Genomic DNA, 57,671 nt, shown 5'->3' with positions numbered 1-57,671 from the left:
GTTGGGATGCTCTATGGTAAGGAAGAGTGGCTTACAAAATTACCCCCCTATCAAGGCGGGGGCGAAATGATTGCCGAGGTGACTTTTGAAAAGACTACCTATGCCGATTTACCGCATAAATTTGAAGCCGGTACGCCGAATATTTGTGGCGGGATTGCATTTGGTGCAGCATTGGACTATCTGAACGGCATTGGGATGGAAACCATTGTCCAATATGAGGAAGAATTGCTCAACTATGCCACGGAACAGTTGCTGGCCATTGACGTACTAAAGATTTATGGTACTGCGGAACATAAAACCTCCGTGATTTCATTCAATATTGAAGGCATCCACCCTTATGATATAGGGACTATCTTGGATAAATTGGGCATCGCAGTCCGAACCGGACACCATTGTGCGCAGCCCATCATGGACTTTTATGGTATTCCAGGAACCGTAAGGGCCAGCTTTAGCTTTTACAATACCAAGGAAGAAGTGGATGTGCTTGTAGCGGGTGTTAAACGGGCCAGAAATATGCTGCTCTAGCCTAAAGTTATCTTTATCTTAAAGGTTTGATAAGCAAGTGCCCGAATTGTACTTTTGAATAAAACGAATAAATGACCATAGCAGAAATACAGGAAGAAATTGTTGACGAGTTTTCCATGTTTGATGATTGGATGCAGCGGTACGAGTACATGATTGAACTGGGCAAATCCCTTCCATTGATCGAGGAGCAATACAAAACCGAGGACAATATCATCAAAGGCTGCCAAAGCAAGGTATGGGTACATGCCGAACTGGACGATGAGAAATTGGTGTTTACCGCGGACAGCGATGCCATAATCACTAAAGGAATCATTGCCATTTTGATTCGGGCATTTAGCAACCAAAGGCCACAGGATATTATTGATGCCAATACGGAATTTATTGATGAGATTGGTCTTAAGGAACATTTATCGCCCACACGGGCCAATGGTTTGGTAAGCATGATCAAGCAGTTGAAGTTATATGCGGTGGCCTATCAGACACAATTGAATTGAGTTTAGAAGGTTAAGGGTTTAGGAGTTTATAGGCCTTCTAAACCAGTAAACATCTAAACACCTAAACTAAAAAAATGAGCGCAGAAACCACTATAGATACCCAAGAACTCGGAGAGAAAATCGTTGGGGTATTGAAGACCATTTATGATCCAGAAATTCCAGTGGACATTTACGAACTGGGATTGATCTATGATGTGTTCGTCAACGAGGATTACGATGTGAAAATCCTTATGACCTTAACCACGCCCAATTGCCCAGTGGCAGAAACATTGCCGGTTGAGGTAGAAGAAAAAGTAAAATCCTTGGATATCCTGAAAGATGTTGAGGTGGAGATTACTTTTGACCCCCCTTGGACCCAAGACTTGATGAGTGAGGAGGCGAAGTTGGAGTTGGGGTTATTGTAAATTATTAGACATCAGACATCAGGTATCAGACATCAGGTATCTGAGTTCTGAGTTCTGAGTTCCAAAAAAGAGTAACAAATTAGAATCAAATATTGATATCATAACCTCGGATATCCTAAATGGTAAAAACTATTATGGATAAGGGGTTTGAACAGTTGGTTTCTTGGCAAAGAGCCAGAAAACTAAATAAGGAAATTTACAGATTGACTAGTGGAAGTTCCTTTTCATGGGATTTTGCTTTGCGAGACTAAATAAGAAGGGCATCCATTTCGGTTTCTTCGAATATAGCGGAAGGTTTTGGGAGAAAATCGAAAAAGGAGTTCATTTACTTTTTAAATGTTGCCAAAGCTTCATGTTACGAAGTAAAATCACAATTGTATTTGGCTATCGATGCTAATTATGTGTCTGCAAGGGATTTTGAAAAGACGTATGCCATTTGTGAAGAAGTATCCAAAACGATTTATGGGCTGATCAAGCATTTGGAAAACAAGAATTAACTTTATGTCTCAGATGACAGAGGTCAGAAATCAGACTTTATAACTCTGAACACGGAAATCTGAATACTGACAACTGAAATCCGAGCACTGAATTCTGACAACCGTTAAGAGATGGAAGAAATAAAAAACAGAGTAGCGGAAAGCAAACTGATCACCTTTGACCTTGAGAATCTCTACCAAGAAGGTCGCAGGGAAGTTGTGGATATCAAAGACTGGCTATACGAAGGATTTATTCTCCGGGAAAAAGAGTTTAGGACTCACTTGGATGAACAAGATTGGTCCCAATATCTGGATAGTTATGTGGCTTTGACCTGCTCCACAGATGCCATTGTACCTAGTTGGGCGTTTATGTTGGTAACCTCCAAACTTGCCCCCTTAGCTAAAAAAGTGGTGGTGGGCGATTTGGAAACTTTGGAAACTGCACTTTACCAAGAGCAACTCCTCCAATTGGACTTGGAACCTTTTAAGGAAAAACCTGTGATCATTAAAGGATGCTCCAACAAACCCGTACCCGAAAATGCCTATATAATGGCCATGACCCAAATACAGCAGGTGGCCAAAAGCGTAATGTATGGAGAGGCTTGTTCGGCGGTACCCTTATATAAAAGAAAATAAAAAAGCCGCCTTTTAGTTGGCGGCCTTTACTCTTAAATTACTGAACATCTATTGCATAAGCAATCCCACTTTCTTCCTCGCTTGTTAAATACTTGGGCACATTATCTACCCAAATAGTTGCTTTATCGCCGAGGTAATAGCCTGCCACATAAACAATACCGTTTTTTTCACAAATATCATAGGCAAAGGAACTTGTGACTGGGTCATTTCCTAAATTTATGAGCTCCTCATTGTTTCCTGTTTTCCATAACGTAGCGTCCCAGTGAGACTGTTGATGTAACTGTCCCGCTATAAGGATATCTCCGTTTGCAGCAGTTATGACATCATTGGCAATTCCATTAGTCTCTGCAAGTGGGAATGCCATACCATTTCCTTCCCATGCAACAGGAATTGACGGAGATTCTCCTCCTTCACTGCCTATACCTGCGACTAAAGTGGTTGCATTTTTTACCGTAACGCCAAAAGCCATGTTTAATGGGTAGTTCGATTCAAGTTGCTGGGTTGAAGTATTTTCTTGCGTAGGATTAACCCATAGTACCGCATTACTTGAATCTTCCAACTGATTGGGGAATATAGCTCCGGTTACGTATGTATTGGAGTCTTGATCTTTGAAGATGGAGCTGGCAATCGAAAACTCGTCGCTTAATTGTTTAGGCAATTGATCAGATGCCCATAACATGGCATAATCTCCATTTTGACCAACTACCATATATCCATTGTTATTAACAATTAATGAGCTAACGTGGGCGGAGAACTCACCATTGGAGAGTTTTTTTTCAGTTATTTTCTCCCCCGCTACCTCCCACAAAACGGCAACAAAATTTTCTCCTTCAAGCATGATTCCCCCAACGTATATTTTTTCTTTATAATATTTAACATCAAGAGCTTGACCATAGAAAATTTGATTTAGCAGGGTTAAATTCCCGTTGACCCATAAAGCTGCCCTAGGTGATCCATTTATACGATACTCACCTACAACAAATTCACTTGGGTCTACGGTTACATCCACCTCGGCGATAAACTCTTTATCGTTGGATATAATTGTTGCCACAACTGTTGTTTCTCCAGACTGTAGAGCGGTTAGGTTACTACCATTTTCAACTTTAACTATGTTAGGGTTGTTTGAAGTATAGGAGATGGAAGAACCCTCCGGAAAGTCTTCCCAATTGGTGATTTCAGGGAATTCAGCGGTGTCCAAAGTGTACATTTCCAAATAGTTCTCAGCAAGTTCAATGGAAAGCTCATCGGTCACGGTGAAGTCACTACTACTTTTGACCTCCTCACTATCAATGGTCACGGAAATTTTTCCGGTTTCGGCACCATCTGGCACTGTAATATATAGTTCTGTGCCAGCAGTATTGGCTCCTGTGATGGAGGCCGCAGTTCCTCGAATGGCCGCGGAAGCATTTTGGTTTGTGAGCTTGGTCCCTTTAACGGTAACCTCGGTCCCGACTGGGCCGCTTGTTGGGGTAAAACTGGCAATGGTATGGGACTCCTCAACAGGTGGGGTAGAATCATCGTCTTTTTTGCAGGCGATCACAACAATTCCTATCAAAAGTAGCATTGAAACGAAGTAGACAATCTTTTTCATTTTTTTTGGATTTTAGGTTAAAGGGGGCAAGAAAGTTGAAAACGGGCAAAAAGGGCGGGGCCAATTGACGGATGCCTTGTTTGGATTGATGGATGGGGGTTTTGGGTTAACGGGTAAAGGGCTAAAGGTGAAAGGTTGAGGGAGCGAATTGAAAATGGAATGTTGTTCTTTGGTTATCAGTTATCAGTTATCAGTTATCAGTTATCAGTTGGCAGTTGACAGCTATCAGCTTTATCCAGCATCCAGCATCGAGCGACAAACACCAAACATCGGTCATCGAGCTTTATTACATGAACTTGTTTTTCCGAGAGCCAAGGGTGAATTTGAATGAGAAAATGCGGCTTGATGGAATTTGGTATTTGAATTTTGATCACCAGACACCAGACACCAGACATCAGACAACAATCATTGAACTTGAGCTTGAACTTTAATCTTAATTCCAAGATTCTATGTGACCTTTTATATTTTTGCGGTTCTAAGCATTAAACTCCATACTATGAAAAAAATAATCTTTACCGTAATCTGCTTAACAGGGCTTTTTGCAACTGCCCAAACCGCTAAGGAAATCAAAGCCGAAATGACCCCGAAGAAAGATTCCATTGCTGCTATCCAAGGGCGGGTGGATGCGCTACAAGCCCAATTGGATGCCCTGCCGGGATGGAAAGTTGGTGCCTTTGGAACTATTGGCGGAAGTTTGTCCAACTTTAACAACTGGTTCGCACAAGGTCTCCCCAATAACAGTTCTGGGACCATTGGGTTTACCGTAAATGCCTTTGCCAACCAACAGGAAGAAAAGTTCTTTTGGCGCAACGCGGCCAACATCAATCTAAGTTGGGTAAAACTGGACGATAAAGATGACCCCACCGATGACGATGGATTCCGTGAAGCTACGGATGTGTTCAACATCTCATCGCTTTATGGTAGGAAACTTAATGACAAATTTGCGGTTTCGGGATTAGGGGAATACCGAACCACTATCCTTAGCAATTTTAATGACCCAGGTTATTTGGATTTGGGTGTTGGGGGAACCTGGACACCTATCACTGATCTTGTAGTGGTCATCCATCCGCTTAACTACAACTTTGTGTTTAGCAATGAGGACACAATTTTCAACTCATCACTTGGAGCGAAGATTGTGGCGGACTATACCAAGAAATTGGGTGCCGTTAGCTTTAAGACCAATTTGTCCATGTTCCAAAGTTATGAGAGTGGGAATTTAAGCAACTGGACCTGGACCAACTCATTTGCCTATACCTTATGGAAGGTCATCGGGGTTGGGTTTGATTTTGGGTTACGAAACAACAAACAGGAGACGCTCAACTATATAGTGAATAATGCTCCAACACCAAACCCCACAGCGACTTTTGACACGATCGACAATGAATTGCAAACCTATTGGACATTCGGGTTGAGCTATTCCTTTTAAGCTAAATCAATGTCAGTTCGAGTGTCCCGAATGAAATTCGGGATATATCGAGAACTGGGTGCAACGATATACTCCTTAGGAGGTTTAAATTAATAGTTTGCCGGACCGGTGTTTTGGTTGACACAAATTTCTAAAATGGTCGCGAATAATTTTTAGGTTATTGGAGACTAAGTTTTGAAAGGTTGATTTGACACGAACCTGCCTGCCGGCAGGCAGGTTTCACGAATTGGCTCGAAGGATTATCACAATCAAAAAAGCCCTCAAATTTGAGGGCTTTTTTGTGGGGTTAATCTACAATTTGGGGTGTTTTGTGTACCAAGGTCTAAGTAGGTTAAGCTTATGGAAGACCGGTTGTAACACTAACACTTAAAAACATTATGAAAGTAGCTTATCTGTTGTTTGTGCCTAAACTTTTGTTGTGAACAATCCAAAAGTTGTGGTGGAAAAAGTTAAGGTTTACACTTCATCGGTAAACTATGCAACTCGTCCTAATTCATTACAAGGAACAACATTTCCTAAAGGGTAAAATTTTGTCGATGTATTCACTGTTTGTTATGATTTGAAACTACTGTATTAGCATACTCTTTAATTTTCAGACATCTTGGGTTGTGAATAACTACCTTAAAAAAGGTACCTTTAAAAGCATAATATTTTGGAGATGAAACAATTAGCTCTCCCCCTTCTATTAATTTTCAATACCCTCTTGTTTTCGCAATCAAAAATTGATAGCCTGCAACAAGCCTTAGATCATGCCGCTCATGATACCCTGAAAGTGAAACTGCTTCACCAACTTTACTTTGAGTATGAAAACAGAGAGCCCGAAAAGGCAAGAAAGGCCGCAACCAATGCACTAGAACTAAGTTCTCGCTTGCCAAAGGGAAAATGGCAGTCCAAAAGTTCCGTGATTTACGGCGATTACCTCTATTCGCAATCCAGTTTTGACTCAGCGATAACCATGTACAAAAGAGCTAGGAAGTTGGCTCAGGCAATTAGTTGGGCCCAAGGTGAATCTGATGCACTTTTCGGTTTAGGAAACACATATTATCGCAAGGGCAATTTTGAAAAGGCCAAAGAAAGTCATGAACAAAAACTAAAAATGGCCAAGGCCAGTGGCGATAAGGAGAGCCTTGCGGGTTCCTATAACAGCCTTGGTTTGATTTGTTCCGAACAGGGAGAAATGACCCAGGCCATGGAATATTTTGTCAACTCTTCCAAGATGTACCAAGAGATGGGACATTTAAAAAATTATTCCATTACATTAATGAGTATTGGAATGGCCCACCGCCAATTGGGCAACTATGAAAAATCAAAAGAGTATTACTTAAAAAGCGATAGCATAAGCACCATTTTAAAAAATGATCTTGGAAGAGCTTATGTGTACCATAATCTTGCCATCATAAACAAAAATACAGGTCACCTGGAAGAAGCCACGCTTTATAATAACAAGGGACTTGAGCTTTTTGCAAAGCTGGGTGACCGGAAAAAAGTAGGGGAACTCCATTACAACCAGGGCAGTATTTTTTTGGAAATGAAAACCTATAAAAATGCAGCAGAAGCGTATAAAAGATCCCTTGAAATTTCCAAGGCCACCAATGATTCCATGATGATTGCTTTTTCCAACTGCGCTATGGGTCAGGCTTTTCTGTTTTTGAACGACTTTAAAAATGCGGAGAACCATTTGCAGCAGTCTGCGGAAATTTCAGAGCAGATTGGTCTATTTCCCATAGAAATGGACTCCCATGAATTTCTCTCGGAGGTGTATCAGAAAAAGGGAGATTTTACCAAAGCGTACCATAGCAGAACAAAGTATGCTATCTTAAAGGATAGTCTTTTTACTAGGGAAAAACGGGAATTGGCCAATGAAATTGAGGCCAAATATCAGAATGAGGAAAAGACCAAAGAAATTGCATTGTTGGAATCGGAACAAAAACTGCAGACCCTTCAACTCACCCAACGGGTCAATGAGCGTAATGCCATCATCGCATTTGCAATTATTCTCCTGCTATTGGCGGCCTTGCTCTACAACCAGTATCGGATCAAACAAAAGACCAACAGGGAACTTAGGGCACTGGACGAGTTAAAGTCGAATTTCTTTGCAAACATCTCCCATGAATTTAGAACTCCTCTAACCCTGATTAAAGGTCCTATAGAGCAATTGGAACAGAATCCCAGCAAGGGACTTGGGATGGAAAGTATCAAGATGATCCGCCGAAACACCAATAGGGTGTTGCAGTTGGTAAACCAGTTGCTGGACCTATCCAAGATTGACAAAGGAAGTTTGCAATTGGAACGCGCTGAAGGTGAAGTATATAAATGTTTGAGAGGGGCGGCCTCCTCTTTTAGCTCCCATGCCGCCCAGCGAAGAATTGACTATAAAGTACACATTCCACATGAAGTTTATTGGGCCTCCTTTGATCGGGACAAATTGGAGAAAATTGTATATAACCTTTTAGGCAATGCCTTTAAATTTAGTGATGACGGCGGTACCATTTCGTTTGCTGCGAGTTATGGGAACAATGAATTACGAATTGTTGTTTCCGATACTGGAAAGGGAATACCTGAAGATAAGCTGCCCTTTATTTTTGACCGTTTTTACCAAGTGCAACAGGAGGCAACCAGGGAACATGAAGGTTCAGGAATAGGACTTTCGCTATCAAAAGAGCTGGTAGCCCTAATGGATGGTACCATCACTGCCTCCAGTGAAATTAACAAAGGCACCACTTTCACGGTTGCACTTCCCATTCAAAAAATAAAGACTGGAACCCTCACTAGCGTACCTGATTCCAAAACCAAGCAAAATGACATCCTAGCTAAAAAACCGTTCATCTTGGAACGGACGAAAGCTGTGGGTTTACCCAATTTGCTCTTGGTTGAGGATAACCCAGATATGTCCTACTTTATCAAGGAACATCTTCAGGAACTTTATCACGTGGTAGAGGCCAAAAATGGAAAACTGGGGTTGAAGGCTGCCAAACAGAATCCACCAGATCTAATTATTACTGATGTGATGATGCCGGAAATGGATGGGGTGGAATTTTGTCAGGCTGTAAAATCTAATTTTGACACAAGTCATGTGCCTGTGATAATGTTAACCGCAAAGGCGGGGATAGAGAATAAGATTGAAGGCCTGGAAATGGGAGCGGACGACTACCTAACCAAACCTTTTGAGTCTAAAGAGTTACTGGCCCGGATAAAAAATCTAATAGAACAGCGTAGAAAACTTAGAGAGCGTTTTACACAAAGAGAGACGGCTATTGACCCCAAAGAAATAGCGGTTACTCCTATTGATCGAAAATTCTTGGAAGGACTGCTTGAGCTTTTGGAACGAGAATTTTCCGATTCCAATTTTGGTGTTCGTGAAATGCAATCCGAGCTTGCCTTAAGCAAAACGCAGCTCCACAGAAAGTTGAAAGCACTTACCGGAGAATCTCCTGGGGAAGTGATACGAAACTTCAGATTAAAAAGAGCGGCCCAACTCCTTTCAAGAAACGCGGATACAGTTACCCAAATAGCCTACGCTGTCGGCTTTAACAACCTTTCTTATTTTGCCAAGTGCTTCAAGGAGCTTTATGGAGTTACACCCTCGGCTTATTAGTATATTTTGACGGTAATGGGACCTAGGTGTTATCATTTGGAACCTCACATATAGCAAACCCCAAGGTTGGAATCTAGTTTTGGATTGTAAAATGTTCCTCAAATTTTATAATCCAAAATATGAGCTATGTATGTACAAGATTACCATACTTTTTGGGGAACCATAAAGTACAATTTGCAAGGGATATTGATTTCCCTTTTGATTATGATACTGCTTTCCTGTAGTAGTGGAAATGATTCCCAAGACCCAAACCCAATCCCAGAGAATCCAGGTTCGGTTTCGGGCATTGTAGAAGATGAAGATGGCCAGGTTTATCCAGGGGCCGAGTTAAATTTGACCAAAGGAGATGAGACTACAACTGCCTTTACCAACTCGGAAGGGAGATTTTTGATAAAAGCCAAATCCAATGGCCCCCATAACCTTTCATTAAAATTGCCATTGTCCACAGAAGCGGTAAATGCTGATATGGTTTCAGTCAATATTACCGAAGACACTGAATCGAATGCAGATTTTGTAATTCAACCTCAAGCAGTAACTGCCCATTTAAATTTTGGCAGTGTGCAGTTACTGGAAGAGATAGTGGACGAAAACGGAAATACCCCAACCGCCTCCAATGAACCTTTGTATGCCGCAAATATTTTTGATGCCCCGCTGGGGATGCTTACGGCGATTACAGCTCCTGATGACCATCACGTAACTCTATCGGAATTTAAAAAAGCCAATGGTGAAATATTGGTGTATTGTGATGGGGACAGTGCTACGCTCCAAATCATGTTGGAGGGAATGATTCCGGATGGCACCTATACATTTTGGTTGGCCTATTTGAACAAGCCCAGAAAGGTTGGCGAGAACATTGATTTTATGAATGATTTTGTCAACCTCACCAACCCACCTGTGGGTGCTTCCAATGGAACAGAGAATATAGCTGTTGCGGACGCTTCTGGAGTGATTGATGTGGTCCTAGAACATGATTCTTGTATTCTTACCGATGAGCCTGCCCTTGTGATTCCGATTTTATACCACATTAATGGAAAAACATTTGGTGGGGGCCATGTTCCCGACCCGGAAGAGATGGTACATATGCTAGCTTACTTCCAATAATTCAAATGTATACGAACACTTAAATTTTAAAACGATGAAAACAGCAAAAAATATTTTGATTTACACAGGTATGCTACTCTTCTTATTGGGTTGTAGCAAAGACGATGAAGGATCAGGGTCCACCATTACCGCAAACGCACAGACTTTTGAAGTAAATGGAGTCAATAATTGCAGCACATCCAGCGGAAGCGGCAGCACATTTGTGATGACCATCCCGTATACTTCTTCGGATGGAGTCAGCATTGAACGGCTTCAAATTACAACCAAGGTATCCGGAGGTGACACCGAAAGCAAAACCAACACTCAATTCACAGATAACGGGAACAGCATTGTTTGGGCTTCTTGTTTCAGGTTTGGTTCTCAGGATTGGGTCGAATACGAAGTGCGACTGGAAGGGAGTGGAGGTTCGTCAAGCAACCCCACGTCTGTAAGGATAAATAAACCAAACGGAGCAGACTAATACTGATCTAAATGTTCTGGGTATAAAAAGTTGTTATAAGGAAAACGGGTTACGTGGATGTCTCTAACTTCATCGTACACCCGTTTTCTAAACTCGTCTAAATTTTCCTTGTTCAACGCGGAAATAAAAAGGGCGCGATCACCAATCTTACTGAACCACGTTTTTTTCCATTCCTCTATAGTAAAGTGCGCCTTGGTCTTTTCTGTGACCAAATCGTCATCTTCGATGACTTCGGCTTCGTATTGATCAATTTTGTTGAAGACCATAATGGTCTTTTTATCTGCACTTTTAATCTCATCCAAGATTTTATTGACAGAGGCAATATGTTCTTCAAAATTGGGATGGGAGATGTCCACAACATGTAAGAGCAAATCGGCTTCTCGAACTTCGTCCAAAGTACTCTTAAAGCTTTCTACTAATTGGGTGGGGAGTTTTCGGATAAAACCAACGGTATCGCTCAACAAAAAAGGAAGATTGCCAATGACCACTTTCCTAACAGTGGTATCCAATGTTGCAAACAGCTTGTTCTCCGCAAAAACATCACTCTTGCTGATGACGTTCATTAGGGTAGACTTGCCCACATTGGTATAGCCCACCAAAGCCACTCTTACCAAAGCCCCGCGGTTGCCTCTTTGGGTTTCCATTTGGCGGTCTATTTTGGTGAGCTTTTTCTTTAACAACGCAATTCGATCGCGAACAATACGTCTATCTGTTTCAATTTCCGTTTCCCCAGGACCACGCATACCAATACCCCCACGTTGACGTTCCAAGTGGGTCCAAAGACCGGTCAAACGCGGAAGGAGATATTCATACTGTGCCAGCTCCACCTGAGTTCGCGCATAGCTTGTTTTGGCACGTTGGGCAAAAATGTCCAGAATCAAACTGGTTCGATCTAGGATTTTGCACTTGAGGATTTTTTCAATATTATTCTGCTGTGCTGGAGAAAGCTCATCATCAAAAATGACAGAACCTATTTCATTTTCCTTGACATAGCGCTGAACCTCTTCCATTTTACCACTACCAATGTATGTCTTTGGATTGGGCACTTCAATGCGCTGAGTAAACCTTTGGGTCACCTCACCCCCGGCCGTGTAGGTCAAGAATTCCAATTCATCCAAATACTCTTTAACCTTGGTATCATTCTGATCCTTATTGATTACTCCAATAAGTACCGCCTTTTCATAATCTATGGCTTTCTTTTCTAGCATGAATTCGATTAAAGTGCAAATCTAATCAATGTTTTGGAAGCTGATTTTTGTACTTTGTGTTTTTGAAAGAATATCGAAATTAATTCCATAGACATTGACACATAGGGAAGACCAGTTTACCATCGCTTTTTACAATCTCGAAAATTTCTTCGATACCCATGACGACCCCCACACCTTGGATGACGATTTTACTCCTGATGGAAGAAAGGAATGGAGTGAATCGAGGTTTCGGAAAAAGTCCAAGAAGCTTGGTAGGACCATTGCATTGATGGGAAAAGATTACAGTTCCGTACCGCCGGTATTGGTTGGGGTGGCCGAAGTGGAGAACAAAATCGCGCTGGATGCTATTCTTGGAACAAAATCGCTCAAGGAAGTGGATTATGATTATGTCCACTTTGATTCTCCGGATGAGCGAGGAATTGACACGGGATTGGTCTATCATAAAGACCATTTCAAAGTCCTGGATGCTGAGATTATTCCGTTACTGATTTCCAATGGTAATGGGGATAGGGATTACACCCGTGATATTTTATATGTGCATGGAAGGTTAAATGAGGAGGAGATCCATGTCTTTGTAAACCATTGGCCCTCAAGAAGGGATGGAGCAGATAAAACGGAGTACAAGCGAATCAAAGCTGCGGAAACCGTTTTGAACAAAATCAATAGTTTGGAAAGCGAGAATCCCAATATAATTGTCATGGGGGATTTTAACGATGACCCCAATTCCAAGAGTATTCAAACCCTTATGGACTCCGGATTGTTTGTCAATCCCATGCAGCACTTATTGTCGCCTGCTACGGGAAGTGCCAATTATAAAGGGGAATGGAGTTTGTTTGATCAAATTTTGGTTTCCCATAGTTTTTTGAACTACCAAAAAGGAACCCATAGTTTTAAAAAGGCCAAAATATTTGCACCAAAATTTTTAAAGGAATGGAAAGGAAAATACAAAGGCAATCCGTTCCGGACTTATGTGGGCAAAAAATACCTTGGGGGGTATAGTGACCACTTTCCCGTTTATGTGGTGCTAAAGGAAAATCGATAAAAATAAAAAGAAAGAAAATTACTACACAACAGTTTTTAGTTGTTTCACAACACTCATTTCTAAAAAGCCGTGTAGTTCATCGAAATAAAAGGGGTTTTCACCGATGAATCCATAGTCAAAATTAATTTTGTAGTCCTAATCTTACTTAAATCATATTATGGACGGCAAAAAATCTACTTGGGCAAAAGGGCTTTTTACCTCCGCTTTTATTCTTCTATTTTCTTTTTATATAGGATATGGCCAGACAACCGATCAGCAGCAATTTATCCGTTCCACCTACAATCAAAGTGAGATGACTTCCTTTATTTCAGAATTGAAAAAGGAATACAATACCAAAGAAGTTAAACTAAACCAATTGAAAACGGCCAAAGGATGGAAATTGGTAGAAAAGCAAAAGGATGGGTCCGTAGTATCCCTCCAGGACATCGGAACAGATGGCACACCCATATTTTATACCACTCTGAACGATCCAACGCGTCAAACCTCACGTGCGCACACCTTATATAGCAACGGACTTTTGGATTTGGGTTTGGATGGTACCGGAATGACCGTTGGGGTCTGGGATGCAGGGGTTAGTCTGACCACACACCAAGAGTTTAAAGGGAGGGCGATGAATGGAGATGCAACTGAAGAAGTGGACGCACATGCCACAATGGTGACAGGAAATTTGATCTCATCTGGGATCAAACCCAATGCCAAGGGAGTGGCCTATCAGGCGGAAGCTATCTCACATAACTGGACAAGAGATAAAATTGAAGTGGCAGAAGCTGCCATGAACGGGCTTTTGATGAGCAATCACTCCTATGGAATTAAGTCCGATAGGGTACCTGATTGGTACTTTGGAGCCTATATCAGGGTTTCCCAGGATTGGGATAAAATCATGTATAATGCACCCTACTACTTGATGGTTACTGCCGCAGGAAACGCCCAAAAATCCTATGATAACGAAAGTCCCATTTATGGAAAGACCGCAGATGGGTACGATTTGTTGCTGGGTTTTGCTACCTCCAAAAATGGGCTTGTGGTGGCCGGCGCCAATACTGAGATTGGAAGCAAAGGAGAACTTAAAAATGTGAAAGTGGCAGCCTACAGCAGTTTGGGGCCTATTGATGATGGACGGGTGAAGCCAGATTTAGCCGGGGATGGATCATCCATACTTTCTGCCTCTTCGGAGAGTAATACAAGCTATAATACTTCCTTTGGAACTTCCATGGCTGCACCTGGGGTAAGCGGTTCGTTGCTTTTGCTTCAACAATATCATGGAGAATTGTTCGGTAGTTATATGAAGGCTGCAACATTGAAAGGCCTGGCCTTGCACACAGCAGATGATGTGGAGACCAAAGGACCCGACTATAAAATGGGCTGGGGGGTTATGAATGCCAAAACCGCGGCGGAATTACTTCAAAACAGGGAATATAGTAGCTTGGTTGAGGAAGAAAGTCTTTCTGATGGCGAAACTTTTTCCATGACCATTGATGCCAAGAAAGGAGAAACCTTAATGGCTTCCATAAGCTGGACCGATCCAGAAGGGGAATACATCAATAGGGGAGAGATGAACAATGGGACTGCTGCTTTGACCAATGACTTGGACATCCGAATTTCCAAAGATGGAAAAACATTTTTGCCTTGGAAACTGAATCCAACTAGAGCTGCTGAAGCTGCGACCCAAGGCGATAATCTTGTGGACCCGTACGAGCGAATTGAAATTCCAAACGCCCAAGGGACCTATACCATCACTGTTTCCCATAAAGGAAGTTTAGTAAACGATTTTCAAGATTTTTCCTTGATTTTGTCAGGGGTGAAAGCTTCGCTTTGCGAGACCTCTGTTCCTGCGGGATTGGATTTATTCTTGTCCCATACAGATGGAGTTACCGTGGGATGGGAAGATGCTGAGGAAACCTTGTTCGAACTTCAATACAAGACCTATAGCGAAAATGAGTGGCAGTCCCAATTATTATGGGAAAACAGCACTGATCTTTCCAATTTGATCACAGGACAGGTTTATCAGGTAAGGCTACGTTCCATTTGTACCGAAAGCGCTGTTTCTGATTTTTCGGATGAAATACAATTTGAGTTTAAGGGCGAAGAAACGGAATTGTTCACCTACGAACGATTATCGTATGGGGAAGAACTTTCCATAACCGTATTTCCGAATCCGGCCATAAACCAAATTGCCGTGGATGCCAAACTTTCGGAAGATGCCATGTATTCCATAATTACCACATCGGGAAATACTATTAAATCGGGGAAAGCCAGAGGCCCTATTGACGTTTCGTGTTTAGCCTCCGGATTGTATGTTTTGATGGTGGAAGACCATGCAGGGATGCGAACTACAAAATTCTATAAAAGCTGACCCATGACAACTTTCAAAAACCTTAGAACAGGAGGTGTGGTCATTCGCGAAGAAGAAACCACCAAATTCCACTTGAAGTTTTTCTTTCTTAGACTCTTTTGATTTCTTGTTCTTCCAATAATGCCTCATTTCTGAGGCGAAGGAAAACCTGTGCGGTGGTCACCACATCCAATTCGCAGTAAGAGATAATTCTATCCAAGTCGTTGTCTTGATAATAAACTTCCCGGACCATACTTCCGTCCATATCTTCCTTAGGTGAAGGAACTCCTAACACATGGGCCATCAATTTTAATGAGGTGTAATGTTTATAGTCCCCAAATTTCCATAGTTCCATGGTGTCCAAGTGTGGCACTTCCCATGGCTTTTTTCCAAAAAGATCTAGTTTGTAAGGAAGGTTTATCCCTTGAATTACCATTCGGCGGGCAATGTAAGGAAAGTCGAATTCCTTGCCATTGTGGGCACAGAGCAGGTGTTTGGCTTGATTGAAATGGTCTTTCAAAAGCTGTTTGAATTGTTTGAGCAATTCCGTTTCCTCTCCATGAAATGAGGTGACCCTAAAATTTCTGGAATCTCCTTTGAGCGTAAAATAGCCTACGGAAATACAAATGATTTTTCCAAATTCTGCCCAAATTCCGGCCCGTTCATAAAATTCTTCGGGAGTGAATTCCTCTTTTCGCTGGTATTGGGTCTTTTGGGCCCATAATTCTTGGGTGTTTTCATCCAATTGCCCAAAATCGGGTTTTTGGGGTACGGTTTCAATATCCAAAAAGAGGATGTGTTCCAGGTTAAGTTTGTATAGCATGGTATAGTATTAAAAAAGAGCCATCTGTTTGGCAGGACTCTCAAGTTCCAAAAGCCATTTTTTGCGGTGCAAACCGCCAGCATATCCGGTGAGGTCGCCATTGCTTCCAATGACCCTATGACAGGGAACAATGATCCAGAGTGGGTTTTTGCCATTGGCAGCGGCTACTGCCCTAATGGCTTTGGGGTCGCCTAAGCGTTTGGAAAGCTCAAGATACGAAATAGTTTTCCCGTAGGGGATCTCTTGTAGCAAACCCCATACTTTTTTTTGAAACGGGGTGCCTTCCGGGTTGAGCGTCAAGTCAAATTTTTGCCGTTTTCCCTCGAAATATTCCCGAAATTGGTATACAGCATCTTCCAGCACTTCTGGAATTATTCCGATAGGTACATTTTCATCCAAAACTCGTGCAGAAACAAGCCCATTTTCATCTCCCTTGAATTCTGATATTCCTATAGGAGTTTGTAAATAACCTACTTCCACTATTCTACTTCATTTATATCTTCAATAAGTCCTAAACGTCTTGCGCGGGATTCCCAGTTCTTTCTGGCCAGTAATTGAAGGTCTTCCACGTTATCACTTTCGTCCATGATTTCCAATCCCAGAAGGGTTTCAATCACATCTTCCTGGGTTACCAGGCCACTTACGGAACCGTATTCATCTACAACCAAGGAAACATGCTCGTTTTGTTCCACAAACTTTTCAAAAAGCTCAGGAATGGGCTTGTTTCTGTTGGTCACCAAAATTTCCCGTTTAATGGTTCCCAGATTTTCTTTCCCTTTTTTATTGATAATGGCCTCGAGCAGTTCGTCCTTTAGGAAAAAGCCCGTGATATTGTCCATACTGTTTTTATAAAGTGGAATCCTGGAAAAGCGCAAAGGTCTATTGGCTTCAAAAAACTCTTGGATTGTGGTGTCCTCTGAGGCTATTTTCATGACAGTTCTTGGCGTCATCACATCTTTGGCCAGGATTTCATCAAATTTCAATAGGTTCTTTATCACCTTGGATTCCGACTCTTGGAAAACCCCTTCCTCATGGGCAATCTCGGTCATGGCTGTAAAATCCTCCCTGCTGAGGACACTTCCATGATGCCCTTTTTTACCAATAAGTCTTGTGAACAGTTGCAAAAGCCACAGGAATCCGGTCCATTTGAGGAGAAATACCATAATCTGCAAGGCTTTGGCCGTAAAATTGGCCAACTGCTTCCAGTATGTGGCACCAATGGTTTTGGGAATAATTTCGGAAGCGACCAAAATAAGGATGGTCATTATGGTGGAAACCACCCCGACCATTAGGTCTTCGGTAAATTCGATACCAAAAATTGTTCTGGTGGTGTTGCCGTATAGTTCAGCGTAGGTAACCTTGGCTTGCACCCCTACCAAAATAGCACCGACAGTGTGGGCTATGGTATTTAAGGTCAAAATGGCAATCAAAGGTTTGTCCACATCCTTTTTAAGGGTTTCCAACTGCGCAGCGTATTCCTTTCCCTCCTGTTTTTTAAGATTGATAAATGTGGGGGAGATGCTAAGCAATACTGCTTCCAAAATGGAGCATAGAAATGAGAAAAAAATGGAAATAAAGGCGTAAAAGAGGAGAAGACCCATGGGATTTATCTAGTTGTACTAAGGTAATAATTCGGATTGAATTCCAACTACATCAATTGGCTAGAGCGGTATAAAAAACATCCTGGAGCGCTGTTCGTATATTAAGACTATAGAGTTTACGATGTGTGCGTGAAGGGTATACCCTGTTGGATAAGAAAATAAATACCAATTGGGTTTCAGGGTCTGCCCAAACAAATGTCCCAGTAAATCCAGCATGTCCAAAGCTTTTTGCGCTAGCCTTTGGGGAAGGGTATGCATCTGCAATTGCCAAGGTATCATTGCCCAATAGTGGTTTGTCAAAGCCCAATCCCCTGCGGTTTTCATTCTCAGGATACTGCACTTTGATAAACTCCTCTGCTGTAGTTTTGGATATAATTTCTTCCCCGTTCAGGGTGACACCAAGATTTTGGTAAAACAACATGATCCTGGCTAAATCCTCTGCCGTTCCAAAAAGCCCGGCATTGCCCGATACTCCACCTAGAAGAGAAGCATTTTCATCATGGACCCAGCCATGTGTCAAATCTTTTCTAAATAGCGTGTCCATTTCTGTGGGAACAATTTTATTGGGATATCCCTTGGTCATGGGATTAAAGCCCAAGGTCTTGCTGCCGATGGGCGCATAAAACGTCTTTCTCAAATAGGATTCGTAAGGTGTACCGGTAAGATTGGAGATCAATTCAGGGTAAATCAAAAAGGTGAGTCCTGAATAGCGGTACTTTTTGTCCGCAGATACTTCAGACCTATTGATCATCCTGTAGATTTTTCTGAGGAACCTGTTTTTAACATAGAGTCCTTCATACACCTGTTTTTGAAACTTTTCGGATGGCTTTGTACGGATAAAACGTCTCTTGATTTTTTCTTTTTTCATCACCTTTTCTAGGAAGATGATGTACGGAACCAAACCTGCTTGATGGCTCAGAATCTGGCGAAGGGTCAAATCTTTTTTGTCTTTGCGTTTTGCCCAAGGTTTCCAATAGGTGCTAAAAGGAGCGTCTAAATCCAACTTTTTCTCATCCACCAACTTCATAAGGGCGGGTAGGGGTCCGGTAATTTTGGTTACTGAAGCAAGATCATATAAATCGTCCAGTCCTACTTTTTGTACACTATCGTAGGTGTGAAAACCGTAGGCTTTGTGAAAAATAACCTTGTTGCCTTTGGCAACTAAAATTTGGGCACCTGGAAATGCCTGTTCTTGGATTCCAAGCTGCATGATGGAATCCACTTGCTGATTAATATATGTTTTATCCATGCCAGCCTCAGTAAGAGGTATGGACTCTAATGAAGTTTGTGCAATACACAAGGGAGCGAATCCCAAAAGGCAGATTAATAATTGGATTGGGTTTTTCATTTTTCTGTTGGATTGGATTGTAAAATTAGGCTAAAACACTAAAGGTTACACCATTGTTATGTGAACTCGCCAATGTTTTACTTTTTTCTTAATTTACTTGTGCTGTTCATCCAATCAAAAATGAAACGAATACGCCTTTTAGTTGTATTGAGTGCCTGCATTGTATTATCCCAAAAAAATGTTTGTGGACAGGATAGTCTTGAAGTATCGAAGTTGGCGAATGCGGAAAAGATTTATCTACAACTGAACAACCTAATCCACTCCGTAGGACAAACATTATGGTTCAAGGGCATTGTAACCCGTAGTGCAGATAATTGCTTAAGCGCAATGAGTCAAGTGCTTTACGTGGAGCTAATTGATTTTGACAAACGTGTTGTTGACAAAAAAAAGCTTAAGCTGATTGATGGTATTGGTCAAGGATCTTTTGAATTAAATCCAAATTATGCTCCTGGGCGGTATTTGGTAAGGGCCTATACCGAATGGAATAAAAATTTCGGCAAGGACTTTGTTTTTTCAGAGTACATCCAAATCACAACAAATGAAATCATCGAGGAATCCAATAAGGCTATAAAGAACATTGTACTCACTGAATTGCAAGGAGACAGTATTCAATTGAGCGCTACCATCCAACCGCGTTTAATTGACCCAAATTTTAGAGGAAAACTAAAATTGTTCATTGAATCAGATGACATAAAAGACTCGGTCATACTGGAAAGAAATAGAAAAAAGATTTATCAACTCAATTATGTCATTCCCAAGAATACTTATCAAGTTAAACTAAAGCTGGCTTTGGAAGGAATTAAATTGAGGAACAACAATATTGCTTTTGTAAATTCCTTTAGCCGAACAATAATAGTGGATGAGGATAAAATTGATTTGCAGTTCTTTCCTGAAGGAGGACAAATCGTTCATGATATTGAAGGGTTGGTGGCATTCAAGGCCATTGATTTTAATGGCAAAGGCGTCCCGGTTTCAGGTATTGTCGTCAACAAAGATGGGGAAGTCATTACCGAATTTAAAAGTAACGATTTGGGAATGGGGACCATCTACCTTAGAGGAAATGTGGATGATCTGTACCATGCCAAGGTAACGATTGCGGACAAGGCATATACCTACCCCTTACCTAAAACGGAGCCACAAGGATATGCACTAAAAGTAGTCTTTACAGGCAAGTATGCAAGAGTGCAGGTAAAATCCAACCTAACAAAGAATGGATCTATCTATCTTAACGTGGAAAGCCGGGGGATTAGATACAGACAATTGAAGCTGGAACATAAAAATCAAGTGTCTAAAATAAGAATACCGAGAGAGATACTTCCTGACGGGATTGTTAAGATAACAGTTTTGGATGCCCAACATATCCCGGTTTGTGAACGTTTAATTTTTAATTCCCTGGACCGTAACCGCTTGACCTTGGATATACAATCCATTCAAAAATCCTATAAACAGCGGGATAAAGTTGTGTTTGATATTGCAAGCTTGGGGAAAGGGAATAAGCCCGAATGGGCAAATACTTCCGTTTTGGTTTTGAACAAGGGAATTGCTGAACAGGAAGCGATCCGCCCAAATATTTTATCTTATTTTTTATTGAACTCAGAACTCAATGGCGTCATCGAGAATCCAAATCACTATTTTGATTCCAAGAATACCACTAGAATGAGAGACCTGAACGTTTTGATGCTTACCCAGGGTTGGCGTTCATACAAATTTCAAAGCTTTGATGAAGCCATTGACTATAAACATAAACCAGAAAAGGGTTTACAGGTTTCCGGCACCATAGCGGAACTTTTAAACGATAGGCGAAAACACAAAAAAGTAGTTGATCTGACCATGATGGCTTTCGGCAACCCCAAACAGGTTTTTACCCATAAGGTGGATAGTCTGGGGACGTTTCAGTTTGCTATTGATGACGCCTACAAAGAAGAACTTCAACTACTATTTCAAACAAAAAAAGAGAACGGAAGAAAAAAGGAATATACCATCTCCCTAAATCAACAGCTGCCTCCCCAGATCAGATATGATGAAAAAAAGGCAGTCCTGACCGCCGACACTCTTGTTGCCAAGCAATATGTTGATAGAACGATTGACCAGCAGGGACAAGAAGCAGAATTTGAGGTTGGGGAAAACACAATAAGGCTCGAAGGGGTGGAACTCACGGACTATAGATTAACTCCTGAACGCCAAAAAATGATGGACTTACATGGCGAGCCGGATCTGGTTATTGAGGACAAAGAACTGCATCAGGAAATAAAAAAATGGTCGCATGGACTTTTTAGTGTACTGCAGTTTAGCTACCCAGATGATATTATGATTAGACAGGTTGGACGTTTAGAGAAACGTTTTCAGTTAGCTACTGCAATTGGGAGTGATTTTTCATTTATTATCATTGATGGAATTCCCGTACAAATTGAAGACTATTCCATAATCGGCTTATTGCCAACGGAAGAGATTATGAGTGTGGAGATTATCAATAACCCAAATTATCCAAGGAAATATGTTTCAGAAGTATTTGGAACCCCTTTGGCGCTGAATTCCTCCGTAAGAGTGTCTTTTATTAACATATATACCTACTCAAAAAAAGGTCTCTTTGGTGTTCGGAGAACAAGAGGGATGAACAAAAAAATCATTCAAGGGTTTTCCCCACTGAAGGAGTTTTATACACCAAAATATGATAATCTGGAACCATCCGATTGGAGCATTCCCGATATGCGACACATAGTGTATTGGAATCCGAGCGTTATACCCGATGATTTAGGAAAGGCCACCGTTGAATACTATAATGGAGATGACATCGGTGATATGCTTGTTGTTTTGGAAACCATATCCAAGGAAGGCAAAATAGGATACGGTCAATTCTCCTATAAGGTCACAGAAAACCTAGAAAAGTAAACGTGCTGCATCCTTCGCAAAATAACTGGCGATTATGTTGGCGCCAGCTCTTTTGATTGCGGTGAGTTGTTCCAACATTACCGCATCATGATCCAACCAACCTTTTTCAGCGGCGGCTTTGACCATCGCGTACTCTCCGGAAACTTGATAAACGGCAACCGGTACATCCACCTCGTTCTTAATTTCCCGGACAATGTCCAAATAGGGTAATCCAGGCTTTACCATTACGATATCAGCTCCCTCATCTACATCCATTTGAGTTTCTCGGATAGCTTCAAACCTATTTGCATAATCCATTTGATAGGTCTTTTTATCCTTCGGCACATCAGCAATATCCACCGGCGCTGAATCCAAAGCATCCCGGAAAGGACCATAATATGCACTAGCATATTTGGCTGAATAGCTCATAATTCCGGTATTATGGAAACCCTCATCTTCCAACGCCTCACGTATCGTCAGAATTCGACCATCCATCATATCGCTGGGAGCCACAAAATCTGCTCCAGCCTGGGCATGGGAGATGCTCATTTCTGCCAGCACTTCGGAGGTTTCATCGTTTAAGATTTCACCTTCGACCACAATACCATCGTGGCCATATGAAGAAAAGGGATCAAGGGCAACATCCGTCATGACCAACATTTGTGGACAAGCGTTTTTGACCGCCTTAATGGATCGCTGCATCAACCCATCTGGATTTAAAGCTTCCTTACCCGTGTTGTCTTTCAATTCATCAGCGACCTTGACAAAAAGCAAAACGGCACAAAAGCCCATTTCCCAAAGTTCCTTCACTTCCTTTTCCAGATAGTCCAAACTCATGCGGTAATAATTGGGCATGGAAGGGATTTCCTCCTTAATACCCTTCCCCTCAACCACAAAAAGGGGAACCAAGAAATCATCCGGGGTAATTGTAGTTTCTCGAACCAATCGTCTAATGGATTCGGAGGCTCGAAGTCTTCTATTTCGAATTAGTGGAAACATATTTGCGTGTATTTAAAGCCCAGGTTTAACAATGGATTCTATTTCATCATAGGGTTTGTGCCCAAACCAATGTTCAAGGATGTTGTATGCTTCATCAAAAAGCACAAAAGTGGGGGTGCCCCGAAATTGGTTTAATGTAAATGTAACAGGGATTATGGGATTGGTAGTCAGATAATCCTTGATTTTGAGATCAAATTGCTGTTGCTCCTCCGTTGATGCTTCTGAATAATTTGGGAAATTATTTCCAATGTAGGAGATGTTTTCTTGGGTAATGAAAGATGCATCACTCAACACATCCATGGCCACGGAAAAATTAATACTTGAAAGTTGAAAATCATTGGGATGGGATTCGGCGGCCTTTTTGGTTTCTCCCACCAGTTTTTTTTCTGTCAACAACAAGCTCGTATTATCCTGGGTATTCAGTTCAAAATCCTCAAACGCGGTACTCAATCCCAAAAAACTTAATTGCTCACCATATGCATTTTGGAGATTGTTAACCGTTGGAAAGCCATAGAAAAAACAACCTGGGCAATTTACTTGAAAAACGAAGAGTAAATTCCGTTTTCCGGGAGCAAATTCACCCTGCAAAAGAGACGAATATTCCAGTCTTAATTTTTTCATGGCCTCTTGTGGCTATATTTCAATCTCGCCAATCAGATACGGTACCGCCTTTCCGGATATTTTTACCCGGTCACCCAAATATTCACAGAGCAAGTCACCGCCTCTCTTTGATAATTGTCTTGCCGTGAGTTTGGTTTTTCCCAAGACTTTGGACCAATAGGGAGTCAATGTGGTGTGCGCTGACCCAGTAACTGGATCTTCAGGAATGCCACATTGAGGAAAAAAGGCTCTTGAAACAAAGTCAACCTTATCTCCTGGCGCGGAAACAATCACTCCTCTGCAATCCAACTGGTCCAACAAATGAAAATTGGGTTTAATGGCCTCAATTTCCTGCTGGGAGTTGTAGATCAAAAGATAGTCCGTTTTTCCTTTTATGGTTTTAATTGGGGTAAGGCCAATGGCATTGTTGATTTCCGAGATTCCCCTTAATGAAGCTGTTTGATCCGTAGGAAAATCCAAGGTCATCAATCCGTTCGCATGTCGCTCCACAGATAAGGCTCCACTTCGTGGTGAGTGGAAATTGATTTCTTTCTCTGGGACTCCGTGATAGTTGAACAGCACATAGGCGGTGGCTAAAGTAGCATGTCCACAAAGATCCACCTCTATCTCTGGAGTGAACCAGCGCAACTCAAAAACATTATTTTTTTGAACTACAAATGCGGTTTCGGCCAAGTTGTTTTCCTCAGCAATTTGTTGCATCAATTGGGAATCCAGCCAAGAATCCAAAATGCAAACCGCAGCTGGATTGCCACCAAAAACATGGTCGGTAAAAGCGTCTATTTGGTATAGGGTAAGTTTCATAAGATAAAGCTAAGCATTAAACCCATGAGATAGGGCTTTTAAGTACTTCCAACAATTTTTCCTCCTTGCTTCCCGGTTCTGGACGATGATCGTATTGCCATTGCACATGGGGTGGAAGGCTCATTAAGATACTTTCTATGCGTCCATTGGTTCGTAGACCGAACAATGTACCCTTGTCATGCACTAGGTTAAATTCAACATAACGCCCCCGTCTGATTTCCTGCCAATCCCTTTGTTCTTGCGTATAAGGCAGGCTCATTCTTTTTGTAACGATTGGTACATAAGCATCGAGAAAGCTGTTCCCAACCTCGGTTACAAAGCTGTACCAATCCTCCATTTGCATGGTATCCGATTTTTTACAGTAATCGAAGAAAAGGCCGCCGACCCCCCTAGCTTCGTTTCTATGCGCATTCCAAAAGTACTCGTCACAGCGCTTTTTATAGTTCGGATAAAATTCTGGATCATGGGACTCACAGGCTTTTTTGCAAACCGAATGAAAATGCTTGGCGTCTTCTTCGAACAGATAGTAGGGCGTTAAATCCTGGCCACCCCCAAACCATTGATCCACTATGTTACCTTGTTTGTCATACATTTCAAAGTAACGCCAGTTGGCATGTACAGTTGGCACCATTGGACTTTTAGGGTGAATGACCAAACTTAAACCACAGGCAAAAAAGTCCGCATCCTGAACTCCAAAATACTGCTGCATGCTTTTGGGAAGTTCCCCATGAACGGCAGAAATGTTTACACCCCCTTTTTCAAATACGTTTCCATTTTCAATCACCCGGGTTCTACCTCCACCACCTTCTGGACGTTTCCAAAGATCTTGTTGAAACTTGGCCTTCCCATCTACCTCTTCCAATTTGGAAGTTATGGTGTCTTGTAATTGCTCTATGTAGGTATAAAATTTATCTTTCATTGTTCTTCTACGATATGGATCAAATTGTTATGTAAGCTGTCAAGGTCTGAATTGGAGTCAATTTTTGTGGAGACTGCTGCCATTTGTTTTAGCATGACCACTATGTGATGTGCGGAATGCGATTCCTGCTCCCGAAAAAGAATCCTTCCCATGGCATTGTTGTGCAAATCCATCTTTTTGGCTAAATCCGAATTTGGAAATGCATGCTCATGCCAGTCCGTTATTTTCTCTGTCCATTTCAATACGCTTAGCTTGTTTTTATTCCACTTATGGCTTTTTTGGGCGATCAAAAAATTCCATAATGCGTGTCTGAATGCATTGGCAGGGCCATTTTTGTGATGCAGTTTGCCGAATTCCCTTGTTGAAATCGCCATGCATTCCCTGGTTGCCGATAGGGTAGGCCAAACCAACAAAGGGTATTTCAAACACAATTTTACAAGAAGCCAAATGCTTTTAAGATCCAATCGTTGCAAAACCTTAAAAGGATTCATGGTGTTGTTTTGGTCTTTAGTTCCCGAATGTCAAATTCAGACGGCATCCTTGCTTACTTCTTGCTATTCTTTATATGTTTTTACCGCATCTATAAAGGCTTGGGCATTCTCCAAAGGAATATGGGGCAGAATACCATGTCCTAAATTCACCACATATCTGTCCTTGCCAAAATCCCTGATCATTTGGGCGACCATTTCCTTGATTTTGGCCGGAGGAGAAAGTAATCGGGCAGGATCAAAGTTTCCTTGTAAAGTGATTTTACCTCCAGTAAGATAGCGGGCATTTTGTGCTGAACATGTCCAATCCACGCCAACTGCTGAAGCACCCGATTGAGCCATTTCCCTTAGGGCGAACCAGCATCCTTTTCCAAAAACAATAACCGGAGCTTCATCTTTCAAAGCATCCACAATCTGCTGGATGTACTTCCAGGAAAATTCCTGATAATCCACAGGAGATAACATTCCGCCCCAAGAATCAAAAACCTGAACAGCGTTTACCCCAGCTTTTACCTTAGCCTTTAAATAGGCAATTGTAGTATCTGTAATTTTCTGAAGCAATTGATGGGCAGCCTCAGGTTGGGTAAAACAGAACCCTCTTGCTTTGTCAAAACTCTTGCTGCCTTGTCCTTCCACGCAATAGCAAAGGATGGTCCACGGTGATCCCGCAAAACCGATCAATGGGATTTCATCGTCCAACTTTTCTTTTGTCATGGTAATGGCCTCCATGACATAGCCCAAAGATTCTTGGATATCCGGGATCACAACCTGATCAACATCTTCCAAAGATCGAATGGGCGAAGGGAGGTAAGGCCCAAAATTAGGTTTCATTTGAACCTCAATGTCCATAGCCTGGGGAATCACCAAGATATCACTAAAAAGAATTGCCGCATCCATTCCGTATCTGCGGATAGGCTGCACGGTTATTTCGGAAGCCAATTCTGGAGTCTGGCATCGGGTAAAAAAGTCGTATTTCTTTCGAAGTTCCATGAACTCTTGCAAATAACGTCCTGCCTGGCGCATCATCCATACTGGAGGTCTGTCCACCGTTTCACCTTTAAGCGCTCTAAGGAACAAATCGTTTTTAATCATGCTGTTTTTAGTTTATTTATGGCCTGCACCAATACGTTCTCAACGGTAGGTTTGTTGGCGATGATCAGTTTTTTTGAATATTTCTTGGCTTCCTGGGCTGTGGTATGTCCAATGCAAAAAAGCCAACTGTCTTTAATGCTATTTTCCAACAGAAAACTTTTTATACCACTTGGACTAAAAAAAAGAAGACCTTCAAAGGAGCGGTTAAACTTTTTTGGAACCAATTCCGTTTGATAAACCTCAATTTCATCATACCGAATGTTATTTTCTGATAAAATGTTGGGCAATTCTTCCCTTCTCCGATTTCCACAGATAAACAAAAAATGCTCTTTTGGACGCTGTTTTTGTATAAAATGGGCCAATTCTGAAGCATTTTCGGCCATTTTCACCACATTTAGATAGTTTTTCTCCAAAAGCAATTTAGTTTTTTCGCCCACACAAAACACGCTATAATTTGAAACTTGGAGTTGCGGGGTTTGATCAAGAAATGCCCTTACCGCATTCTTGCTGGTAAAAATTAGGTGAGTGATGTGTTGTGGAATATCAACTTCCAAAAAATTAAACTTTAGCGCGTTGTATTCTACCAGACCAATACCGGAGTTAAGGAACAATTCTTTTTGGGAATGTGATAGAACCTTAGTGGAGAGCACTGTTTTCATTTCGTATCTCTTCCATTAATTTATCTCCTCCCTTTTGAAGGATTTCCTTGGCGCATTTTTGTCCCAGTTCTTTGGCAGAGGCCAAGGAAACGGTCTTTTCTATTTGGAGTTTTTGACGTCCATCCAAAGAAAAGAGGACTCCTTTAAACTGAACATTTTCATTTTCCATATGGGCCAGCGCACCTATGGGTGCTGTGCAACCCCCTTCCAAAGTGCGAAGGAAGTCCCTTTCTATTCGGGTTGCCAACTCAGAATTGGAATGATTCAGTTTTTGGAGGGCTTCTCTTGAAAACTCGTCATTATCCATGGCAACCACCAACATGGCACCTTGCGCGGGCGCCGGAACCATCCAATCCAAATGTAGTACGTCCTTAGGTAACAACTTGATTCGTTCCAAACCGGCTTTGGCAAAAATGGCCCCTTGCCAATCGTTTTCTATGAGCTTGATAAGTCTCGTATTTACATTGCCCCTAAGATCTACAACGTTATGATTTGGATATTTGTTGAGCCATTGCGCCTTTCTTCGCAAACTCCCTGTGGCAATGGTTGCTGGAACTTCGTTATTCAAAAAATCCAACCCTTTGTGAACCAAAATATCTTCGGTAACAGCCCTTTCCAGAACGGCCGCTTGAACGATTCCTTTTGGGAGTTGTGTTGGAACGTCTTTCATGGAATGAACGGCAATATCTATCTGGCCTTTAAGCATGGCCACATCCAGCGTTTTCGTAAAAATTCCGGTAATGCCTAGTTCATAAAGAGGTTTGTCTAAAACTTGATCACCAGTGGATTTTATAGGAATCAGGGTGCTGTCATATCCCAAATCACCTAATTGATTTTGGACGGTTGTAGCTTGCCATAGCGCCAACTCACTATCACGAGTACCAATTCTTATGATTTTGCTCATTTCGAATCGATTTCTAATTGGAACACCTTTTGGATAAGTTCCAAACTATCGGCGGTATCTACCTCAGCACTCTTTAAATGGTTGGCAAATTGTTTGGTGATTTTTTGGATGATACGCTCGGATAAAATTTCTGCTTGATCCTGGTTAAAATCGGAAATTTTCTTGGAATGGAAATCGATTTCCTCCGCTTTCATGGTGTTCAGTTTTTCTTTGAGCGCATTGATGACCGGAGCAAATTTTCGCGTTTCCAACCATTTGATAAATTCCTTTTTTACCTCTTCAATAATGTTTTCAGCTTTTGGAATAAACGCTTTTCTTTTGGTCAAGGTATCATCTGTAATTCTAGAAAGTTGATCTAGGTGTACCAAGGTAACATTGTCTAATTCCCGAACATCGTCCGAAACATTTTTTGGAACGGAAAGATCCAGGATCAACAAGGGTTTTTTGGAATAAATGAGCGCCTTGGAAACTGTAGGTAGTTGGGCACCGGTGGCTACTACTAGTATATCGGCCTTTCTAATTTCTGTCTGAAGATCACCATAATCCTTGACCGTTAAATGAAATTTCCCAGCAATATCCTCCGCTTTTGCCCTCGTTCGATTGATTAGGGTAATATGGGAATTATTGGAATGCTTGATGAGATTTTCACAAGTGTTGCGGCCTATTTTTCCGGTTCCGAATAATAGAATATTCTTGTTTTCAATATCTGAAACGTGGTTTAGAATATACTTTACCGAGGCAAAGGCCACAGATGTGGCACCGGAAGAAAGTTCGGTTTCATTTTTGATCCGTTTGCTAGCCTGAATCACGGCGTTGCAAAGTCGCTCTATAAATGGATTGGCCATTTCGTGCTTTTTGGCACGGTAAAAGCCCTGTTTGATCTGACTGATGATTTCAAAGTCGCCCAAAATTTGACTGTCCAGTCCAGTACCTACTTTGAACATGTGCGATATGGCATCATGGTTTTTGAATACATAGGCCACCTCCTGAAACTCTTCCACACTTCCTGGCGTTTCATCACAAAGTGCTTTTATAAGTTGAAAAGGATGTTGGGCAAAGCCGTAAAGCTCGGTGCGGTTACAAGTAGAAATGACTAAGAGTCCATCCACACCCTGTTCTTTGGCCTGAACCATAATACGGTCAATGGCAGGGACATCCAAACTGAACTTTCCCCTGACTTCGGCATCCGCTTTTTTATAGCTTAAGCCAATGGCATAAAAAGAATTATGTCTTGAAATGTGGTAACTCCTCATAAAGGATATTAAAACGCTAACAAAAGTAAGCGCAGTATTTTACAAAAAATAACGCTAGCGGTACTATAAATATCAGACAAGAGTCCATAAAGTATTCTTTTGGCGATAATTTCCCAAAAACACTGATTTTATTGGTAAATTTGATAGTTAATCTTTCAATTTAGAGCCATTCTAAATAGAATGAAATTAAAAAACAAAGCTATTGTTTATATGGAAAATGTCGCCAAAGGGTCATATCAGGAAATTTTGATTGAAGAAGGGTTTTATGTCCTTAAGATTCAGAACGATACAGATCAAACCAGATTTGTAGAACGAGAGATTGACAGCTCATTTATCCAGTTTCACTTTTGTTTAAAGGGAGGTGGAAAATTCAATTTTAATCAGGGAAATTATCAATTGGAAGTATCGGAAGAAAATTCACTTCTACTCTATAACACCCAAAAGGATTTGCCTTTGAATCTTAGTGTGTTTCCTGATACATGGTTGTTATCGGTGGTCATGACTATCAGAAAATTCCATTCGCTATTCTCCAGTGAGGCAAGTTATATTCCTTTCTTGAGCGATGAAAACAAAGAGAAAAAATACTATTCCCAAGAGGTGGTTACTCCAGCCATGGCCGTGGTTCTAAGTCAGTTGATGAACTATAACCTGCATCCTTCCATCAAGACGTTGTATGTAAAGGGAAAGATTTATGAACTGATGTCCTTGTATTTCAACAAAACCCAAGATGCCGATTTGGAGCAATGCCCCTTTTTGGCTGATGAAGACAACGTGAAGCGGTTAAAACTGGCCAAGGAAATTATAATATCCAGAATGGCTGAGCCTCCTACCTTGGCCGAACTTTCGCAGGAAATAGGTCTGAGCTTAAAAAAACTTAAGGAAGGCTTCAAGCAGATTTATGGCGACTCGGTGTATGGATTTTTGTTTGATTACAAGATGGAATATGCTCGAAAAATGTTGGAGGCTGGCGGGCACAACGTGAATGAGGTGGGTTTAAAAGTCGGGTATAGTACAGCCAGTCATTTTATAGCATCATTTAAAAAGAAGTATGGGACAACACCCAAAAAATATTTAACTTCAAGCACTTAAACAATCAACATGAAATCCTACAAGTTGTTCCTTTTGGCCCTCGCTATGGCCATAGGGGTAAATGCCCAAGACCAAACAGAATCGGAAAAGTCAGCGCAAACCAAAATTCCGGAGCTGGTTTTAATATTCAGTAAAACTGAGGGCTATCGGCATAAGTCTATAGAAAAAGGTGTACAGACCTTAAAGGAATTGGGAAGAGCCAACGGTTTTATCGTATTACAGACGGAAACTTCAGCGGACTTCAATGGGGCAAACCTGAAAAACTACAAGCTTGTTATTTTCCTGAGCACTACTATGGATGTCCTCAACGATCAAGAGCAAGATGCATTCAAAGCATATATCAATGGCGGGGGTAATTATATGGGAATCCATGCGGCAACCGATACCGAATACGACTGGCCTTGGTACGGAAAATTGGCTGGGGCCTATTTTGAAAATCACCCGCAACAGCAAAAGGCCAGAATTGAAGTGGTGGACAGAAACCATCCGTCCACGGAGCACCTAAAGGAAGAGTGGTTTCATTTTGACGAGTGGTACAACTTCATGAATCTGAATCCCGATGTCCATGTGCTGATGAAACTGGATGAATCCAGCTATGATGGCGGAACCAATGGCGATAACCATCCCATAGCTTGGTATCATGAATATGATGGTGGCCGGGCATTTTACACCGGATTGGGACATACAGAGGCTGCCTTTGAGGATACCGATTTCAAACAGCATCTGCTGGGTGGGATCGAATGGTGTTTAGGGCGAAAGTAAGCTTGGCCTCACAACAATAATCCCAATATTGCTTTTTATTTTTTTTAGGTAATCCACCAGAGGTTCTTGTGTTATTCTCACCGAACCTGAGCTGGAAGCATGAAGTAAATGGATTCTGCCATTCTGCTCGATGGCAAATCCGGTATGGGTAACATCCAACCCTTTAATGGATGTAGCCAGAGCGATGATATCTCCAGAGTGGATGTTATCCTTGTTGTTTTCAATTTCATCTTGGGCTAAAATGCAAAGACTTTCGTGGGCTAATTCTTTTTCCACCTGCAGCATATCCTGATAGTTTTGATCATCAGCCAAAAAAGGATAAAGTTCTCGATGGGTACCCATAAAGTTGATGGCTTTTTTGTGCTCTTTGCCACCTAGGTCGTTTGTGATATCCATGACCAATCCCTTCTGCTCATTGTTTCTAATCCATTCTGTAAAATAGTGTAAGCGAGATGGATACCCATTCAATTCACCATTTCTATACCGAATGGTCTCTAGGTTTTTGGCAAAATTTTCAAACTGCTGTTCATCTTTTTGAAGCAAGAGGCTAAAGGCTAAAACATTCTCCACATAGGTTGTGCAATCAAAGCCCCTAAGGTTAATCACCAAGGACTCGGTTTCTCCAATTTCGAGGGTTTTTTCAACATAAGGCATTCCCAAAAATGAATTGCCCACCGCCATGATCGGATTTTCCAGTACAACATTGTCCATTTGTTCCAGCTGATCCATCTTTATGGAAAAGGCAACTGAATCGTTGGGGGAACAAACAATTTGAGCCTGGAGGGTACCAGTTGTTAAAAGAACAAGCGCCAAAGGAAATAGGAGTATCCGGTTCATCTTTAATATTTACGCTCTAAATTAATATTATCTATAGAGTTATAGGAAACAAATTCACGGAATCAAATAGTAGATCAATCCCAAATAGTATTTTTGCCATGCTATAGAATAAGCCGCTATGAAAGGAGTACTACTTGTCAACTTAGGTTCACCGGACAGTCCAACTGCTAAAGATGTAAAACCCTATTTGGATGAATTCCTTATGGATGAGCGGGTCATAGATACCCCAAAGTGGTTGCGCAACATCATTGTAAGGGGAATAATATTGCAGACACGACCCAAAAAATCAGCCGAGGCCTATTCCAAAATCTGGTGGGAGGAAGGCTCTCCCTTGATTGTCATTTCTGAACGATTTGCACAAAAAGTACAGGAACAAACTCAAATGCCTGTGGCCCTAGGGATGCGATATGGCTCCATGACCATAAAAAAGGGACTGCAAGAATTAAAGGATAAGGGTGTGGACGAGGTTTTGTTGGTACCGCTATATCCGCAATATGCGATGAGCTCTTTTGAGACTGTGGTGGTCAAGGCTATGGAAGTGCAGAGCCAAGATTTTCCTGAAATGAAAGTCACCACCTTACCAGCGTTCTACGGCAATCAAGATTACATTGAGGTACTTTCAAAAAGTATAGCCAAAGGACTTCAGGGATTTGAATATGACCACATTTTGTTTTCCTATCACGGAATTCCAGAACGGCATATTAGAAAGTCGGATCCCACAAAATTCCATTGCAAGATTGACCAAAGTTGTTGTTCCACCAATTCGGTGGCCCACCATACCTGTTATAGACACCAGTGCTTTGCAACAACTGAGAAAGTAAAAGCTATTTTGGGATTGGAAGCCACAAAAACGAGCATTTCGTTTCAATCCAGACTACCCAATGATCCTTGGTTAAAACCCTTCACCGATTTTGAGTTTGAACGCTTGGCAAAAGAAGGAAAAACCAAGTTGGCGGTGATTACTCCGGCTTTTGTTGCCGACTGTTTGGAGACATTGGAGGAGATTGCTATGGAAGGAAAACACCAGTTTTTGGAAGCTGGAGGGGAATCCTATATCCATATTCCCTGTTTAAATGAAAATGAGGATTGGGTATCTCTAATGGCCAAATGGGTTAATACATGGGAGAGTGAGGAAACTCTTCCAATATAAACTAATTGTCAGGTCGAGCGCAGTCGAGACCTCTTAAATAAACGGTCCCTATCTCGGTTGCCTGCCTGTCGGCAGACCCGGCGCTCGATAGAACATTAATTTATGTCCAAAGTCTCCTCAGATCAATTGGGAACAGAACCCATTGGCAAATTGCTGATCAAGCAAGCCGTTCCTGCTTCCATTGGTATCTTGGTGATGTCCCTCAATGTATTGGTCGATTCCATTTTTGTGGGAAATTGGATTGGTTCCATCGCCATTGCTGCCATCAACGTGGTGCTCCCGGTCTCTTTTTTTATTGCTGCATTGGGAATGGCCATTGGGGTGGGGGGTTCCAGTATTATTTCCCGGGCACTGGGCTCCGGAGATAAACAAAAGGCCCTCAAAACTTTTGGAAATCAGATTGCGCTTACGCTTTTGCTGACCATAGGCATGGTTGCTTTGGGACTCTATTTTGTAGATGATCTTATTCCGGCCTTTGGGGGTAAAGGGAGCATTTTTCCACTGGCCAAAGTATACTACACCATTGTACTTTACGGGGTTCCTTTTTTAGCCCTTTGTATGATGGGAAACACGGTAATCCGAGCTGAGGGCAAACCCAAGTTTGCCATGATTGCCATGATCATTCCTTCCGTGGGGAACTTGCTCATGGATTATATTTTTATCTACGTGTTTGATTGGGGAATGCATGGAGCCGCTTGGGCCACTACGGCCGGATATCTCTTTTGCTTCGCTTACATCCTGTACTTTTTTCTGTCCAAGAACTCCGAATTAAAGATTGGGCTCTCCCATTTTTGGCTCAACCTCCCCATTTTATCCGAGATGGGGTCTTTGGGATTTGTCACTTTGGCCAGACAGGCCGTAACCAGTATCACCTACCTGCTAATGAACAATATTTTGTTCAACTTGGGTGGAGAAGCCATGGTGGCAGTATATGCCATCATTGGTCGCATGTTGATGTTTGCCTTTTTTCCCGTTTTTGGAGTTACCCAAGGATTTTTGCCCATTGCTGGATTCAATTACGGAGCCCTTAAGTACGATCGCGTCAAGGAATCCATCTATACGGCCATTAAATATGCCGCTTTGGTTGCTACCCTAGTTTTCGTTGGACTTATGGTTTTCCCCGATTTCATTACTGGCTTGTTTTTAAGCAATAAGGAGAATTTACCTCCGGAAGAAATTATGACCAATGCCTTTGTAATGGATCATGCCCCCAACGCCATGCGGATGGTTTTTGCCGCCACTCCGATTATTGCTTTGCAGTTGATAGGAGCGGCCTATTTCCAAGCGGTGGGCAAGGCCATTCCAGCCTTGTTACTAACTTTGACTCGTCAAGGGTTCTTTTTTATCCCCTTGATTCTGCTATTGCCACATTTTATGGGCGAACTTGGGGTTTGGCTCTCCTTTCCCATTGCGGATGTATTGGCAACCGTAGTAACAGGCTATTACCTAAGGAAGGAAATCAAGACAAAACTAACTGTGGCCTAGCTTTATTACTCTGGCAATAAGGTAGCCGCTTTACTGATGATTTTCCATTCCCCTTGAAGCTTTTTTAAAAGAAAGATGTCGATGAAGGTCATTTTTCTGGAAGGGATTTCGATGGAGGCTTTGGCCAAGGCGATATTATGGGATTGATCTATGGATAGAATTTTTCCCACTCGGCCGTTAAATTTTCCATGCTCTCTATTTTTGAATAGATCTGCGTACTCTTGGGGAGATAAAACCCACAATTCTTGATCTTTTTTCGATAGAAACAAATCCGCTTCAGGATAAAAGGCTGAGGTAATCTGTTCCAGATTGCTATAGGAAGATCCGTCCAGGTAATTTTGAAGGGTGGCACGGATAGCGGTCTCTTCGTCTTGGGCGTTCACGGAAAGGAATGCGAATAGGGCAATGGTAAATAAAAGTGTTTTGTGCATGCTAAATGATTATGATTTATTGTGGTATAATTTGAATGAGTTTTCCGTTGTCTTCGTCCGTCAAGAAATAGAGTTTACCATCAGGGCTTTGCCGTACTTTCCGAATTCGGACGCGGTCATCTACGAACAATTCTTCAGCACTTTTTATGGTTTCATTTTCTATTCGGAATCGCCAAAGACTTCCTCTGGACAATCCCGGAACAAAAAGGTCATTCTTCCATTGCGGAAATTCATCCCCAGTATAAAATGTAAGTCCTGTGGGAGCTACCGTGTGGGGCCAAAACCAAATGGGAGGAGTAAAAGTGACCCCTTCCAATTTAGGAGGTGTGTAGTCTGAACTTCTCAGTTTTCCCGTTGTTACATTGGGCCACCCATAGTTGGCTCCAGCGTTCAAAATGTTGATTTCATCCCCTTGAATGGTGCCATGCTCACTGAACCAAATGTTTCCTGTATCGGGTTGCACCGCGATGCCTTGGGCGGCCCTAATCCCAAGGGCATAAATTCCTGGATCGGCATTTGGCCCTAAATCCGGACTATCTTCTGGAATACTCCCATCGGCATTTAGCCTGTAGATCTTTCCTCGTTTGTCGGATAAGTCCTGCGCAATGGGAATTTCGGGTTCATCCCGTTCCCAAAAAAGCCGTTCCCCAATAGTCACATAGAGTTTCCCATCAGGTCCAAAAACCATGCCCCCGCCATAATGGAAATATTCCTTGGTATAGGGCGCTGCTTCAATCAAAGTTTCATGTGCGTAAAGCGAATCATTTTTCAATTGGGCACGAATCACCTTGGTGGTAGATCCAACACCTGGCTTTTTAGCTGCATAACTCAAATATACCCAAGGGGTGCTCTTAAAGTTGGGATCAATTAAAACTTCAAAGATTCCGGAATTGTCGCCAAAATGAACAGCGCGGATACTATCCGTTAGGTCATCCGGAAAGCCTTTGATGATGCTCTTTTTTTTGGTTTCAAGGTCAACTTTGAGCAGATGGCCATCCTTTTCAGTAATTAGAGCTTCCGTGGGCGATAGAAAAGCCATACTCCAAGGATGGTTGAGCCCATCAAGTATGGTTTTCTTCCCAGGAACTGGTATTGAAGAAGACTCCTGTTTTTCAACACAGGCCAAAATCAACATTATTGTCAGTAAAACTGGAATGAATTTCCTCATGGGCAAAAACTTTGATGCAAATGAGATAAAATTCAGTTCAGAAAGCTTTAAAAATCATGATTTTTAAAACGAAAAACTTTCTTAGTAGTCCTGTGCCTGTTTCCTAAAAGCAGTCGGCGTCAGTTGGGTCTTGGCCTTAAAGGCCAGATTAAAAGAAGTGACATTTCCAAACCCACAGTCGTAGGCAATGGCCACAATTTTGTCTTGTTGGTGTTTTGGGTCAGAAAGCATCTGTTTGGCTTTTTCAATCCGGAACTCGTTGACAAAATCAGAAAAATTCTTGTGCTCATTTTCATTGATGGCCTGTGATAATTTCCGCGGAGGTGTTTGCATCCGTTGCGCTAGGGATTCCAACGAAATATTCGCATCCAAAAAAAGTTCTTCCTTGATCAGTAGTGCTTTCGCTTCCTTGACTAAACTTCCAGATTCCGATTTGTTCAAGGTAGATGCATTATATTTTCCTAATTGAAACGCGTGTTTTTGAAGGAAGAGGAAAGAGAAAATGTAAATCAAAAAGGAAAAAAAGACAGCACCTCCAATATAAAATGGAATTAGTCCCGCAAGATTTCCCATATAGAAAAGCCAAAGGAGACCTACCCCAATAATCAAATTTCTATACCAAGAAGCGCGTTGCGGATGTACTTTTTTTCTGCCCTTAAGATAGACCATTGTTGAAAGTCCAAGGTATAGTAAAAGATGTGCGAAGACCAGAATATAAATGACATAGGAAATAGGTCGGCCGTCGTTTGGAATCAGTGAACAAAAAAGAGCAAACAAAACAAAAGGGACTATGTGAATATAATTTTTGGGACTTAACTTTTTTTGATTTACCAATAACCCTTTCCCATAAAACCAAAGAAAAGGCCCCGTCATTAAGATTCCTGAAATTCCCAGATTGCGTTGCCATGGAAGCAAATCAAAATGCACATTGAGGATGGACTTCCCAATACGAATGGTAAGGCCCAGAATCACAAAAGCCAGAAAAATGTTGGTTTTATCACTTGCTTTACGAACAGAAACCAGATACGCAAAGAGGAAAAGGGCTTGTGCAATTCCCAAGCAACTCAAAACCAACCAAATAACATCCTGATTCATGCCTCAAAAATAAAAAGTCCTACCCAAAGAAAATCTGGAATCCGTTTTAAGTTGTTATTTTTAGCAAAACACTTTGATTTAGATGCGATTATATACTTCAATTTTGGCCATGCTCCTATTGTTTGGGATAGGATGCTCTGAAAAGAAAAAAATGGAAAAGAAACATCATTTGTTTGTAGGCACCTATACTGATGGGGAAAGTGAAGGAATTTACAAATTGACTTTCAATGCTTCTACGGGAGAGTTAAGCAACAAAAAGCTGGTAGCGGAATTGGTCAACCCTTCCTTTTTAAAGATTTCTGAAGACAAAACAAATCTATACGCGGTGCATGAAGTGGCCGATTTTGATAGTTTAGGAGGCGGGGTCTCTGCATTTCTTGTAAAGGATAGCATTTTGGAATTTCAAAACAGCATGGGCACTGGAGGGAAACACCCCTGCCACGTCTCCCTTTCGGATAATGGTTTTTTGGCAGCTTCCAACTACTCCGGCGGGAACTTTTCAGTCTTTAAATTGAACGATGATGGATCTCTTCCGGAAAACTCACAGGTGATAGATCATAAAGTGTTGGATACATCTAAAACCTCACATGCCCATATGGCCCATTTTTTTGGAGATAACTTGTTTGTGGCTGATTTGGGATTGGATGCGGTAAAAAGATATCAATTGAACGGTGACACCTTTAATCCAGCGACGCAATCATCCTTAAACATGCCAGAAGGTGCAGGGCCGAGACATTTTACATTTGGCAAAAATGGAATTTTGTATGTGATCAACGAACTCAATTCCACAATCACCGTTTTTGAAAAGAAAGAAAATGGCGATTACGAGGAAATTCAGACCGTGGAAACCTTGGCTTCAGATTTTGAGGGAAAAAGCTATTGTGCCGATATTCATTTGTCTGCGGATGGCAAGTTTTTATATGGTTCCAATCGGGGTGAAAATACCATTGTGGTCTTTTCGGTGGATGAAAACTCTGGGCTTTTGAATGTGGTGGGCAGAACTTCCGTCCATGGAGATTGGCCACGGAATTTTAGCTTAGATCCCTCTGGGAAGTTCCTGTTGGTCGCTAACCAAAGAAGCCATAACATTACCGTTTATTCCAGGGATGAAGAACAGGGAACCCTTCAATTCTTAAACGAATTTAAAATGCCGAGCCCTGTGTGCCTTGAGTTTTTAAACTAACTCTTGATGTGCTTGGCTTTCATTTCCTGAATAAAATTAGCGGACATATAATACAGATTGAGTTGCCCACTGTTGTAGGTGCTGTTTATGTTTTTGATGGGATCCAACGCTTTGGCAGGAGCTGGTTCTTCCAACCTTCCGCTGGCAAAAATGAACAGTTTTCCATCTGGGCTTACCCACGGACACATTTCATGTTGATCGGAATTAATGGGCTTTCCTAGATTTTCTGGTTCTGTCCACTTGCCATCTATATTAAATGTGATATATAAATCTCCTCGTCCGATAGTATCATCGTACCCCCTATAAATCAGATATTCCTCGTTGGGATCTATAAAAGGATCTCCCTTGTCTTCTCCCTGGTTGATGATATCAGGTAAAGTTTCAATGGTATAAGTCGAATCTGAGGGGATTGCTTTGTATATGTCGCCCTTGGACCAAATATTGAAATAGATAGCACCGGAATGGGTCAAGGAACTATAGTATTCATTATCATCTTCCCCAGTCAGAACCACTCTTACAGGATTTCCCCAGTCCTTGCCTCTCCGTTCCACATACCAAATTTTACTGTTTTCGTTGTCTCCTTTGGGTCTGCTTGAGCTGAAATATAATCGATTCCCATCAGGAGCAAATAAGGGATCAAAATCGGAATACGAACCTGAAAATGGTGCAATCCGAGGTTCACTCCAAGTACTGTCAGCGTTCATACGGGTAAAGGTGATATATGCATTGTTGGGCAAATCCGTGGTATAGAAAAACTCGGTGCCGTCTGGCGAGAAGGTACCGTTGTATTCTGTGGCGGGCGACGCCAATAGTTCCGGAGCCAAAAGTTGTGGGGAAGCACTAGGTGCGACACCAAAAAAAGGGCCAAGTTTTTTAGGCTTTTCCACTGTCTCAGGCTGAGCATGTTGTTGATGATTTTGACACCCCAGTATTGCAATCAACAAAAAAAGGGAATAGAACTTTAAATTACTCACAGCGATATGATTTACCATTGGATTCAAAATTTTTGCCATTGTTTGGGCGGAGAGATCCGTGCCAAGAATCCTTATACCATTTTTCAGGCTCATCATCACCTCTATAATCTGCGGTAAAAAAGGAAAAGTCCTCGTTAAAAGTGATTATGATGTCCCCTTCACCATCGGCGTCTTGCCACCTACCGGTCATGACCTTGCCACTAAGTTTCCCCCATATTCCACCCAAGGCATATTTAGGGATTAAATAATATGCACCTGCGATTTCATCGTTATCAAAAAGAAGGTCGAACCGACCAATTTCCGTGCAATAGTTTTTTGAGATTACCGTGTTTTCCTTTTTGTCCTGCCCAAAAGAGGCGGCAAAATGGAACATACAGATGAAGCAGAAGAACAAGGTTTTTAATTTCATTTTGATGCTGTTTAATTTTCTTGTACAAGAGGATGGATGATCAAAGTGTAGTTTTCCAATCTGGATCCATCCGAAATGACAACTTTTTCCTGATCCAAGTTGTCCAACTGTGAGTCCGCAACAAAATACATCTTGTCATTTTTAATGGTAAATGTGGTTGGGATATCCGATTCTTTTCTGAGGTTCCAAATTTTTTCCTCACCGGTGATTTCCATTAGATTTTGATTGAGTTGAAATCGATATACCCCATTTTGTGTTGCATCTCTTTTGGTATTGACTATGGCAACCAAACTGTTTTGGTGGAACTTTAGTCCGTCAATGCCCTTAAAATTATTGGGCTGGTTCAGCAAGATTTTGGACTCAATGTCCAACACCCGAAGGCCGCTGGTATAGGAGGCAAAATATAGATACTTATTGTCATTGGAAATGGCAATGCCGTTGCAGTGTTTAAGCTCATCATGGGCATAAAAAACATCCAGCTCACCCTTCTTGGAATTCACAGTGTAGATTTTGTTGCTTTCGGAATCGGTAATATAAAGGGTTCCCATACTGCTCACAGCCAAATCATTGAGGTAAGCAAAACCTGTTTCTTTCAGCTTAAAGGAATTGATCAGTTCACCAGTTTTGATATTTAACAGCAGCAAGATGGATTCATTTTTTGGTTTGGGCAGGCTATTGCCCAAAGCGTAGAGTGTATCGCCCTTGATGGTCATTCCAAAACCCGATTGGTATCCATGTTCCCCGCTTTCAATAAAATTTTCAGGTTGGCTACCATACAGATTGCAACGTACAATCTTGTTATGTCTTAAACTGTTTATAAAAAGTTTTTGGTGTTGCAGGTCAACAGCAATACCCTCTGGGATAAGGTCCTTTTCAAAACCCAATTCCACCTCCGTGGAATTATTTTGGGCCATGACGACTCCGGACGCAAAAAAAAGACTCCAGAACAAGAATCTCATAAGGTCTTCTGATTGAATGAATTACTCAAGATTAAACATTATTTTTTTAGAAGGTTTAAAATTTATGTTAAACCGCTAAGATCATTCAAGCTGTTTGATTCCGGACACATGCGATGCCACGGCCTTCCACATTCCATTGCGTTTGATCAGGATATTGCTGGATTGATAAATGGTCTCAATGGAATCATTGATGATATGACCGGTACCACAAATCAGGGCGGTTCCGTTATCCAAAACATCCAAGCGCTTTATTTCATAATGAAAAGAGTCGTGCTGCATGGCATTTTCCTTGATCCATTCCAACTCCCCTTGTTTGTCTGACCAGGTACCACTGGCATCTATCATTTGAAAGTCATCTCCTAGAATTTTATCCAATAACACTGTGTCTTGCTCCCTGTAGGCTTTAGGCCATTGGACTTCTTTGAGATTTCTTAGGATTCCGTGATCTGCTGGAGTAATGAGGCTCATAGTTTGCGGCTCCATCGGAGTTTCCTTGCAAGCGGATAGTGCGCAAAGCAAAATTAAAATACCAATCGTTTTTTTCATGATTTGAAGTTTTAGAAGAATGTGTAAACATATTTGAGGGTAACCAACTGGTTGTTGAATCGAGGTAGTTGTGGCATAAACTGCATACGGTCCGTGTTGTAATCCTGATTGTAAACTACATACAGATTATGGCCATCCCGAAAGTTGTATCGCAATCGGGCACTGGTGAACACTTGATCTTGAATAGAGTTGTACTGTGCGGTGATACTTCCCGAAAGATGTAGGTTGTAGGCCCAATTAACCCGAAGTTGGGGCACATTGATCCACTCACTTACTTCCCTTTCCTTAAAGTTGAGGTAGTTTAGGCGCCAGGATCCTTCAAAGGTGAGATGCTCATTGACGCTCCATTCGGGAGATAGCCTAAGCTCGAGATTCTCTCCATCAAAAAAGCTTCCGTACTCTGCAGAAATAGGAATTTTAAATGCCCTTTGAAAACCACTGGTGTACGAAGCACCAAAAAAGGAGTAAAAATAATCACCTTGTGGTATCGTAATCTTGTTCGAAAATTGAAGTGGTTCTTGAAGGAATTCATATTGGACCTGCCCAAAGAGCATAACCGCATCATTGTTAAATAAGGTTCCAGACCACTGACTTCTGTTGTACCACGTTAGTACCTCTGAAAAATCCGTGGTAAAATACAGGTCGGAATTAATCGGCATCCATCTTCTGTATTGGAACGTATTGTTTTCGCTATCGGAATTGAATTTTCCATGATTGAGCCCAACATAAAAATTGTGGTGTTTTTCCCTAAGCAGGAATCCCATTCCCGGGTTGAATGCCTTGCCTGAAAATTCGTAGGCTCCGCGATAAAACCATCCGTCGCGTTTGCGCCGGGCGAACTGAAATGCAAAACGGGAATTGTCAATCAAGCCATAATCCGCACTGGAAAAATCTTCACCTTCCACCGTTGTGGCCAGGGAGGTAATGATGAAGTTCTCATCGCCAACATCAATAACACCATCTATGCCTAAAGCAGTATTGATATAATCTTTCCTTGCCCGATTGGTGGCCATAAACCCAATAAAAGATCTTTCGTTAAAGACCTTCCTGCGCAATCGCAAGACTGAAAAATTCTCTGTGGGCAATGCTTCGGAGTTTATGCGGGTTCCTTCGGTTTGTAGGGATAAGAATCCCAAGTCCCAATTGCCCAATTCCCCAGTAAGTTTGGCACCGCCAATAATGGGAGTCAATTGTCCATTGTTGATACCAATGGTCCTGCTGTAGAAGAGTTGGGAAAGGATGCCCATATCAAAATCGAACAGTCCCGATTGTTGCAAAAAGAACTTACGTCGCTCAGGAAAAAAAATGGATACCCGACCTAAATTAACAATCTGATCATCTATTTCCACTTGAGAAAAATCCGTGTTCAAGGTGAGGTCCAAAGTAAGGCTTGGCGTGATGCCATAACGAATATCCAGGCCAACATCCAATTCATTGAATGCATTTTTTTCATAGGCTGATTGGTTGGAATTAAGGCGGTAATTGTTCTGTGTGGATGCCAGCAGGTAGGGGGTGACCTGTAGGTCCTTTTTAGGTTCTAAACCTACAAATCGAACGGGCTTTTTTAAGGAGGGCTTGCCATTGGCCCCAGTAATGTTTTGGGGGACTTCGGGATATACCAAAAGCTTGTTGTCGTAATTGATGGTGCGCTGCGCGGAGATTCCGCCCAAAACTTCTCCATCCCGGATTTCAAATCTCAAATTGGACAGGGGAATTCGATATTCGGCTTGCCATCCTTTATCCGTAATTTGGGTCTTGCCTTCCCATAGCATGTCATATGCCGGAGTGGAAGGGGCATTGCCTAAGGGCACATTGTCATTATAGATGGCATCATCGTATCTACTACCCGTGGGGTAAATGCTAAAGATGAAGGCATTTTTACGTGTACGGTTGGGATCTATTTGGAAGGCAAAATAATCGTCGCCGTACCAGCCGTCCCTAACCAGATTTCTTCCGATAATCTTCTCTGGATTGGGGTCATTAGCATCCAAAGCCACATAGAGATAGTCCTTATCAAAGGTTACAAAAAGTGTGGTAAGACTATCCGGTGCACCCCAATCTGGGCGCCATTCCATAAACGGGAAACGCTGGGCCTCTTCCCAAAGGGCTTCATTTAAAAAACCATCCAAATCGAGCTCGTGGGTCGTTCCATGAATATTGGTGGTATTGTTTAAATAATCCTGGGTGAGCATAACCATCGGCATAATGGAAAAGGCTAGGAAAATGAATTTTCGCATGTAGAATTACCGTTTTGGTCAAATCTACTTGTGGAAAATCTTTGAGGATGAATTAGCTATGTAAGCTGCGGAAAAAAAAGGGCGAGTTGCGGAATCTAAATTTGAGCCAATTCCTGAAGATAGGTTCTGCTAAACTTAAGGTCGTCTCCGGTTTTCAATTTAAGCTTGCCATCTCCGCTATGGTTTTTTTGGATATGGGAAATAAACTCTGAGTTGACCAAATACGAGCGATGCACCCGCTTAAACGTATTGGGGCACAGCAGCTCGGAAAGCGATTTTAAACTTTGGTATTTTACAAACTTCCCTTTTTCGGTATGGAGAACCACACAGTTGTTGCTGGTTTCCACATAAATAATTTCGTTGGGTTGCAACTGGAATTGATACCCCTGTTTGGAAACGGGAATTCGGGTTTCTTTAGGATCGGGTGTTGGGGTGCGCTCTTTTGATTTTTCAGATTGGATAAAATAGAACAACAAGGCAAAGTAACAAAGCAGGTTTACGGCTATGTTATTGGTAAGACTTGCATTGAGCATGTTGAAACTGGGAGAGGTACAGTTGTAGATGGTGGTCATCAAGAAAATTACCAAAACCTGTCCAATAATAATATTTATGGCGGAAGCGGATAAGCCCAGACCGCCTTGAATCAATACGTTTTTTCCCGATGCGGTAACACCCCATTTTCCACTCCAAGTTTTGATTTGCCGAGCGGAGAAATTCCAAAAGAAGAAACTGGTAATGGCCAAGATGGAGAGTTCGGAAAAGCAGCTGGCGCCCAAACTTTCTTGAAACAGACGACCCAGGCCCATATTGAGTAGCACAAAAATGCTAATAAGTGAAATCCGTTTGGACATGCAGTAAATGTAGTGGAAAAACAGATGGAATGGATGGACTTTAACGGTCTTTAAACAGCTGATATTTTTGTTTTCAACTTCCTTTCCCAAGGAACACCAATACGCCTATCAGTATAAGCCCAAAAACTATGGCAAAAAATATCTTCCAAAAACTATAAGGTCTGGACCCTGAAATTTGCCCATTTTCTCCATTGATGAAGAAATGGTATTCCTTGCCTTGGTATCGATACGCGCTGATATATACCGGAAGCAAAATATGTTTAAATGTTTCTTCCGATAGTTGCATGTCCATTTGGGTCACCCGTTGGGTGTCTCCACCAATATCCTGTCTGCACCAACGACGGGCAATATCTTTAGCAATATCCTTGGAATGAAGATGACCTTGTTTTAGCGGGATGGTATATTTTTCGGTAACAAAACCAGATAGAAAACTGCTATTGAAGGGTTGAAGTTTCTTCAGGTTCCAACGTGCAATATTGCTGGGGATTCTCCCTGATTTTTGCTTTGAGGCCTCTATTAAAGTATCATCCACAAAACCAGAAACTCTTCCAGATGCCGGATACCAACGCGTTTTTCGAACCCGCTGTGAAACCATTTTCCCTTGGGCATTTCTTACCCTCCGCGTTTCGTAGTAATATTCCCCCCGTTGTCCTGAATAAGATGCCGAAAGTTGAGCATCAAAGGTCCAGTAGGGTAAATAAAGTCCTTTGGTAAACTGGGGATCCAAAGCGGCCTTTTTTAGTTTGTTGGGTGCCCACCATAAGCGATCCACCCATTTTTTAAAAATAAGAAATGACTTTTCTTTCTCTATTTGAAAGGGCAGTACGGCCCCGGGCAAAATCCACTCCTCTTTATAGGCGTCTTCCAAGATTAAGGGCATGCTACAATACACGCAATGGAGGGACTTGTAATTTTCCTCCACATGTTGATTGGCCCCGCAGTTTTTGCAATGCAGCATGGAAATCTCTTCACTGTGCTTTTGGGAACCCATCTCCTGTAGATAGGGATATAGCTCAAGCTCTTCAAACCCATTTTTGTCTACTTGAATTGACTCTTGATGCCCACAATACTCACAGCTGATATTGGTGGTTCCAGGTTTGTATTTGAGTTCTGCCCCGCAGTTGAGGCAGGGCTTTTTAAGCTCTGTTTTTTGAATTGATGACTCCATGCTCTCATTCCCGCGAAGGTGGGAATCTTGTTATTATGGATTACTGTTTTTAAAGGAAATACAAATTAATATTACGGGTTCGGCAAAGGAGGTGGGGTATTGCCGCCCAAAAACGACTTTAACTCTTCCACATCTTTCAATGCTGTCCAGTTGGCCATTCCCTGTTTCCATACCAAGCTATCACGATTGATGGTTCTGCCAGCAAATAAGGCTTGCAACTGTTCAAAGGAAACAGGCCCCTGTTGCACCCCGTTTACTGCGTAAAAGTATTGCACTGCCACTGGCATTGGAGGTGGAACGGGAGTTCCTGCTTGCTGCATTTGTGGATTGCCGCCCATTTGAGGACTCATCATACCACCCATTTGCTGCGCCAATACAAATCCCATTCCCATTCCCATTCCTGCACCCGCGGTTCCGCCTTCATTTTTGGCGGCAGCTTCAATGGCTTTGGCCGTTTTGAACTTGGTCAACTTGTCCAGATCCAATTTGTCGATTCGGCTATACTCGAAGATTTCTTTTTTAAGATCTTCCGGCATGGAGACATTTTCGATATAGAATTTCTCCAAAGAGATGCCCACGGTCTCAAATTCCGGAGCCATAACCTCCCTACAAGTGTCTGAAAGCTCCGAGGTGTTTGCCGCATACAATTCAATTGGGAGATTGGCTTCTCCGACCGTGTCGGTAAATCGCGTAGCGATCAAACTTTTAAGATGCTCATTGATTTCAAAACTGGTGAAGTTATTATCCGTTCCAACGATATCAACGATGAACTTTCCGGCATCCGAAATTTTAAAGGCATAGGTTCCGAATGCTCTAATTTCCACCAAGCCAAAGCGATCATCACTTAAAGTAATCGGACTTTTGGTGCCCCATTTCTCATCGGTGAACAGATGGGTGTTTACAAAATAGACCTCGGCTTTGAAAGGCGAATTAAAACCGTATTTCCATCCCTTTAGGGTGGCTAAGATGGGCAGGTTTTTGGTGGTGAGGTCGTAAGTGCCAGGTTCAAATACATCCGCCAATTGACCTTCGTTCACAAAAACAGCGGTCTGCCCTTCCCTCACAATAAGCTTGGCCCCATTCTTAATTTCATTTTGGTAGCGTTCAAACCGATGCGCAATAGTGTCATCCGTATAATCCAGCCACTCAATAATATCTATAAACTCGTGCGTGAGTTTCTCTTTGATCTTGCTAAAAATATCCATGGTAAAGTGTTTTATGTTGATGTTTCTAAAGTAAGAAATTGGAAGATTACTTCCTCCAAGGGATTAGTATAAAATTATCCACATTGTTACATACGCTATCAAAATTGATTTGAAATGGAATTAATATTGGGGCTGATTGAATCTGTTCCTAAAACAAAAACGGTACTTACTTTTTCCCTACATTTAGTACCGACTAATTCAACATCCTAGAAAATGAAACATTTGCTTTCGCAAACCGGCTTATTCTTGCTGGTTTTTTGCCTTTTTGCAACCTCGACGCAATCCCAAAGAAGAAAATCAATCCAAACAAGCCCAGAATATCCCAAGGAATTGTATTCCAGTTTGGAGTACCGCTTGGTAGGCCCGTTTAGAGGGGGCCGTTCCGCTGCGGTAACTGGTGTGCCTGGAGAACCCAATCTATTTTATTTTGGGGCTACTGGAGGTGGCGTTTGGAAAACTACGGATGGTGGCCGTTCGTGGGAGAACATTTCGGACGGGTATTTTGGCGGAAGTATAGGAGCTGTGGAAGTGGCCCAAAGTGACCCCAATGTAATCTATGTTGGAGGTGGTGAAAAGACGCTTCGTGGGAATGTATCCAGCGGCTATGGCATTTGGAAAACGGAAGATGCTGGTAAGACTTGGCAAAAAGCAGGTCTGGGAAAGAGTAGGCATGTACCACGAATCCGGATTCATCCCACAGATTATAATACGGTATATGCTGCAGTTTTGGGGAACATTTACAAACCTACAAAGGAAAGAGGGGTGTACAAAAGTACTGATGGTGGCAAAAGCTGGAAACAAGTGTTGTTTGTCAATGACCAATCTGGAGCGGTAGATCTTACTTTTGACCCCAATAATCCGCGAATCTTATATGCTTCCACATGGAGAGCCAAACGAACTCCATATAGTTTAAGCAGCGGAGGTGACGGTTCTGCGCTATGGAAAAGTACAGATAGTGGGGAAACCTGGACGGAGATTTCCAAGAACGAAGGCTTTCCAAAAGACACCTTGGGCATCGTTGGGGTAACAGTATCCCCAAAAAATAGCGAACGAGTCTGGGCGATTGTGGAAAACAAGGAAAAAGGAGGACTATATCGTTCTGATGATGGCGGGAAAAAATGGACACAGGTCAACAGTGAGAGAAAATTGCGTCAGCGGGCTTGGTATTACACCCGTGTTTATGCGGATACTCAGGATGAAGATGTGGTTTATGTCCTCAATGTTCGGTATCATAAATCCACCGATGGCGGAAAGACCTTTAATACCTTCAATGCACCCCATGGGGATCACCATGACCTCTGGATTTCCCCAGAAAATGCCAAACGCATGATTATTGGAGATGATGGAGGGGCACAGGTAAGCTACGATGGTGGTGAAACCTGGAGTACGTATTACAACCAGCCTACAGCACAATTTTATCGTGTAACTACGGACGATGCATTCCCCTATCGGATTTATGTGGCCCAACAGGATAATTCCACCATCCGAATCAATCACCGAAGTGATGAAGGTTCCATTGGCGAGGATGATTGGGAACCAACAGCTGGGGGTGAATCAGCACACATTGCCGTAGACCCCACAAATAGCGACATAGTTTATGGAGGCAGTTATGGCGGTTTTTTGACAAGGGTAAATCACGATAAAGGAACTGTACGGGGCATCAATGTATGGCCAGACAACCCAATGGGCTATGGTGCCGAAGGAATGAAATATCGTTTTCAATGGAACTTCCCCATCATTTTCAGTAAGCATGACCCCAAAAAACTGTACACCTTTTCCAATCATGTGCACATGAGCACCAACGAAGGCCAGAGTTGGGAGTTATTGAGCGATGATCTAACGCGAAACGATCCAAATAAATTGGTAAGTAGTGGGGGACCCATCACCCAGGACAATACAGGGGTGGAATATTATTGTACCATTTTCGCCGCCAATGAAAGTCCTTTAAAGGAAGGATTGATTTGGGTTGGTAGTGATGATGGCTTGATCCATGTAACCAAGGATGGGGGTGCAACTTGGGAGAATGTGACCCCAACCAACATGCCCGAGTGGAGTATGATCAATAGTATAGAGCCTTCAAATTTTGATGAAGGCACCTGCTATGTGGCAGCCACCCGCTACAAGCTAGGGGACTTCCAACCCTACCTCTATAAGACCACAGATTATGGAAAAACCTGGACAAAAATAACAAACGGTATAAATAATGAGCACTTTACTCGAGCGCTCCGGGAAGACCCTAAGAGAAAGGGGTTGTTATATGCAGGAACGGAAACCGGAATGTATACTTCCTTCAATGACGGACAAAATTGGGAAAGCTTCCAATTGAATCTTCCCATAGTTCCAATCACCGATTTGACCATAAAAGACAACAATTTAGTAGTGGCAACTCAGGGGAGGAGCGTCTGGATTATAGATGATCTGACGGTCTTGCACCAATTGGATGCATCAAAGAAAAGTTCTACTGCCGTTTTGTATCAACCCAAGGATAGCTATCGCACCAAGGGAACGGCAGCAAAAAAGCCATCAAAGACAGAGGGGCAAAACCATCCCAATGGTGTTGTTTCTCATTTCTATCTGAAAAACGTATCGGATAAAGATAGTATCAGTTTGACTTATACCTCTATGACGGGAGATACCTTGGCCAGCTATAGCACTTTTGCAAAGGAGGAGAAGAAAAAGCTCAAAGTAAAGCAAGGAGGTAATACCCATGTTTGGAATACACGTGGAAAAGGAGCTGAAAAATTGAAAGGGATGATTCTATGGTGGGCCAATTTGGATGGTGCCAAAGCAGTTCCAGGTTCGTACAAGGTTCACCTAAATGTAAACGGTTCTAACCAAACACAGGAATTTAAAATTTTACCGGACCCAAGGGCTGAAGTCTCTGTAGCAGATATGCAAAGACAATATGAGTTCATTACTGATATCAACACTACGGTGGAGAGGTCGCATCAATCCATCAAAAAAATCAGGAAAATAACAGAGCGATTGGATGCTTTTAGCAAGCAATATCAGGAAGATGAACGCACCAAGGATTTGGTGGAGAAAGCCAAAAAAATGAAGGAGGATTTTGGCACTATTGAAAAAGCCTTGTACCAAACCAAAAACCGTAGCAACCAGGATCCCTTGAATTTCCCGATTCGGTTGACCAATAAACTGGGACATTTGAACAGTCTGGTTTCCATAGATGACTTCCCACCTACGGCCCAGGACATAGCGGTAAAAAATGAACTGACTGCCAAAATCAACGCCCAATTGGACACTTTTGATGCCTTGGTGGATGAGGAGATGCAACAGTTCAATCGAGAATTCAACAGTTTGAACTTGAATTATCTATTTGTGGAGGAATAAATGAACAACTGACGGGAATTCGTCTAAATTTGCGCCTCTTGGCAACCAAAAGAGCCGCAGGAAATTTATAGACGATTTATGAGTATTGACTCCAAGACATTTTACCAGAGCCAGTCTCTAAAATTTGAAAACGAGCTGAATATCCTTGGGAAAAAACTGGATGTTTCAAGCGCTATTAGACTTTTGGTGGCCATTGCCACTTTATTGGGGATTTATTTGGCCTGGGGAGCCTTGGGATTTGTCATTCCCTTATTCCTTTTAGGAGCAGGAACTTTTGCCTACTTGGTCGTTCGTCATGATAGGATTAAATATCAACAGCACCTAACTCAGGAGTTGTTGGCCCGAAATCAAAAAGAGCTTCGTGTACTCCAAAGAGAGTTTTCCGAATTGCCGGATGGAAAGGAATTTCAAGGGTCGAATCATTGGTACAGCAAGGATATCGATTTGTTTGGCAGCGGATCCTTTTACCAATACCTAAATAGAACTGCTTTGGAAAGTGGTTCCAAGGAGCTGGCAAGGTTACTCTTGTCCAACAACCTTGAAGACATTGATTTAAAACAAGCTGCCATAGCTGAGTTGGCCGCCAAGCCCGAATGGAGGCAGGAATATGGCGCTACGGCAACCTTGGTCAGAACGCAAATCCCAGCTCATAAAATCATTCAGTGGCTTTCCAGCTACGTCCCTTTTGTACCCAATAGGATGATAAACGGGGCCTATGTTTTTTCGGCAATTTCCCTTGCGATTATTACTGCATGTAGCATTGGATGGATTTCCTGGATTTGGACATTGGCGGTTTTTGTCATGGGTATGGTAATAAGCGGGAAGTTTGTGAAGAAAGTAAGCAAACTTTCAGTCCATGTATCCGAAATACAAAACACCTTTACCCAATATTCCCGTTTACTGGCGCTCTTGGAAGATCAAAAATTTGAAAGTCAGCTTCTAGTTCAAAGACATAAAGAAATTAAAAATGAAACGAACTCAAGCTCCGGAGTGCTGAAACGTTTCTCCAATCTTTTGGACCGATTGGATCAGCGAAATAACCTTTTGGTTGGGTTCATTCTCAATGGTTTTTTTCTGAGGGATTTGATAATCTGCGGCTATATTGAAGCTTGGATAAATCAAAACAAGCATGTGGTTCCAAAATGGTTTGATGTTATTGCGTTTTTTGATGCCTATAACAGTTTGGGCAATTATGCCTTCAATCATCCAGGGCATGTTTATCCCACTTTGTTGGATGAAGGAAAAACACTGGAATGCAAAGCAATTGTACACCCCTTGTTAGCTCCAGATAAAGCTGTGCCAAATGATATAGCCATCAGCCTTGAAGATTTTTATATCATTACCGGTGCCAACATGGCGGGAAAAAGCACCTTTTTAAGAACTATTGCCCTGCATTTGGTTATGGCAAATGTTGGACTTCCGGTTTGCGCGGAATCTTCAAACTATAGACCAATAAAGTTGATTACCAGCATGCGGACCACTGATAGTCTTAAGGATGATGAGAGCTATTTTTTCAGCGAATTGAAAAGGCTGAAATTTATTATTGAGGAGATGGAATCCGGTAAGTACTTCATTGTTCTGGATGAGATTCTGAAGGGAACCAATAGCAAGGACAAGGCCATTGGATCCCAAAAATTCATTGATAAACTGGTCTGCATTAAAGGCACTGGAATTGTGGCAACCCATGACCTTAGCCTATGTGAGGTTGCACAAAAGCGTGAAAACGTATCCAATTATTTTTTTGATGCCCAAATTGTTGACGGCGAACTAACCTTCGATTACCAATTCAAAAAAGGTATTTGCCAAAACATGAATGCGAGTTTTTTACTAAAAAAAATGGGCATAGTTGAATGATTTAAGGGTTGTTAAACCTTAAATTTAGCCTTGGAATTTTGAACCTAATCCATAACCCAATGTTATATCCCTATATAAAATCGTTGCACCTGATTTTTGTGGTTACTTGGTTTGCCGGCTTGTTCTATATTCCGCGCTTGTTCATTTATCATATTGAAGCTTGGCAAAAAACCTCGCCCGAAAAGGAAATTTTATCCGACCAACTCAAATTGATGACCAAACGTTTGTGGTATATTATTACATGGCCATCTGCTATTTTGTGTACGCTTTTTGCCATTTGGTTATTGGTATTGATGCCTGACTGGCTGAACCAATCCTGGATGCATATCAAGTTGGGATTCGTTGGACTGCTAATTTTCTACCATTTAAAATGCCATCAAATTTTTAAGCAGTTGCAACGAGATGAGGTGAAATACACTTCTCGATTTATGCGAATTTGGAACGAACTGGCAACACTGGTTTTGTTCGCCGTGGTGTTCTTGGTCATCTTAAAAAATGCTTTCAATTGGATTTACGGAACTGTAGGGATCATTGTTTTGGCGGTTCTTCTAATGCTGGGGATTCGATTGTACAAAAGAATCCGGGATAAAAATCCGAATGCGTAGAAGCGTTCAAGAACAAGTTCAAACTTCAAGTTCAACTAACGGACTTTGAGCTTGAAGTTGAGCTTGACATTTGAACCTAAATTGGCTTGATTATTGCTAACTTTATTCCAAACTGCAAAAGGATTGTTTAAAAAACTATCGCTACGTTCCCGTATCTTCTTCACCATGATCATGCTGGTGGTCATCGCTTCCGTCTTGATTGCCGGCGTGACCATTTATCAGTACAGGGAACAGAGCAAGGATTACCATGAAAACAGGCTGGAACGAAAAGAAGAGCAAATTCTCCAAAGCATCTCCTATGTTCTAAAGGAAACCACTTATCCTGTAAGCACGGAAAATTTAGGCAACATCTTTAAAGATGAAATTTATAAGATTGCAGATGTGCAGAATGTCACCTTCAATATTTATGACCTGGAAGGTGGGTTGATCAAAAGTTCTAGACCCGCTTTTGAAGCCGATTCCATTTCCAACTGCTTAGATGCCGAAGTACTGAACAAGTTAAAAGTCCAGGCTGAAAAGCGCTATGTAGAGAAGAAAAAGGCGGCAGGAGACAACTATCAGGCTTCTTATACCTTTATTAATGACGAACAGTTTAAACCAATCGGTATAGTAAATTTACCATACTTTGAGGACAATTCTTTCAGCAATATGGAGCTGCGGGAGTTCATGTTTAGATTGGGAGGTGTTTATCTGCTCATGCTGCTTTCAGCCATTATTTTGGCTTACTTCATTTCCAAATATATTACACGCTCGTTACAGACCATTTCTGATAAAATGGATCAAACGGATTTAACCCAGCGCAATGAAAAAATCTACATTGAAAGGCCCACAGAAGAAATTGGGAAATTGGTGGATTCCTATAATGGAATGATTGATGAATTGGAGGAAAGCGCGGCCAAATTGGCCCGTAGCGAAAGGGAACAAGCTTGGCGTGAAATGGCCAAGCAAGTCGCTCATGAAATCAAGAATCCCTTGACCCCTTTACGACTGACCATTCAAAGCTTTGAACGCAAGTTTGATCCCAATGATGCAAAAGCCGAACAAAAGATTCAAGAATTTTCCAAGACCGTGATTCAACAGATAGATACATTGAGCAATATTGCTTCGGCCTTTTCAAATTTTGCCAACATGCCAGCCCAGCAAAATGAGACCTTGAACGTGGTCAAAATCGTTAAGTTGGCATTGGAAATATTTCAAGAGGATTATATCCATTTTATTTCCGATGAAAAAGAGATCATAGCCAAATTGGACCGGACCCAATTGATAAGGGTGGTCACCAATCTGGTCAAGAATGCGATCCAAGCGGTGCCGGAGGTAGAATCTCCGAGAATTTTGGTCACTGTGGCCTCCGAAGGGATGGAAGTAAAAATATCTGTCGCAGATAATGGAGTGGGAATCACCGATGATTTCAAGGATAAAATATTTGAGCCTAAGTTTACCACTAAGTCCAGCGGTATGGGTCTTGGCTTGGGTATGGTAAAGAACATTGTTGAGAATTATAGGGGAACCATTGATTTTACATCCCAGGAAGGGAAAGGAACGGTATTCACCGTAAAATTTCCCAAGGAATAACCCGCTCTTATCCAGCCCTATTGGATGATTGCTATTGGATCAGTAATTTTACCAAACACCAAACACCAAACACCAAACACCAAACACCAAACACCAAACACCAAACACTTGAACTACGAAAACATTTACATAGAAGAAGAGAACAACATTGCCACCATTACCATCAATCGGCCCAAAAAGCTGAATGCTCTCAATAAAAGAACCATTTCGGAATTGCATACCGCCTTTAAGGAACTGGATGAGGATGATGAAATTCAGGTGATCATTATCACAGGAAGCGGCGAAAAAGCTTTTGTGGCAGGAGCGGATATATCCGAATTTGCCGACTTTTCGGTTAAAGAAGGAAGAAAACTGGCAGCCGAAGGTCAAGAAATCCTGTTTGATTTTGTGGAAAACCTTTCCACCCCTGTAATTGCCGCAGTCAATGGTTTTGCCCTAGGTGGAGGACTGGAGTTGGCCATGTCCAGCCATTTCAGAATTGCTAGCGATAATGCTAAAATGGGCCTCCCTGAAGTATCATTGGGTGTTATTCCAGGATACGGAGGAACACAACGCTTACCTCAACTGGTTGGAAAGGGAAGAGCCATGGAAATAATCATGACGGCAGGGATGATTACCGCGGATCAAGCGTTGCAGTATGGTTTGGTCAATCATGTGGTGTCCCAAGAGGAATTATTGCCCTTAAGTCTTAAAATAGCAAGCAGGATATCGAATAACTCCCCTGTGGCCATAAAATATGCAATAAAAGCGGTAAATGCTGGTTTTAAGTATGATGTGAATGGTTATGCAACGGAGATAGATGCTTTTGGCACCTGCTTTGGCACCAACGATTTCAAGGAAGGTACCTCAGCCTTTTTGGAAAAGCGAAAAGCCGATTTCCCCGGATCATAGCCATGGTAACCAAACCAGACTATGATGAAACAAAAAATCCTGTTGTTTTGCTTTCTTTTTGTTGGGGCACTGGCATGCGGCCAAGAGAAGATGCCCGTGACCTACGATTTTGGCGAAAAGTTCAATGATAGATACCGATACTCCAATTTACTGACCATTTCCGATGATGGCTCAGGAGGCTATATTTTGGTTCGAGCCTATTTTCAAGGGTTGATTTTAAAGCCTAAAGGCTATCTGATTGAACAGTACAATAGCAATTTGGAATTGGTCTCTGAATACAACTATAAGTTAAAGGGACTCGACTTTGTGGATGGCTTCCTTAAAAACGGACAGCTGAGTTTGCTGTTTCTCAATTACAATTACGATAGAGCACAATATGAATATTGGGTGCATAGAAGCCCAATTGTCAGTTACAATTTCAGACCTGAAAAATTACTGTCAATCGCTTCGGAAGAAGTAAGGAATCCTGTAGATAAGAACTACTATAACAGAAATTTCTCCAAGGGATTTTCCACTTCTATCCTGTTCAATCAGGAGAAATCAGGCTTTGTGATCAGTACGCACCACAAAAGAGGAAAAAACAACAAGCATATCATCCACTTATATGATACCGGTTTAAACAAAAGGTTTGAACACGACTTTTCCCATGAAATTGAGGAAAAAAACTATGCCTTTGAAAATCTGGCCATCTCCACCGATTTATCCACAGTCTATATTATAGGGAAGGCCTATTTCAAAAAGAAGCGGTTTAGGGTAGACGAACGAAAGTTTCAATATGAATTGATCAAGGTTTCGGCCAATGGAAGCCAAACCCAATCGTTTGTGGACGAAGGAAAGTATCCCGAAGCTCTATATCCCATAATTATGCGGAACAGACTGGTCTGTACGGGATTTTATGCGGATAGAAAGGACAATCGCTATAATGGCATCGCCTATTTCGACTTAAATCCGACAAGCTTGGCAATCAACGCTAAAAAATATAACCCATTTTCCCTTCAGTTTATGGAAGATAAATTTGGTAGGGAAGAAGACAAGGTAGTCAAGAACCTTGTTTTTAAAAGTGTTGAAATAACCGAAAGCAATGAAATCTTCTTTAATGCAGAGGAGTACTTTGTGACTACTGGTATGGAGGTGACCGGTGCGGGTCAACGGGTTAAGTTGGAACGTTTTCACCATAACGACATTGTGAGTGCTAAACTGAACACCGAAGGGATTTTGGTTTGGGCCAGAAACATTAACAAAGCTGAGGTTACCCAGGGTGACGGAGCCTATGCTTCCTACAGTTCGTATTGCAAAAATGGAAAGACCTACTTTTTCATTTGTACTGCTGCGGATAATCCCCAGTTGATCAATAATGAGCGCCTTATTTTTAAACAGGGACTCAGCCGAAACCGAAATGTGTTTATGATTTCCTTGGATGAAAATGGGGTCATGGATTATGAAAAGATCATAGACAACCAAGAAGCACGACTTCCTCTAATGGTTTCGAAACCGCTTAAAGATATAGATGAAAGTAAAATGCTCTTCTACGCCAAACGCGGCAGTAAAAAACAGCTGGTAAAAGTCTCCTTTTTATAAGATCATAAGCAACGCTTTCCCCGTACTTGACTCTTAAAAGTAAAAACCATTAAAATGGACGTAGGGTTGAGAAGATGTATTTTCGCATTCCTTTGTATTGCTTTGATTACGTGCACGGGCGACGATGTTGATGTTGACAATCAAAAAATTATTGGGGAGTGGCAGGTGGTCGCTATCTATAACTCAAGTCCTTCCGGACCCACTTTAGGACCACTCGCTGGTGAGATTATTTCCATTATTTTTTTTAAAAATGGAACCTTTGAAGGCACCACTTCTGCAAACACCTTTGGTGGGGAATTTTCAGCTTCCGACACTCACCTCGTTATTGAAGAAATGATAACTACCGAGGTGGCGGATACTGTATTTGGCCAAGCGTTCTATGAGACTTTTGAAGAAAGCAGAAGTACAGACACGGGATTTTCCGAATTTGAACTTTCTTTCCAAGAAGGGAGCCGGCTTCATCTTGAATATCAGAGCTTCAAATTTTTAGGTCTGCAAAAGCAATAATCTTAACAATATAAATTGGATTATATCCATATATTTGGAATAAATCCATGAAATGAAATTGAATGACCTACAAAAAGGAAGAGGCGCCCAAAAAAATCCAC

At 41.8% G+C, this 57,671-nt stretch carries 52 protein-coding genes (2 of these 52 only partly in view); 25 read left to right on the top strand and 27 right to left on the bottom strand.

Annotation, left to right across the window (positions count from 1 at the left end; genetic code table 11):
- The 5 genes from FGG15_RS12250 to FGG15_RS12230 form a co-directional block, all read left to right on the top strand.
- Positions 1-525 carry the 3' portion of an aminotransferase class V-fold PLP-dependent enzyme gene (locus FGG15_RS12250; RefSeq protein ID WP_138836625.1) on the top strand. It extends 702 nt beyond the left edge of the window, so the window shows 525 of its 1,227 coding nt (coding positions 703-1,227); the start codon falls outside the window, past its left edge; its stop codon occupies positions 523-525.
- Positions 526-596: 71 nt separating this feature from the next.
- A complete protein-coding gene (locus FGG15_RS12245) occupies positions 597-1,019 on the top strand; it encodes a SufE family protein (protein ID WP_138836623.1) in 423 nt (140 codons plus the stop codon).
- Between the two features lie 74 nt (positions 1,020-1,093).
- Entirely contained in the window at positions 1,094-1,423 is a 330-nt protein-coding gene (locus tag FGG15_RS12240; protein WP_138836621.1) for a DUF59 domain-containing protein, read from the top strand.
- A 251-nt stretch (positions 1,424-1,674) separates the two neighbouring features.
- Positions 1,675-1,920: a four helix bundle protein gene (locus FGG15_RS20320; RefSeq protein ID WP_313790996.1), complete on the top strand. Its 246-nt coding sequence runs from the start codon at positions 1,675-1,677 to the stop codon at positions 1,918-1,920.
- Between the two features lie 111 nt (positions 1,921-2,031).
- Positions 2,032-2,535 carry a DUF2480 family protein gene (locus tag FGG15_RS12230; RefSeq protein WP_138836619.1) on the top strand — a complete coding sequence of 168 codons (504 nt, stop codon included), beginning with the start codon at positions 2,032-2,034 and terminating at the stop codon, positions 2,533-2,535.
- A gap of 37 nt (positions 2,536-2,572) precedes the next feature.
- On the opposite strand, the gene FGG15_RS12225 is transcribed toward FGG15_RS12230, so the two are convergent.
- On the bottom strand, positions 2,573-4,126 hold the full coding sequence (locus FGG15_RS12225; protein ID WP_138836617.1) for an IPT/TIG domain-containing protein: 1,554 nt from the start codon (positions 4,124-4,126) through the stop codon (positions 2,573-2,575).
- Positions 4,127-4,622: 496 nt separating this feature from the next.
- Between FGG15_RS12225 and FGG15_RS12215 the strand changes: the two genes are divergently transcribed.
- From FGG15_RS12215 to FGG15_RS12200, 4 genes are all read left to right on the top strand, one after another.
- The gene (locus FGG15_RS12215) at positions 4,623-5,552 is read left to right on the top strand and encodes a DUF3078 domain-containing protein (protein WP_138836613.1); all 930 of its coding nucleotides are present in this window, start codon (positions 4,623-4,625) and stop codon (positions 5,550-5,552) included.
- A gap of 658 nt (positions 5,553-6,210) precedes the next feature.
- Positions 6,211-9,147 carry a tetratricopeptide repeat protein gene (locus tag FGG15_RS12210; protein ID WP_138836611.1) on the top strand — a complete coding sequence of 979 codons (2,937 nt, stop codon included), beginning with the start codon at positions 6,211-6,213 and terminating at the stop codon, positions 9,145-9,147.
- Between the two features lie 126 nt (positions 9,148-9,273).
- Complete coding sequence (locus tag FGG15_RS12205) at positions 9,274-10,248, top strand: carboxypeptidase-like regulatory domain-containing protein (RefSeq protein ID WP_138836608.1); 975 nt, start codon at positions 9,274-9,276, stop codon at positions 10,246-10,248.
- 34 nt (positions 10,249-10,282) lie between these two features.
- Positions 10,283-10,708: a hypothetical protein gene (locus FGG15_RS12200; RefSeq protein WP_138836606.1), complete on the top strand. Its 426-nt coding sequence runs from the start codon at positions 10,283-10,285 to the stop codon at positions 10,706-10,708.
- On the opposite strand, the gene hflX is transcribed toward FGG15_RS12200, so the two are convergent.
- Positions 10,705-11,916, bottom strand: a complete 1,212-nt coding sequence (hflX, locus tag FGG15_RS12195) for a GTPase HflX (protein WP_138836603.1) — start codon at positions 11,914-11,916, stop codon at positions 10,705-10,707. The genes FGG15_RS12200 and hflX overlap by 4 nt on opposite strands.
- A 94-nt stretch (positions 11,917-12,010) precedes the next feature.
- Between hflX and FGG15_RS12190 the strand changes: the two genes are divergently transcribed.
- Together FGG15_RS12190 and FGG15_RS12185 are read left to right on the top strand one after the other, a co-directional pair.
- Complete coding sequence (locus FGG15_RS12190; RefSeq protein WP_138836601.1) at positions 12,011-12,958, top strand: endonuclease/exonuclease/phosphatase family protein; 948 nt, start codon at positions 12,011-12,013, stop codon at positions 12,956-12,958.
- 157 nt (positions 12,959-13,115) lie between these two features.
- On the top strand, positions 13,116-15,311 hold the full coding sequence (locus FGG15_RS12185; protein WP_138836599.1) for a S8 family serine peptidase: 2,196 nt from the start codon (positions 13,116-13,118) through the stop codon (positions 15,309-15,311).
- An 88-nt stretch (positions 15,312-15,399) separates the two neighbouring features.
- Here FGG15_RS12185 and FGG15_RS12180 read toward each other — a convergent pair whose 3' ends face one another.
- The 4 genes from FGG15_RS12180 to FGG15_RS12165 are packed head-to-tail and all read right to left on the bottom strand — an operon-like array spanning position 15,400 to position 19,062.
- Positions 15,400-16,113 carry a 3'-5' exonuclease gene (locus FGG15_RS12180; protein WP_138836597.1) on the bottom strand — a complete coding sequence of 238 codons (714 nt, stop codon included), beginning with the start codon at positions 16,111-16,113 and terminating at the stop codon, positions 15,400-15,402.
- 9 nt (positions 16,114-16,122) lie between these two features.
- Entirely contained in the window at positions 16,123-16,593 is a 471-nt protein-coding gene (locus tag FGG15_RS12175) for a methylated-DNA--[protein]-cysteine S-methyltransferase (RefSeq protein WP_138836595.1), read from the bottom strand.
- Positions 16,593-17,714 (bottom strand): CNNM domain-containing protein, encoded by a 1,122-nt coding sequence (locus FGG15_RS12170; protein ID WP_138836592.1) that lies wholly within the window; start codon positions 17,712-17,714, stop codon positions 16,593-16,595. Before FGG15_RS12170 ends, FGG15_RS12175 begins: the two co-directional genes overlap by 1 nt.
- 52 nt (positions 17,715-17,766) lie before the next feature.
- A complete protein-coding gene (locus FGG15_RS12165; RefSeq protein ID WP_138836590.1) occupies positions 17,767-19,062 on the bottom strand; it encodes a serine hydrolase domain-containing protein in 1,296 nt (431 codons plus the stop codon).
- A gap of 120 nt (positions 19,063-19,182) precedes the next feature.
- On the opposite strand from FGG15_RS12165, the gene FGG15_RS12160 reads away from it, so the two are divergent.
- Positions 19,183-21,951, top strand: a complete 2,769-nt coding sequence (locus FGG15_RS12160) for a hypothetical protein (protein ID WP_138836588.1) — start codon at positions 19,183-19,185, stop codon at positions 21,949-21,951.
- Here the strand turns inward: FGG15_RS12160 and hemB are convergent.
- From hemB to hemA, 9 genes are all read right to left on the bottom strand, one after another.
- A complete protein-coding gene (gene hemB / locus FGG15_RS12155; protein ID WP_138836586.1) occupies positions 21,940-22,929 on the bottom strand; it encodes a porphobilinogen synthase in 990 nt (329 codons plus the stop codon). The two genes, FGG15_RS12160 and hemB, sit on opposite strands and share 12 nt — an antisense overlap.
- 12 nt (positions 22,930-22,941) lie before the next feature.
- Entirely contained in the window at positions 22,942-23,550 is a 609-nt protein-coding gene (locus FGG15_RS12150) for a hypothetical protein (RefSeq protein ID WP_138836584.1), read from the bottom strand.
- 12 nt (positions 23,551-23,562) lie between these two features.
- A complete protein-coding gene (locus FGG15_RS12145; RefSeq protein ID WP_138836582.1) occupies positions 23,563-24,351 on the bottom strand; it encodes a PhzF family phenazine biosynthesis protein in 789 nt (262 codons plus the stop codon).
- A 16-nt stretch (positions 24,352-24,367) separates the two neighbouring features.
- Entirely contained in the window at positions 24,368-25,270 is a 903-nt protein-coding gene (hemF, locus tag FGG15_RS12140; protein ID WP_138836580.1) for an oxygen-dependent coproporphyrinogen oxidase, read from the bottom strand.
- Positions 25,267-25,761 carry a DUF6973 domain-containing protein gene (locus tag FGG15_RS12135; RefSeq protein WP_417936043.1) on the bottom strand — a complete coding sequence of 165 codons (495 nt, stop codon included), beginning with the start codon at positions 25,759-25,761 and terminating at the stop codon, positions 25,267-25,269. The genes hemF and FGG15_RS12135 overlap by 4 nt, the downstream gene beginning before the upstream one ends.
- A 63-nt stretch (positions 25,762-25,824) precedes the next feature.
- Positions 25,825-26,850 (bottom strand): uroporphyrinogen decarboxylase, encoded by a 1,026-nt coding sequence (hemE, locus tag FGG15_RS12130; protein WP_138836576.1) that lies wholly within the window; start codon positions 26,848-26,850, stop codon positions 25,825-25,827.
- Complete coding sequence (locus FGG15_RS12125; protein WP_138836573.1) at positions 26,847-27,509, bottom strand: uroporphyrinogen-III synthase; 663 nt, start codon at positions 27,507-27,509, stop codon at positions 26,847-26,849. The genes hemE and FGG15_RS12125 overlap by 4 nt, the downstream gene beginning before the upstream one ends.
- Positions 27,487-28,413: a hydroxymethylbilane synthase gene (gene hemC / locus FGG15_RS12120; RefSeq protein ID WP_138836571.1), complete on the bottom strand. Its 927-nt coding sequence runs from the start codon at positions 28,411-28,413 to the stop codon at positions 27,487-27,489. The genes FGG15_RS12125 and hemC overlap by 23 nt, the downstream gene beginning before the upstream one ends.
- Positions 28,410-29,666, bottom strand: a complete 1,257-nt coding sequence (gene hemA, locus FGG15_RS12115) for a glutamyl-tRNA reductase (RefSeq protein ID WP_138836569.1) — start codon at positions 29,664-29,666, stop codon at positions 28,410-28,412. The genes hemC and hemA overlap by 4 nt, the downstream gene beginning before the upstream one ends.
- Positions 29,667-29,846: 180 nt before the next feature.
- Here hemA and FGG15_RS12110 point away from each other — a divergent pair, with 180 nt between their 5' ends.
- Positions 29,847-30,755: an AraC family transcriptional regulator gene (locus FGG15_RS12110; protein ID WP_138836567.1), complete on the top strand. Its 909-nt coding sequence runs from the start codon at positions 29,847-29,849 to the stop codon at positions 30,753-30,755.
- Positions 30,756-30,764: 9 nt separating this feature from the next.
- Complete coding sequence (locus FGG15_RS12105; RefSeq protein ID WP_202619553.1) at positions 30,765-31,517, top strand: ThuA domain-containing protein; 753 nt, start codon at positions 30,765-30,767, stop codon at positions 31,515-31,517.
- On the opposite strand, the gene FGG15_RS12100 is transcribed toward FGG15_RS12105, so the two are convergent.
- Complete coding sequence (locus FGG15_RS12100; protein ID WP_138836565.1) at positions 31,503-32,354, bottom strand: N-acetylmuramoyl-L-alanine amidase-like domain-containing protein; 852 nt, start codon at positions 32,352-32,354, stop codon at positions 31,503-31,505. The genes FGG15_RS12105 and FGG15_RS12100 overlap by 15 nt on opposite strands.
- Before the next feature lie 118 nt (positions 32,355-32,472).
- Here FGG15_RS12100 and hemH point away from each other — a divergent pair, with 118 nt between their 5' ends.
- Complete coding sequence (gene hemH, locus FGG15_RS12095; RefSeq protein ID WP_138836563.1) at positions 32,473-33,504, top strand: ferrochelatase; 1,032 nt, start codon at positions 32,473-32,475, stop codon at positions 33,502-33,504.
- Positions 33,505-33,606: 102 nt separating this feature from the next.
- On the top strand, positions 33,607-34,989 hold the full coding sequence (locus FGG15_RS12090) for an MATE family efflux transporter (protein ID WP_138836562.1): 1,383 nt from the start codon (positions 33,607-33,609) through the stop codon (positions 34,987-34,989).
- Between the two features lie 5 nt (positions 34,990-34,994).
- Here the strand turns inward: FGG15_RS12090 and FGG15_RS12085 are convergent, their stop codons facing one another.
- From FGG15_RS12085 to FGG15_RS12075, 3 genes are all read right to left on the bottom strand, one after another.
- On the bottom strand, positions 34,995-35,420 hold the full coding sequence (locus tag FGG15_RS12085; RefSeq protein ID WP_138836560.1) for a nuclear transport factor 2 family protein: 426 nt from the start codon (positions 35,418-35,420) through the stop codon (positions 34,995-34,997).
- Between the two features lie 16 nt (positions 35,421-35,436).
- Positions 35,437-36,588, bottom strand: coding sequence for a PQQ-dependent sugar dehydrogenase (locus FGG15_RS12080; RefSeq protein WP_138836558.1), 1,152 nt, complete (start codon positions 36,586-36,588; stop codon positions 35,437-35,439).
- Between the two features lie 81 nt (positions 36,589-36,669).
- Positions 36,670-37,683 carry a helix-turn-helix domain-containing protein gene (locus FGG15_RS12075; protein ID WP_138836556.1) on the bottom strand — a complete coding sequence of 338 codons (1,014 nt, stop codon included), beginning with the start codon at positions 37,681-37,683 and terminating at the stop codon, positions 36,670-36,672.
- A gap of 82 nt (positions 37,684-37,765) precedes the next feature.
- Between FGG15_RS12075 and FGG15_RS12070 the strand changes: the two genes are divergently transcribed.
- On the top strand, positions 37,766-38,866 hold the full coding sequence (locus FGG15_RS12070) for a lactonase family protein (protein WP_138836554.1): 1,101 nt from the start codon (positions 37,766-37,768) through the stop codon (positions 38,864-38,866).
- On the opposite strand, the gene FGG15_RS12065 is transcribed toward FGG15_RS12070, so the two are convergent.
- From FGG15_RS12065 to FGG15_RS12030, 8 genes are all read right to left on the bottom strand, one after another.
- Positions 38,863-39,840 (bottom strand): TolB family protein, encoded by a 978-nt coding sequence (locus FGG15_RS12065; RefSeq protein ID WP_161991962.1) that lies wholly within the window; start codon positions 39,838-39,840, stop codon positions 38,863-38,865. The genes FGG15_RS12070 and FGG15_RS12065 overlap by 4 nt on opposite strands.
- Positions 39,833-40,249 (bottom strand): hypothetical protein, encoded by a 417-nt coding sequence (locus FGG15_RS12060; RefSeq protein WP_138836550.1) that lies wholly within the window; start codon positions 40,247-40,249, stop codon positions 39,833-39,835. Before FGG15_RS12060 ends, FGG15_RS12065 begins: the two co-directional genes overlap by 8 nt.
- A gap of 11 nt (positions 40,250-40,260) precedes the next feature.
- Positions 40,261-41,208 (bottom strand): SMP-30/gluconolactonase/LRE family protein, encoded by a 948-nt coding sequence (locus tag FGG15_RS12055; RefSeq protein ID WP_138836548.1) that lies wholly within the window; start codon positions 41,206-41,208, stop codon positions 40,261-40,263.
- An 81-nt stretch (positions 41,209-41,289) separates the two neighbouring features.
- Positions 41,290-41,754, bottom strand: coding sequence for a nuclear transport factor 2 family protein (locus FGG15_RS12050; RefSeq protein ID WP_138836545.1), 465 nt, complete (start codon positions 41,752-41,754; stop codon positions 41,290-41,292).
- Between the two features lie 11 nt (positions 41,755-41,765).
- Positions 41,766-43,991, bottom strand: coding sequence for a DUF5916 domain-containing protein (locus FGG15_RS12045; RefSeq protein ID WP_138836543.1), 2,226 nt, complete (start codon positions 43,989-43,991; stop codon positions 41,766-41,768).
- A 95-nt stretch (positions 43,992-44,086) separates the two neighbouring features.
- Entirely contained in the window at positions 44,087-44,842 is a 756-nt protein-coding gene (locus FGG15_RS12040; RefSeq protein WP_138836541.1) for a LytR/AlgR family response regulator transcription factor, read from the bottom strand.
- A gap of 73 nt (positions 44,843-44,915) precedes the next feature.
- On the bottom strand, positions 44,916-46,010 hold the full coding sequence (locus tag FGG15_RS12035; RefSeq protein WP_138836539.1) for a TFIIB-type zinc ribbon-containing protein: 1,095 nt from the start codon (positions 46,008-46,010) through the stop codon (positions 44,916-44,918).
- Between the two features lie 71 nt (positions 46,011-46,081).
- On the bottom strand, positions 46,082-47,215 hold the full coding sequence (locus tag FGG15_RS12030; protein ID WP_138836537.1) for an SPFH domain-containing protein: 1,134 nt from the start codon (positions 47,213-47,215) through the stop codon (positions 46,082-46,084).
- 213 nt (positions 47,216-47,428) lie between these two features.
- Here FGG15_RS12030 and FGG15_RS12025 point away from each other — a divergent pair, with 213 nt between their 5' ends.
- The 8 genes from FGG15_RS12025 to FGG15_RS11985 all read left to right on the top strand — a co-directional run.
- Entirely contained in the window at positions 47,429-50,563 is a 3,135-nt protein-coding gene (locus FGG15_RS12025) for a WD40/YVTN/BNR-like repeat-containing protein (RefSeq protein ID WP_138836535.1), read from the top strand.
- 78 nt (positions 50,564-50,641) lie between these two features.
- The gene (locus FGG15_RS12020) at positions 50,642-52,417 is read left to right on the top strand and encodes a MutS-related protein (RefSeq protein ID WP_138836532.1); all 1,776 of its coding nucleotides are present in this window, start codon (positions 50,642-50,644) and stop codon (positions 52,415-52,417) included.
- A 59-nt stretch (positions 52,418-52,476) separates the two neighbouring features.
- Positions 52,477-53,022 (top strand): CopD family protein, encoded by a 546-nt coding sequence (locus FGG15_RS12015; protein ID WP_138836530.1) that lies wholly within the window; start codon positions 52,477-52,479, stop codon positions 53,020-53,022.
- A 165-nt stretch (positions 53,023-53,187) separates the two neighbouring features.
- Positions 53,188-54,594, top strand: a complete 1,407-nt coding sequence (locus FGG15_RS12010) for a sensor histidine kinase (RefSeq protein WP_138838266.1) — start codon at positions 53,188-53,190, stop codon at positions 54,592-54,594.
- A gap of 108 nt (positions 54,595-54,702) precedes the next feature.
- Positions 54,703-55,485 carry an enoyl-CoA hydratase/isomerase family protein gene (locus FGG15_RS12000; RefSeq protein WP_138836528.1) on the top strand — a complete coding sequence of 261 codons (783 nt, stop codon included), beginning with the start codon at positions 54,703-54,705 and terminating at the stop codon, positions 55,483-55,485.
- A gap of 21 nt (positions 55,486-55,506) precedes the next feature.
- Positions 55,507-57,063 (top strand): hypothetical protein, encoded by a 1,557-nt coding sequence (locus FGG15_RS11995; protein WP_138836526.1) that lies wholly within the window; start codon positions 55,507-55,509, stop codon positions 57,061-57,063.
- Positions 57,064-57,117: 54 nt separating this feature from the next.
- A complete protein-coding gene (locus FGG15_RS11990) occupies positions 57,118-57,570 on the top strand; it encodes an META domain-containing protein (protein WP_138836524.1) in 453 nt (150 codons plus the stop codon).
- 52 nt (positions 57,571-57,622) lie between these two features.
- Positions 57,623-57,671, top strand: partial view of a PA0069 family radical SAM protein gene (locus FGG15_RS11985; RefSeq protein ID WP_138836523.1) — the beginning only. It continues 1,025 nt past the right edge of the window; only the first 49 of its 1,074 coding nucleotides appear in the window; the start codon lies at positions 57,623-57,625; the stop codon falls past the right edge of the window.

Origin of the sequence: Flagellimonas algicola (genome assembly GCF_005937185.1) — a bacterium.
GTDB classification, from domain to species: Bacteria; Bacteroidota; Bacteroidia; order Flavobacteriales; family Flavobacteriaceae; genus Flagellimonas; species Flagellimonas algicola.
Note: the sequence above shows the minus strand (reverse complement) of the source record. Positions and strands in the feature narration are given on the sequence as shown.

Bases quoted from the DNA above. Each gene is read 5' to 3' on its own strand.
- FGG15_RS12245 (WP_138836623.1), top strand. From the start codon at position 597: ATGACCATAGCAGAAATACAGGAAGAAATTGTTGACGAGTTTTCCATG.
- FGG15_RS12240 (WP_138836621.1), top strand. From the start codon at position 1,094: ATGAGCGCAGAAACCACTATAGATACCCAAGAACTCGGAGAGAAAATC.
- FGG15_RS12230 (WP_138836619.1), top strand. From the start codon at position 2,032: ATGGAAGAAATAAAAAACAGAGTAGCGGAAAGCAAACTGATCACCTTT.
- FGG15_RS12225 (WP_138836617.1), bottom strand. From the start codon at position 4,126: ATGAAAAAGATTGTCTACTTCGTTTCAATGCTACTTTTGATAGGAATT.
- FGG15_RS12215 (WP_138836613.1), top strand. From the start codon at position 4,623: ATGAAAAAAATAATCTTTACCGTAATCTGCTTAACAGGGCTTTTTGCA.
- FGG15_RS12210 (WP_138836611.1), top strand. From the start codon at position 6,211: ATGAAACAATTAGCTCTCCCCCTTCTATTAATTTTCAATACCCTCTTG.
- FGG15_RS12205 (WP_138836608.1), top strand. From the start codon at position 9,274: ATGTATGTACAAGATTACCATACTTTTTGGGGAACCATAAAGTACAAT.
- FGG15_RS12200 (WP_138836606.1), top strand. From the start codon at position 10,283: ATGAAAACAGCAAAAAATATTTTGATTTACACAGGTATGCTACTCTTC.
- hflX (WP_138836603.1), bottom strand. From the start codon at position 11,916: ATGCTAGAAAAGAAAGCCATAGATTATGAAAAGGCGGTACTTATTGGA.
- FGG15_RS12185 (WP_138836599.1), top strand. From the start codon at position 13,116: ATGGACGGCAAAAAATCTACTTGGGCAAAAGGGCTTTTTACCTCCGCT.
- FGG15_RS12180 (WP_138836597.1), bottom strand. From the start codon at position 16,113: ATGCTATACAAACTTAACCTGGAACACATCCTCTTTTTGGATATTGAA.
- FGG15_RS12170 (WP_138836592.1), bottom strand. From the start codon at position 17,714: ATGGGTCTTCTCCTCTTTTACGCCTTTATTTCCATTTTTTTCTCATTT.
- FGG15_RS12165 (WP_138836590.1), bottom strand. From the start codon at position 19,062: ATGAAAAACCCAATCCAATTATTAATCTGCCTTTTGGGATTCGCTCCC.
- FGG15_RS12160 (WP_138836588.1), top strand. From the start codon at position 19,183: ATGAAACGAATACGCCTTTTAGTTGTATTGAGTGCCTGCATTGTATTA.
- hemB (WP_138836586.1), bottom strand. From the start codon at position 22,929: ATGTTTCCACTAATTCGAAATAGAAGACTTCGAGCCTCCGAATCCATT.
- FGG15_RS12150 (WP_138836584.1), bottom strand. From the start codon at position 23,550: ATGAAAAAATTAAGACTGGAATATTCGTCTCTTTTGCAGGGTGAATTT.
- FGG15_RS12145 (WP_138836582.1), bottom strand. From the start codon at position 24,351: ATGAAACTTACCCTATACCAAATAGACGCTTTTACCGACCATGTTTTT.
- hemF (WP_138836580.1), bottom strand. From the start codon at position 25,270: ATGAAAGATAAATTTTATACCTACATAGAGCAATTACAAGACACCATA.
- FGG15_RS12135 (WP_417936043.1), bottom strand. From the start codon at position 25,761: ATGAATCCTTTTAAGGTTTTGCAACGATTGGATCTTAAAAGCATTTGG.
- hemE (WP_138836576.1), bottom strand. From the start codon at position 26,850: ATGATTAAAAACGATTTGTTCCTTAGAGCGCTTAAAGGTGAAACGGTG.
- FGG15_RS12125 (WP_138836573.1), bottom strand. From the start codon at position 27,509: ATGAAAACAGTGCTCTCCACTAAGGTTCTATCACATTCCCAAAAAGAA.
- hemC (WP_138836571.1), bottom strand. From the start codon at position 28,413: ATGAGCAAAATCATAAGAATTGGTACTCGTGATAGTGAGTTGGCGCTA.
- hemA (WP_138836569.1), bottom strand. From the start codon at position 29,666: ATGAGGAGTTACCACATTTCAAGACATAATTCTTTTTATGCCATTGGC.
- FGG15_RS12110 (WP_138836567.1), top strand. From the start codon at position 29,847: ATGAAATTAAAAAACAAAGCTATTGTTTATATGGAAAATGTCGCCAAA.
- FGG15_RS12105 (WP_202619553.1), top strand. From the start codon at position 30,765: ATGAAATCCTACAAGTTGTTCCTTTTGGCCCTCGCTATGGCCATAGGG.
- FGG15_RS12100 (WP_138836565.1), bottom strand. From the start codon at position 32,354: ATGAACCGGATACTCCTATTTCCTTTGGCGCTTGTTCTTTTAACAACT.
- hemH (WP_138836563.1), top strand. From the start codon at position 32,473: ATGAAAGGAGTACTACTTGTCAACTTAGGTTCACCGGACAGTCCAACT.
- FGG15_RS12090 (WP_138836562.1), top strand. From the start codon at position 33,607: ATGTCCAAAGTCTCCTCAGATCAATTGGGAACAGAACCCATTGGCAAA.
- FGG15_RS12085 (WP_138836560.1), bottom strand. From the start codon at position 35,420: ATGCACAAAACACTTTTATTTACCATTGCCCTATTCGCATTCCTTTCC.
- FGG15_RS12080 (WP_138836558.1), bottom strand. From the start codon at position 36,588: ATGAGGAAATTCATTCCAGTTTTACTGACAATAATGTTGATTTTGGCC.
- FGG15_RS12075 (WP_138836556.1), bottom strand. From the start codon at position 37,683: ATGAATCAGGATGTTATTTGGTTGGTTTTGAGTTGCTTGGGAATTGCA.
- FGG15_RS12070 (WP_138836554.1), top strand. From the start codon at position 37,766: ATGCGATTATATACTTCAATTTTGGCCATGCTCCTATTGTTTGGGATA.
- FGG15_RS12060 (WP_138836550.1), bottom strand. From the start codon at position 40,249: ATGAAATTAAAAACCTTGTTCTTCTGCTTCATCTGTATGTTCCATTTT.
- FGG15_RS12055 (WP_138836548.1), bottom strand. From the start codon at position 41,208: ATGAGATTCTTGTTCTGGAGTCTTTTTTTTGCGTCCGGAGTCGTCATG.
- FGG15_RS12050 (WP_138836545.1), bottom strand. From the start codon at position 41,754: ATGAAAAAAACGATTGGTATTTTAATTTTGCTTTGCGCACTATCCGCT.
- FGG15_RS12045 (WP_138836543.1), bottom strand. From the start codon at position 43,991: ATGCGAAAATTCATTTTCCTAGCCTTTTCCATTATGCCGATGGTTATG.
- FGG15_RS12040 (WP_138836541.1), bottom strand. From the start codon at position 44,842: ATGTCCAAACGGATTTCACTTATTAGCATTTTTGTGCTACTCAATATG.
- FGG15_RS12035 (WP_138836539.1), bottom strand. From the start codon at position 46,010: ATGGAGTCATCAATTCAAAAAACAGAGCTTAAAAAGCCCTGCCTCAAC.
- FGG15_RS12030 (WP_138836537.1), bottom strand. From the start codon at position 47,215: ATGGATATTTTTAGCAAGATCAAAGAGAAACTCACGCACGAGTTTATA.
- FGG15_RS12025 (WP_138836535.1), top strand. From the start codon at position 47,429: ATGAAACATTTGCTTTCGCAAACCGGCTTATTCTTGCTGGTTTTTTGC.
- FGG15_RS12020 (WP_138836532.1), top strand. From the start codon at position 50,642: ATGAGTATTGACTCCAAGACATTTTACCAGAGCCAGTCTCTAAAATTT.
- FGG15_RS12015 (WP_138836530.1), top strand. From the start codon at position 52,477: ATGTTATATCCCTATATAAAATCGTTGCACCTGATTTTTGTGGTTACT.
- FGG15_RS12010 (WP_138838266.1), top strand. From the start codon at position 53,188: ATGATCATGCTGGTGGTCATCGCTTCCGTCTTGATTGCCGGCGTGACC.
- FGG15_RS11995 (WP_138836526.1), top strand. From the start codon at position 55,507: ATGATGAAACAAAAAATCCTGTTGTTTTGCTTTCTTTTTGTTGGGGCA.
- FGG15_RS11990 (WP_138836524.1), top strand. From the start codon at position 57,118: ATGGACGTAGGGTTGAGAAGATGTATTTTCGCATTCCTTTGTATTGCT.